Annotated in this window: 54 protein-coding genes, 2 tRNA genes and 7 pseudogenes (2 of these 63 running past the window's edge); 36 read left to right on the top strand and 27 right to left on the bottom strand. The window is 36.1% G+C overall.

Translation table 11 applies throughout. The features are described from left to right. The 3 genes from FJG96_RS06780 to FJG96_RS06770 form a co-directional block, all read left to right on the top strand. Positions 1-864, top strand: partial view of a beta-ketoacyl-ACP synthase III gene (locus tag FJG96_RS06780; protein ID WP_139413302.1) — the 3' portion only. It extends 111 nt beyond the left edge of the window; 864 of the gene's 975 nt are visible here — the last part of the coding sequence; the start codon falls outside the window, past its left edge; the stop codon is at positions 862-864. A 77-nt stretch (positions 865-941) separates the two neighbouring features. Continuing rightward, the gene (locus FJG96_RS06775) at positions 942-1,265 is read left to right on the top strand and encodes an integration host factor subunit alpha (RefSeq protein WP_139413301.1); all 324 of its coding nucleotides are present in this window, start codon (positions 942-944) and stop codon (positions 1,263-1,265) included. Positions 1,266-1,448: 183 nt separating this feature from the next. Further along, positions 1,449-1,952 carry a MerR family transcriptional regulator gene (locus FJG96_RS06770; RefSeq protein ID WP_139413300.1) on the top strand — a complete coding sequence of 168 codons (504 nt, stop codon included), beginning with the start codon at positions 1,449-1,451 and terminating at the stop codon, positions 1,950-1,952. Between the two features lie 1,046 nt (positions 1,953-2,998). On the opposite strand, the gene thrS is transcribed toward FJG96_RS06770, so the two are convergent. The 3 genes from thrS to FJG96_RS06755 form a co-directional block, all read right to left on the bottom strand. Beyond that, positions 2,999-4,975 carry a threonine--tRNA ligase gene (gene thrS / locus FJG96_RS06765; RefSeq protein WP_139413299.1) on the bottom strand — a complete coding sequence of 659 codons (1,977 nt, stop codon included), beginning with the start codon at positions 4,973-4,975 and terminating at the stop codon, positions 2,999-3,001. 112 nt (positions 4,976-5,087) lie between these two features. Beyond that, positions 5,088-5,438 (bottom strand): membrane protein insertion efficiency factor YidD, encoded by a 351-nt coding sequence (gene yidD, locus FJG96_RS06760; protein ID WP_139413298.1) that lies wholly within the window; start codon positions 5,436-5,438, stop codon positions 5,088-5,090. Beyond that, positions 5,405-5,866 carry an iron-sulfur cluster assembly scaffold protein gene (locus FJG96_RS06755; RefSeq protein WP_139413297.1) on the bottom strand — a complete coding sequence of 154 codons (462 nt, stop codon included), beginning with the start codon at positions 5,864-5,866 and terminating at the stop codon, positions 5,405-5,407. Before FJG96_RS06755 ends, yidD begins: the two co-directional genes overlap by 34 nt. Positions 5,867-5,991: 125 nt before the next feature. Here FJG96_RS06755 and folE point away from each other — a divergent pair, with 125 nt between their 5' ends. The 8 genes and pseudogenes from folE to FJG96_RS09095 form a co-directional block, all read left to right on the top strand. After that, complete coding sequence (gene folE, locus FJG96_RS06750; RefSeq protein ID WP_139413296.1) at positions 5,992-6,615, top strand: GTP cyclohydrolase I FolE; 624 nt, start codon at positions 5,992-5,994, stop codon at positions 6,613-6,615. Positions 6,616-6,751: 136 nt separating this feature from the next. Further along, positions 6,752-6,836: transfer RNA gene (locus FJG96_RS06745), tRNA-Leu, on the top strand. Positions 6,837-7,038: 202 nt separating this feature from the next. Further along, entirely contained in the window at positions 7,039-8,226 is a 1,188-nt protein-coding gene (locus FJG96_RS06740; protein ID WP_139413295.1) for an alpha/beta hydrolase, read from the top strand. Between the two features lie 134 nt (positions 8,227-8,360). Further along, positions 8,361-8,855: a hypothetical protein gene (locus FJG96_RS06735; protein WP_139413294.1), complete on the top strand. Its 495-nt coding sequence runs from the start codon at positions 8,361-8,363 to the stop codon at positions 8,853-8,855. 1,514 nt (positions 8,856-10,369) lie between these two features. Next, positions 10,370-10,744: an HNH/ENDO VII family nuclease gene (locus tag FJG96_RS06730; protein WP_139413293.1), complete on the top strand. Its 375-nt coding sequence runs from the start codon at positions 10,370-10,372 to the stop codon at positions 10,742-10,744. Positions 10,745-10,952: 208 nt separating this feature from the next. After that, on the top strand, positions 10,953-11,417 hold the full coding sequence (locus tag FJG96_RS06725) for an SMI1/KNR4 family protein (protein ID WP_139413292.1): 465 nt from the start codon (positions 10,953-10,955) through the stop codon (positions 11,415-11,417). Between the two features lie 1,062 nt (positions 11,418-12,479). Continuing rightward, positions 12,480-13,045: pseudogene (locus FJG96_RS09100) on the top strand (YqaJ viral recombinase family protein). 218 nt (positions 13,046-13,263) lie between these two features. After that, positions 13,264-13,450 (top strand): annotated as a pseudogene (locus tag FJG96_RS09095) (helix-turn-helix transcriptional regulator); the annotation flags it as partial. Between the two features lie 191 nt (positions 13,451-13,641). On the opposite strand, the gene FJG96_RS06710 reads toward FJG96_RS09095, so the two are convergent. From FJG96_RS06710 to FJG96_RS06670, 9 genes and pseudogenes are all read right to left on the bottom strand, one after another. After that, the gene (locus FJG96_RS06710) at positions 13,642-14,679 is read right to left on the bottom strand and encodes a tyrosine-type recombinase/integrase (RefSeq protein ID WP_139413291.1); all 1,038 of its coding nucleotides are present in this window, start codon (positions 14,677-14,679) and stop codon (positions 13,642-13,644) included. Positions 14,680-14,685: 6 nt separating this feature from the next. Further along, positions 14,686-14,904 (bottom strand): hypothetical protein, encoded by a 219-nt coding sequence (locus FJG96_RS06705; RefSeq protein ID WP_139413290.1) that lies wholly within the window; start codon positions 14,902-14,904, stop codon positions 14,686-14,688. A gap of 129 nt (positions 14,905-15,033) precedes the next feature. Then, positions 15,034-15,498 carry a DUF488 domain-containing protein gene (locus FJG96_RS06700; RefSeq protein ID WP_139413289.1) on the bottom strand — a complete coding sequence of 155 codons (465 nt, stop codon included), beginning with the start codon at positions 15,496-15,498 and terminating at the stop codon, positions 15,034-15,036. A gap of 69 nt (positions 15,499-15,567) precedes the next feature. Further along, a pseudogene (locus tag FJG96_RS06695) lies at positions 15,568-15,783 on the bottom strand (lambda exonuclease family protein); the annotation flags it as partial. 65 nt (positions 15,784-15,848) lie between these two features. Next, a complete protein-coding gene (locus FJG96_RS06690; RefSeq protein WP_139413288.1) occupies positions 15,849-16,304 on the bottom strand; it encodes an LbetaH domain-containing protein in 456 nt (151 codons plus the stop codon). Positions 16,305-16,306: 2 nt separating this feature from the next. Then, complete coding sequence (locus tag FJG96_RS06685) at positions 16,307-16,612, bottom strand: hypothetical protein (protein WP_139413287.1); 306 nt, start codon at positions 16,610-16,612, stop codon at positions 16,307-16,309. Between the two features lie 14 nt (positions 16,613-16,626). After that, positions 16,627-17,061, bottom strand: coding sequence for an LbetaH domain-containing protein (locus tag FJG96_RS06680; protein WP_139413286.1), 435 nt, complete (start codon positions 17,059-17,061; stop codon positions 16,627-16,629). 126 nt (positions 17,062-17,187) lie between these two features. Next, a complete protein-coding gene (locus FJG96_RS06675; protein ID WP_139413095.1) occupies positions 17,188-17,553 on the bottom strand; it encodes a hypothetical protein in 366 nt (121 codons plus the stop codon). Positions 17,554-17,759: 206 nt separating this feature from the next. Then, the gene (locus FJG96_RS06670) at positions 17,760-18,062 is read right to left on the bottom strand and encodes a helix-turn-helix domain-containing protein (RefSeq protein ID WP_139413285.1); all 303 of its coding nucleotides are present in this window, start codon (positions 18,060-18,062) and stop codon (positions 17,760-17,762) included. 93 nt (positions 18,063-18,155) lie between these two features. Here FJG96_RS06670 and FJG96_RS06665 point away from each other — a divergent pair, with 93 nt between their 5' ends. The 3 genes from FJG96_RS06665 to FJG96_RS06655 are packed head-to-tail and all read left to right on the top strand — an operon-like array spanning position 18,156 to position 19,230. Then, positions 18,156-18,407 carry a helix-turn-helix domain-containing protein gene (locus FJG96_RS06665; RefSeq protein ID WP_139413284.1) on the top strand — a complete coding sequence of 84 codons (252 nt, stop codon included), beginning with the start codon at positions 18,156-18,158 and terminating at the stop codon, positions 18,405-18,407. 9 nt (positions 18,408-18,416) lie between these two features. Further along, a complete protein-coding gene (locus tag FJG96_RS06660; protein WP_139413283.1) occupies positions 18,417-19,019 on the top strand; it encodes a coiled-coil domain-containing protein in 603 nt (200 codons plus the stop codon). A gap of 10 nt (positions 19,020-19,029) precedes the next feature. After that, the gene (locus FJG96_RS06655; protein ID WP_139413282.1) at positions 19,030-19,230 is read left to right on the top strand and encodes a hypothetical protein; all 201 of its coding nucleotides are present in this window, start codon (positions 19,030-19,032) and stop codon (positions 19,228-19,230) included. Positions 19,231-19,247: 17 nt separating this feature from the next. Here FJG96_RS06655 and FJG96_RS06650 read toward each other — a convergent pair whose 3' ends face one another. Next, complete coding sequence (locus FJG96_RS06650) at positions 19,248-19,808, bottom strand: hypothetical protein (RefSeq protein WP_139413281.1); 561 nt, start codon at positions 19,806-19,808, stop codon at positions 19,248-19,250. Positions 19,809-19,879: 71 nt separating this feature from the next. Here FJG96_RS06650 and FJG96_RS06645 point away from each other — a divergent pair. From FJG96_RS06645 to FJG96_RS06585, 12 genes and pseudogenes are all read left to right on the top strand, one after another. Further along, a pseudogene (locus tag FJG96_RS06645) lies at positions 19,880-20,077 on the top strand (hypothetical protein); the annotation flags it as partial. Between the two features lie 23 nt (positions 20,078-20,100). Next, complete coding sequence (locus FJG96_RS06640) at positions 20,101-21,231, top strand: YdaU family protein (RefSeq protein WP_139413280.1); 1,131 nt, start codon at positions 20,101-20,103, stop codon at positions 21,229-21,231. Continuing rightward, positions 21,191-21,637: a hypothetical protein gene (locus FJG96_RS06635; protein ID WP_180338246.1), complete on the top strand. Its 447-nt coding sequence runs from the start codon at positions 21,191-21,193 to the stop codon at positions 21,635-21,637. Before FJG96_RS06640 ends, FJG96_RS06635 begins: the two co-directional genes overlap by 41 nt. 202 nt (positions 21,638-21,839) lie before the next feature. Continuing rightward, positions 21,840-22,271 (top strand): hypothetical protein, encoded by a 432-nt coding sequence (locus tag FJG96_RS06630; protein WP_139413279.1) that lies wholly within the window; start codon positions 21,840-21,842, stop codon positions 22,269-22,271. A gap of 292 nt (positions 22,272-22,563) precedes the next feature. After that, positions 22,564-22,866, top strand: coding sequence for a hypothetical protein (locus FJG96_RS06625; RefSeq protein WP_139413278.1), 303 nt, complete (start codon positions 22,564-22,566; stop codon positions 22,864-22,866). A gap of 50 nt (positions 22,867-22,916) precedes the next feature. Further along, the gene (locus FJG96_RS06620) at positions 22,917-23,651 is read left to right on the top strand and encodes a phage antirepressor KilAC domain-containing protein (RefSeq protein ID WP_139413277.1); all 735 of its coding nucleotides are present in this window, start codon (positions 22,917-22,919) and stop codon (positions 23,649-23,651) included. Between the two features lie 130 nt (positions 23,652-23,781). Then, on the top strand, positions 23,782-25,170 hold the full coding sequence (locus FJG96_RS06615) for an AAA family ATPase (RefSeq protein WP_139413276.1): 1,389 nt from the start codon (positions 23,782-23,784) through the stop codon (positions 25,168-25,170). Positions 25,171-25,747: 577 nt separating this feature from the next. Beyond that, the gene (gene ssb, locus FJG96_RS06610; protein WP_139413275.1) at positions 25,748-26,185 is read left to right on the top strand and encodes a single-stranded DNA-binding protein; all 438 of its coding nucleotides are present in this window, start codon (positions 25,748-25,750) and stop codon (positions 26,183-26,185) included. 15 nt (positions 26,186-26,200) lie between these two features. Further along, complete coding sequence (locus tag FJG96_RS06605) at positions 26,201-26,731, top strand: hypothetical protein (RefSeq protein WP_139413274.1); 531 nt, start codon at positions 26,201-26,203, stop codon at positions 26,729-26,731. A 674-nt stretch (positions 26,732-27,405) separates the two neighbouring features. Then, on the top strand, positions 27,406-27,738 hold the full coding sequence (locus tag FJG96_RS06595; protein WP_139413272.1) for a hypothetical protein: 333 nt from the start codon (positions 27,406-27,408) through the stop codon (positions 27,736-27,738). Beyond that, complete coding sequence (locus FJG96_RS06590; protein WP_139413271.1) at positions 27,719-29,047, top strand: PBSX family phage terminase large subunit; 1,329 nt, start codon at positions 27,719-27,721, stop codon at positions 29,045-29,047. Before FJG96_RS06595 ends, FJG96_RS06590 begins: the two co-directional genes overlap by 20 nt. Continuing rightward, positions 29,032-29,436 (top strand): annotated as a pseudogene (locus FJG96_RS06585) (portal protein); the annotation flags it as partial. The gene FJG96_RS06590 and the pseudogene FJG96_RS06585, both read left to right, overlap by 16 nt. 1,511 nt (positions 29,437-30,947) lie before the next feature. Here FJG96_RS06585 and FJG96_RS06580 read toward each other — a convergent pair. The 7 genes and pseudogenes from FJG96_RS06580 to FJG96_RS06550 form a co-directional block, all read right to left on the bottom strand. Continuing rightward, positions 30,948-31,344 (bottom strand): annotated as a pseudogene (locus tag FJG96_RS06580) (hypothetical protein); the annotation flags it as partial. 81 nt (positions 31,345-31,425) lie between these two features. Beyond that, complete coding sequence (locus FJG96_RS06575; protein ID WP_139413269.1) at positions 31,426-32,193, bottom strand: nucleotidyltransferase family protein; 768 nt, start codon at positions 32,191-32,193, stop codon at positions 31,426-31,428. A 1,449-nt stretch (positions 32,194-33,642) separates the two neighbouring features. Then, complete coding sequence (locus tag FJG96_RS06570) at positions 33,643-38,607, bottom strand: DEAD/DEAH box helicase (protein WP_139413268.1); 4,965 nt, start codon at positions 38,605-38,607, stop codon at positions 33,643-33,645. Between the two features lie 617 nt (positions 38,608-39,224). Continuing rightward, positions 39,225-40,801: pseudogene (locus FJG96_RS06565) on the bottom strand (YfjI family protein). Continuing rightward, positions 40,798-41,691: a DUF7146 domain-containing protein gene (locus FJG96_RS06560; protein WP_139413267.1), complete on the bottom strand. Its 894-nt coding sequence runs from the start codon at positions 41,689-41,691 to the stop codon at positions 40,798-40,800. The pseudogene FJG96_RS06565 and the gene FJG96_RS06560 overlap by 4 nt, the downstream one beginning before the upstream one ends. 99 nt (positions 41,692-41,790) lie before the next feature. Then, positions 41,791-41,991, bottom strand: coding sequence for a helix-turn-helix transcriptional regulator (locus FJG96_RS06555; RefSeq protein ID WP_139413266.1), 201 nt, complete (start codon positions 41,989-41,991; stop codon positions 41,791-41,793). Positions 41,992-42,200: 209 nt separating this feature from the next. Then, a complete protein-coding gene (locus tag FJG96_RS06550) occupies positions 42,201-43,367 on the bottom strand; it encodes a tyrosine-type recombinase/integrase (RefSeq protein WP_139413265.1) in 1,167 nt (388 codons plus the stop codon). A gap of 171 nt (positions 43,368-43,538) precedes the next feature. Here FJG96_RS06550 and FJG96_RS06545 point away from each other — a divergent pair, with 171 nt between their 5' ends. From FJG96_RS06545 to FJG96_RS06510, 7 genes are all read left to right on the top strand, one after another. Beyond that, positions 43,539-45,323, top strand: a complete 1,785-nt coding sequence (locus tag FJG96_RS06545; protein ID WP_246046909.1) for a phage major tropism determinant — start codon at positions 43,539-43,541, stop codon at positions 45,321-45,323. A 68-nt stretch (positions 45,324-45,391) separates the two neighbouring features. Beyond that, a complete protein-coding gene (locus FJG96_RS06540; RefSeq protein ID WP_139412227.1) occupies positions 45,392-46,054 on the top strand; it encodes a lysozyme in 663 nt (220 codons plus the stop codon). After that, on the top strand, positions 46,051-46,278 hold the full coding sequence (locus FJG96_RS06535) for a hypothetical protein (RefSeq protein WP_139412226.1): 228 nt from the start codon (positions 46,051-46,053) through the stop codon (positions 46,276-46,278). Before FJG96_RS06540 ends, FJG96_RS06535 begins: the two co-directional genes overlap by 4 nt. A 116-nt stretch (positions 46,279-46,394) precedes the next feature. Continuing rightward, entirely contained in the window at positions 46,395-46,625 is a 231-nt protein-coding gene (locus tag FJG96_RS09085) for a hypothetical protein (protein WP_139413264.1), read from the top strand. 102 nt (positions 46,626-46,727) lie between these two features. Further along, positions 46,728-46,973: a ribbon-helix-helix domain-containing protein gene (locus tag FJG96_RS06520; RefSeq protein WP_139413263.1), complete on the top strand. Its 246-nt coding sequence runs from the start codon at positions 46,728-46,730 to the stop codon at positions 46,971-46,973. Positions 46,974-46,975: 2 nt separating this feature from the next. Beyond that, positions 46,976-47,245, top strand: coding sequence for a type II toxin-antitoxin system RelE/ParE family toxin (locus FJG96_RS06515; RefSeq protein ID WP_005773399.1), 270 nt, complete (start codon positions 46,976-46,978; stop codon positions 47,243-47,245). Between the two features lie 117 nt (positions 47,246-47,362). After that, on the top strand, positions 47,363-47,731 hold the full coding sequence (locus tag FJG96_RS06510; protein ID WP_139413262.1) for an XRE family transcriptional regulator: 369 nt from the start codon (positions 47,363-47,365) through the stop codon (positions 47,729-47,731). 100 nt (positions 47,732-47,831) lie between these two features. On the opposite strand, the gene FJG96_RS06505 is transcribed toward FJG96_RS06510, so the two are convergent. The 4 genes from FJG96_RS06505 to FJG96_RS06490 form a co-directional block, all read right to left on the bottom strand. Further along, positions 47,832-47,907: transfer RNA gene (locus tag FJG96_RS06505), tRNA-Thr, on the bottom strand. 193 nt (positions 47,908-48,100) lie between these two features. Further along, positions 48,101-49,459, bottom strand: coding sequence for an acetyl-CoA carboxylase biotin carboxylase subunit (gene accC, locus FJG96_RS06500; protein ID WP_139413261.1), 1,359 nt, complete (start codon positions 49,457-49,459; stop codon positions 48,101-48,103). A 14-nt stretch (positions 49,460-49,473) separates the two neighbouring features. Next, complete coding sequence (accB, locus tag FJG96_RS06495) at positions 49,474-49,974, bottom strand: acetyl-CoA carboxylase biotin carboxyl carrier protein (RefSeq protein WP_139413260.1); 501 nt, start codon at positions 49,972-49,974, stop codon at positions 49,474-49,476. 248 nt (positions 49,975-50,222) lie between these two features. After that, positions 50,223-51,095, bottom strand: coding sequence for a DsbA family protein (locus FJG96_RS06490; RefSeq protein WP_139413259.1), 873 nt, complete (start codon positions 51,093-51,095; stop codon positions 50,223-50,225). 346 nt (positions 51,096-51,441) lie between these two features. Here FJG96_RS06490 and glpD point away from each other — a divergent pair, with 346 nt between their 5' ends. From glpD to cobT, 3 genes are all read left to right on the top strand, one after another. After that, entirely contained in the window at positions 51,442-52,974 is a 1,533-nt protein-coding gene (glpD, locus tag FJG96_RS06485) for a glycerol-3-phosphate dehydrogenase (RefSeq protein WP_139413258.1), read from the top strand. A 685-nt stretch (positions 52,975-53,659) separates the two neighbouring features. Next, positions 53,660-54,643, top strand: coding sequence for a tRNA dihydrouridine(20/20a) synthase DusA (dusA, locus tag FJG96_RS06475; RefSeq protein ID WP_139413257.1), 984 nt, complete (start codon positions 53,660-53,662; stop codon positions 54,641-54,643). A 388-nt stretch (positions 54,644-55,031) separates the two neighbouring features. Then, complete coding sequence (cobT, locus tag FJG96_RS06470; protein ID WP_139413256.1) at positions 55,032-56,039, top strand: nicotinate-nucleotide--dimethylbenzimidazole phosphoribosyltransferase; 1,008 nt, start codon at positions 55,032-55,034, stop codon at positions 56,037-56,039. 31 nt (positions 56,040-56,070) lie between these two features. On the opposite strand, the gene FJG96_RS06465 is transcribed toward cobT, so the two are convergent. The 3 genes in view from FJG96_RS06465 to FJG96_RS06455 are tightly spaced (at most 28 nt apart) and all read right to left on the bottom strand, a layout consistent with a single transcriptional unit that may run on beyond the window. Further along, entirely contained in the window at positions 56,071-56,559 is a 489-nt protein-coding gene (locus tag FJG96_RS06465; RefSeq protein WP_005773501.1) for an Lrp/AsnC family transcriptional regulator, read from the bottom strand. A 21-nt stretch (positions 56,560-56,580) separates the two neighbouring features. After that, positions 56,581-57,210 carry a uracil-DNA glycosylase family protein gene (locus tag FJG96_RS06460; RefSeq protein ID WP_139413255.1) on the bottom strand — a complete coding sequence of 210 codons (630 nt, stop codon included), beginning with the start codon at positions 57,208-57,210 and terminating at the stop codon, positions 56,581-56,583. A 28-nt stretch (positions 57,211-57,238) separates the two neighbouring features. Then, a protein-coding gene (locus FJG96_RS06455; protein WP_139413254.1) for a thermonuclease family protein crosses the window boundary here: on the bottom strand, positions 57,239-57,671 show its 3' portion. Its footprint extends 128 nt past the window's final position; the window shows 433 of its 561 coding nt (coding positions 129-561); its start codon lies beyond the right edge, outside the window; its stop codon occupies positions 57,239-57,241.

The following is a 57,671-nucleotide window of genomic DNA, read 5'->3' as shown; positions in this document are numbered from 1 at the left end:
ACAGGAATACATCAACGTTATATTGCCAATGAAAATGAAACAACGGTTTCCTTAGGCGTTGAAGCTGCGCAAGCAGCTCTTATAAATGCTGGTCTTACAATAAAGGATATTGATTGTATTATTTTAGCAACCTCAACGCCAAATCGTACGTTTCCTGCTTCTGCTGTTGAAATTCAGTATGCTTTGGGAATGAGCCATGGATTTGCTTTTGATATTCAAGCTGTTTGCTCTGGTTTTATTTTTGCTTTAACAACAGGAGATTCTTATTTACGCTGTGGAGCCGCTAAAAGAATTTTAGTGATTGGGTCTGATACATTTTCTCGAATTTTAGATTGGGAAGATCGTACAACATGTGTTTTGTTTGGTGATGGTGCGGGGGCTGCTGTTTTGGAAGCGCAAGAAGTTGAAGGGCAAGGTGCTTTTGAGCGTGGTATATTGTCTGCAAAATTGCGTTCTGATGGTGCTTATATCGATAAATTGTATGTTGATGGTGGACCTTCAACAACACAAACGACAGGTTATTTGCGTATGGAAGGACGAGAAGTTTTTAAATATGCTGTTGGTATGATAACGGATGTGGTTGATGATTGTTTTGCAGCTGCAGGTATGGATTCTTCACAACTCGATTGGTTTGTCCCTCATCAGGCTAATAAGCGCATTATTGAAGCATCTGCTAAAAAGCTGAAAATTTCACCAGATAAAGTTGTGATTACCATTAATCAACATGGTAACACGTCTGCAGCATCAGTTCCATTGGCTTTAACAACAGCTCTTTGCGATGGAAGAATAAAAAAAGGAGATCTTATCATGTTAGAAGCCATGGGAGGTGGATTTACATGGGGAGCAATTCTTATTCGTTGGTAAATGATGGTTACTTGACCATATTTGAATAAAACGTATAAGTCATTTTGTAATTTTTAATATTTTAATAGGTGGTTATAATGACAAGTAAGACAGTAACGCGTGCAGATTTAGCGAGCGTAGTTTGTAAAAAAGTGGGCTTGTCACATACTGAATCAGCAGCTTTGGTCGAATTGGTTTTGGATGAGATTTGCAACTCACTTGTAAGAGGTGAAGCGGTTAAATTATCTTCTTTTGCAACTTTTCAGGTTCGCAGTAAGAATGAACGTGTTGGACGCAATCCCAAAACAGGTGTTGAAGCACCTATTCCGCCGCGACGTGTTGTGACGTTTAAAGCTGCAAATATCCTTAAACAGAGAATTTTAGATTCGCATCGTGCTAGACAGAAAAATGATATCTCATAAATAAACGCTGTAATAATGTTTGGTATTTGTTAAGAAATGTATAAAATAAAGACCTATGCTTTTTTTAAAAAAAGCTGTTTAGTAAGTCGTTAAGGTCCTATTTTTGACTAATCTTGTTGAGAAATTGAAACGTAATGAATCATTATCAAACCATTTGTCGTGTTTTAGATAAGGTGTTGCAAAATGGATAAAAGCTCTGATGCTTTTCGCACAATTAGCGAAGTAGCCGAATTATTGGAGCTTCCGCAGCATGTCTTAAGATTCTGGGAAACACGTTTTAGGCAGATTAAACCAATGAAACGTGGGGGAGGAAGGCGTTACTATCGTCCAGTCGATGTTGATTTGCTCAATGGTATTAAGCAGTTATTGTACGATCAGGGTTATACGATAAAAGGTGTGCAGCGCCTTTTGAAAGAAAATGGTGTTGCTTTTGTGACTGCATTTGGTAATGGCGATCTTGATGCTATGAATGTTGTCATAGAGAAAAAACACACAGGACAAACTTTTGAAAATATGAGCAATAAACCTAAGAAGTCTTCTTTTGGGCTTTTGAGTTTTATGAGAAATGAGGGAGAAACCTCTGTTGGTTCTGTGAACCTTTACAAGGATAAAACCGATAAAGCATTGTTGCAAGAAATCCTGTTTGAACTTATTGAATGTAAGCGTGTTCTTGATAGAGCACGATAACAATAATGTTTTTTATCTTTATATTGTGCTTCTTTTTTAGAAAAACACGTGTTTTAAAGGTTTTTTATAAATCAATATCTAGGCGTTTAGCGTCGCAAGGTATTGTGTGTAGATATTTAGACGCTTTATAAATGTAGCTCGAGATTTACTATGTTAACGAGCAACTCATATACCCGTGTGCATAGTTTACTATTTTTTTAGGAAGAGTTTTTAATTTGCTCAAATGTGAAGAGAGGAAAGAATGAACAGCGAATTTTATCATTCTCCTTTGATTTAGCTTTATAACTCTTAAGGGAAATTAAAGCGATATCTTATCAGTGTAGATTGCGGGAAGTTTTTGTAGAATGCTATTGGGTTGTCATTTACGTCCTTGTTAAAAGAGATCATTTCTTAAGATTCTCAAGCCCATTTCGCGACAGCCTCCCATGAATAAATACTATAATGCCAAATTCAACTATTTTTATGTTTGTGAAGGAGGAACACACATTTTATCAGCACCCAATATTGCAATAAGCTCTTGGATACTTGAAACGGTTTAAGCATTTTTAGTCTTTTCTAAATTTTTCATTCACACGTACCTTCTCACTTGTAACGTGCAAACGAATGATTTTGATTGCTGCAGTGTAAATATGATATTTGAGATATTTTTTAATATAAATGACGATATATTATCATTATAAATCAAATTATTATGTCTTTTTTATGAAATCATATCTTAAGAAGAGAATACATCATTATTCGACTAATTTACGTATTTATGATAATCTTATCTTTAGTTTTTTTCTTGATATTGATGCAATTATTGTAATGATCTATCCATGATCATGACGTTATCTTTTTATATCTATAATTTTTGTATTTAATAACTTACAGCTTTTACATTCAATTTTTTACCAACTTGCCTCGTAAAGTGTGGTCACGAGATTTTTACGGCTGATTGGTCATCATGTATGAAACTGAACAAACAGAACACTGTCAAATCGTTTGATTTTGTACAAAAATTCACGATTTACGGTGAAAAATTAAGTCTTACCATCTGTATGATGTTATGCATTTATTACACGCTGTAAATCTGGAGGCGTGGCTTCATTTGAGAGCTGCTTAATTGCATCTTCTACAGATAAAAGGGTTTGATTTGGGCTTCCTAAGCGACGCATATTGACGCTGTTTGTTTCAGCTTCACGTTTGCCACAGACCAAAATGACGGGAATTTTTTGTAAAGAATGTTCTCTTATTTTATAGTTAATTTTTTCATTGCGGAGATCTGTCGTTGCTGAAAGCCCAGCAGCTTTAAGTCTTGCCGTTATTTTTTGGGCATATTCATTTGCTTCAGATGTAATTGTTGCGACAACAATTTGTTCAGGAGAAAGCCAAAGTGGCATATGTCCAGCAAAATTTTCGATTAATATACCAAGAAAACGCTCCATTGATCCAAAAATGGCGCGATGGATCATAACAGGCTGGCGTTTTTCTGAATCTTTATCAATATAGAATGCACCAAAACGTTCAGGAAGGTTAAAATCTATTTGCGTTGTTCCACATTGCCATTCACGACCGATAGCATCCTTTAATGTATATTCAAATTTTGGACCATAAAAGGCTCCTTCACCTGGGAGGATACTTGTTTTGATTTGTCCCGCAAATTTTGTTTCAATTGTTTTAAGGACAGATTCCATAATATTTTCTGCATGATCCCATAAAGCATCAGATCCAACTCGTTTTTCTGGACGTGTTGAAAGCTTAAGACTAATTTCTTTAAAACCAAAATCTGCATAAGTTGATAAAATAAGATCATTAATACTGAGACATTCATCGGCTAATTGTTCATCAGTACAAAAAATATGTGCATCGTCTTGTGTAAAACCACGTACACGCATAAGACCATGCAAAGAGCCTGAAGGCTCATAACGATGAACAAGACCAAATTCAGCAAGTCTAATAGGCAAATCACGATAAGATTTTAAACCATGTTTAAAAATTTGCACATGACCAGGACAATTCATTGGTTTAAGGGCATAAACATTCCCATGGTCTGAATCTTCTGCGGCTGGAATTGCTTTGAACATGTTTTCCTTATACCAGCCCCAATGCCCCGATATTTCCCAAAGTGATCTATCGAGAACTTGTGGTGCATTTACTTCGGCATATTGATGATCATCAAGGCGTCTGCGCATATAATTGATCAAATTTTGGAACATTTTCCAGCCTTTTTGATGCCAAAAAATCATTCCTGGCCCTTCTTCTTGGAAATGAAATAAGTCCATTTCACGTCCCAAGCGGCGATGATCACGTTTTTCAGCTTCTTCTAGCATATGGAGATAGGCTTTTAAGTCATTTTCATTTGCAAATGCTGTTCCATAAATTCTCGTGAGCATTGGATTATTGGCATCGCCACGCCAGTAAGCTCCAGCGACTTTCATTAATTTGAAAGCATTTCCAATTTGCCCTGTAGATTGCATATGCGGTCCGCGACAAAGATCAAACCATTCCCCTTGATAATAGATTTTTAAATCTTGATTTTCTGGAATGCTCTCAATAAGTTCAACTTTATAAAATTCCTTTTTCTCAGAAAAAACTCTTTTTGCTTTTTCACGAGACCAAATTTCTTTTCTAAAAGGCTTATTGCGTTGGATAATTTCACGCATTTTCTTTTCAATGACAGTGAGATCATCTAACGTGAAAGGTTGTTGGCGTGCAAAATCATAATAGAATCCATTCTCAATCACAGGACCTATTGTTACTTGCGTTTCAGGAAAAAGTTCTTGCACTGCTTCAGCAAGAACATGGGCGCAATCATGTCTTATGAGTTCAAGAGCCTGTGCATCTTCTCGGGTAATAATCTCTATTTGACCAGACTCTGCTAATGGATCTGATAGATCTCGCATGATGCCATCAAGACTATAAGCGACGGCTTTTTTTGCGAGTGATTTAGAAATGGATTCTGCTAATTCCAAGCCTGTCATTTCGGCGGGGTAATTACGTTTTGAACCATCGGGAAAAGAAAGAGAAATAGAGCAAGACATAAAAACACCCTTTTAATCCAATTCCGCCAACGATTGCGGATGGTTTCGTGAAAACTGAGTAAAAAGCTTATAGATCAACTCTTCTATCAATACATATAAAAAAAGAAAAGGATTATTTGTTGTGTTTTTCAGAAATTTTCCAGTAACGCCAAGGTTTATAAAAACAGCAAGAATTTCCGAGTGAAGGAGGTACTGGATCAAAGCCATCTGTTCCAAAGGGACCACAACGTATGATACGAAAGAGACCCATCCATGCACCAGCCCAAAGCCCATGGCGTGCGATTGCTTCATATATATATTCTGAACAAGTTGGGGCATGGCGACACTGGTTGCCTATAAGACTCGAAAGTGTTATTTGATAGAAACGTATTAAGAAAATGCCCAGTAATCGTCCAGGTGTTTTTTGCCAAGTCCCTGTGTAATTTCGAGTTACTTTTTTTTGTCGAAACTGTGATTTGAGCATTTATTTTCTTCAATTTGTTGAATGCAATCTATCGTCGCATCAAAGGGTAGTAGTGTTGCAGCATGGCGTACTTTATAATTTTTAAGGGGCTGTAAGCAAGAAAAATCCTCAAAGGGAGCTTGAGGAGAAGGGCCATCTTGGGTTAGCATTTGATAGATAACTTTACGTAATATTTTAAGATCTTGTGTTGTTTGTCCGATGATATGAGATGCTAAAAGTGATGCTGAGGCTTGCCCTAATACACATGCGTGTATTTCATGAGCAAAATCTATCACGATATGATCTTCCACTTTTAAATCCACAGTGATTATTGAGCCGCAAGGATGTGCCTGTTTTTTTGATGTTGCATCAGGATTATTAAGACGCCCAATTCTGTCTATATGCGCAGCATATTCAAGTATTTTATCACTATAGATATTGTCACTCATGCGCTATTGCCCGAAATTTTGAGAGACGTGATTGTTTAAACTTTTAATTCGCTTATATAGAGATTATACAAAATGAAATAGGTCTATAGCAAATGTTTTGTATAGAGTAAGGTTGGAGTTTTTGAATGCGTAATGTTGTTAAAGAAGGCGCAGAGGATTCTTTTTTATCTGAAGAAAAGCGTCCGAGTCTTGAAGAGGTGGAAGAAGCGATTCGTACATTACTCTTATGGGTAGGGGAAAATCCAAGGAGAGAAGGGCTTTTAGAGACTCCAAAACGTATAGCCAAGGCATATCGCGAGCTTTTTAATGGTTATCGTCAATCAGTTGAAGAAACCTTAGGAACAGTTTTTGAAGAGGTTTCAGGATACAATGAGTCGGTAACCGTAAAAAATATTCCTTTTTATTCGCACTGTGAACATCATATGATCCCGATTATTGGAAAAGCGCACATAGCCTATCTTCCTGATGCAAAAATTGTTGGCCTTTCAAAAATTGCGCGTATTGTAGATATTTTTTCTCGTCGTTTACAAACACAAGAAGCGATGACAGCACAAGTGGCTCATGCTTTAGAAATGCACTTAAAACCTCGTGGTGTAGCCGTATTGATCGAGGCTGAGCACATGTGTATGGCTATGAGAGGAATCCAAAAACAGGGATCTACAACAATTACGAAGAAATTTCATGGTTATTATGAAAAAGATCACGCTGCACAAGCTCATTTTATGATGATGGTTCAAAGATCATCGTAAAGCCCATATTTTTAGTAATCTTTATTAAGTTATAAATCATCTGGATAAAATAAATTATGGGAAAGAGAAAATTGGCTTGTACCTTTCTTTATGATTTGTTAAAGGCTGAAAACCAAAGTGTTTTGCTTAACCACGTGCGGTCGTGGCGGAATTGGTAGACGCGCAGCGTTGAGGTCGCTGTGGGGCAACCCGTGGAAGTTCGAGTCTTCTCGACCGCACCATTGGCAATTAATTTCTCTGTAAAGAGAAGAATCTTTGCAGAGAGAGGGGATTTATGCGAACTATAGAAAAATCTTTCCCATTATAGAAAAATCTTTCTTTGTGTGTTATTTTTGGGCGTGTTCCTCATAATGTTTCATTTTTTATTCCTTTATCTGTGTATTTGAAATGTTATATTTTTTTATCGGATGGGGTGAAGTTGCAGTGAGAAGTAGAGTGGTTCTAAAGTATTTAACGCTTCTTATTTGTATTTCTTTATTATCAGCATGTAGTGATTCGCGTGCTGTCCTTTGGCATGGGGTGCATGCAACGCCTTCTATGACTGCAGTAGAAAGAGAAGTTGAGGGAAAACCAATTTCTCCAAAAGCCATCGTTCCTGTGTATGTTGCAACAAGTCGTATGATGCAAAATAATTACGCTCAACCTTATGGCTCAGAGCGATCAAATAAAGTACATTATAATCGCGTTGATGTAGGAATTCCTCAGCAACATGTAAAAGGAGTTGTTGAAATAAATCCCTATAAACCTACGCATGATAAATATTTTGCAGCAGTCTCATTGCAAAAATACGATAATAAGGAACAGTTCAAACAACAATTAAATGCTGCTTTAGCAAAAAAGCCAAAAGGAAAAAGAGAGATTTTTCTTTTTATCCATGGATATAATAATAATTTTGCAGATGGTACATTTCGTACGGCGCAGTTCACACATGATTATTCTTTAAATGTTGTTGCTGTGCATTATTCTTGGCCTTCTGCTGGATCAGTTCCTCTTTACATTTATGACCGTGACAGTGCTAATTTTGCCCGTGATGGATTAATAGAGCTCTTGACACTTATTAGTGAAACCAATGCTGATCAGATTTCGGTTATTGCACATTCTATGGGCAATTTTGTTATAATGGAGGCATTTAGAACCTTAGCTCTACAGGGAAAATATAAGCCTATTCGTCGTATTACAAGTTTATTAATGGCTGCACCAGATATTGATATTGATGTATTTGAGCGCCAACTTAATGATATAAAAAAACTTCCACAGCCAACAGCAATTTTAGTATCTAGAGCAGATAAAGCTCTCGCTGTTTCAGGACGTCTTACGGGGGGACATCATCGTGTGGGTGATGGTTCAGACATTGAGATGTTGCGTAAAAATGGAATAGCTGTTCTTGATTTCTCTCATGTGGATGGGGGAGCACACAATGTCTTTGCCTCTTCACCAACATTAATGGCTCTTTCTCGAGAAGGTTCTTTGGCTTCAACAATTATGCAAGGTACGGAATTGTCACCTAGCCAAGCTCTTCTTGCAGATGGTAGTAGTGTGTTAGAAAAAACAACACATCTTATCCTTTATACACCTTTACGTTTTCTCTCTCCACGGATTTCAGGTCGATAGTCAAAAAAGAGGAGCAGAGACTATCGAATAATGTATTGGAGAAATATTTTTTAGCACTTTCTTTAGAATGGCTTTGTAAAATAAAAATAAATAGCGCGATGAGGTGTAAAAAACTGTTATTAGGTGGGTTTGTGATGATTACGTGGAAAAGCTATGCCAATACACCTACGGTTGTTGATTATTTATCTCATTCCGCAATTAAGTTGTTAGAAATTCATGCTATGCTTGTGAAGGTGAGAAAAGGTGATATGGGGGAAAAACCAAATTTATTGCGTCAAATTGATTCTACAAAAAAACAATTAGATGAAATAAGCCATGCTCTTATTTTGGAATATCGTAAACGCCAAGAAAATGAGCGTTTTTTAAAACAAATTTTGCTCTCTATTTCCGACCAACTTTTTTCACTTAATAATGGCTTTAAGGAAACTGGACGTCTTTTCTTTCAAGAAGTTAGAATACTTCAGTCTCAAATGCAATCTTTATATGAGGGGAAGGAAAAGCTGCATTTGTTGAATAGTGAAGAATCTCTTTGTTCTCCATCAAAAATTGATGAAGTCATTAAACAACTACAAAAAGCGCGAGAAAAGCTTATTGTTGAAAGCCCACATCTTTTTAAAAAAGAATGTTAAAGTGAAAAAAACATTTTTCCTTTAATCGTAAACAGTGCATTTAAATTGCTGTTGTTTTTCTCTTTCTTTCGTTTTTACAATATCAGCTCATAGAGTATTCCAAGTGCTATACTAAAGAGAAAAAATATATGAACTATCGGATGTAGAAGAATATCTGATGATTTTAAAGGAGTGAGAGGCAGACGAGATACGTGTTAGTTTACAAGATTTGGCTCTCCTTAATTCAGTTTCTGAAAAATTCAAAATTGATTAGCTAGGCGATTTATCATGACAGAAACTGCAATCGCGCTGTTTTATTTCATAAGTAAATAGTGTTTCATCATTATGGTGTTAACGCTTTGATACAAAAGAAAAAATCAAATAATTACCTTCAAATCTTTGCTCTCGATACTTGTTTTCTTCATTGCTCATTGTGGTATTTTCCCTCGATTATTTCAACTATATAACGCTCAAAGCGGTAGAAGAGATTTACACAGATTCTCTTGCTGAAATGGATGGATGCAAACAGATTTGTTCAGATATTTTTGAGTGAACTCATAGCCAAAATATAAATCAAATCATATGATTATGCTTATTTGTTTACACAGACAGTGAACTTGATCTTGTAATGCATCATCTTGTTTCTCTTATTCTAATTTGGATGTTGAAAAGCTTAAATTTTACAAAGAGTGCTTTAACAAGAACTGCCTAGGTTTTATGGAAGGTATCGTGGAATACATAATAAAGATGCTTTTACTTTCGCTTGGCATTATCGAACTGTTTTTTTCAAAACGCTTCAATTTTTTTCATTGTTTCTCCAACAATATTTATCACTCCTAAAACAGTATCTGTTGATGTGACAGGCGGGATGAAACGGATTATAATATTGACTATGGAGAATATAACAGCACTTTTAAGCTGGTCGGTTAATAAAATTGATTGGGGGTGAGTATATGGCACGCTATTAATTGGTTGAATAACAGTGAAGTTGCCAAAAATTGCTTACAATGTAATAACTACTTTTTAATTAGTATCTATTTTTACTGCTGCTTGTAAAGTGATTGATCTTGCGCATTTTGAATATTTATCCGATTAGGAACTTAATTTTTAGGCAAATAGTTTAGAAATGTTTGAATCAGAAGTGGGGAAAAAGTGCTTTAAATAGGTTCTTGATGATGTTTCAGAATAAGCAGTCAAAAAGATTGATTTTGCATAAGTAGAGTTATGCTTTATTTCGTGTTCCTACACTAGTTTTATTAGGCTATTTTGAAACCTTAAAATTTTATCATAACTTCTTTGAAGCGGGGAGTTATCTAGATTTTAATAACAGTATCCAACAGATTTATCTTGAAAGCGCACTTACTTTAGCTAAAGAAGTGATAAAACTAAATAAATCAACACCACTTTGATTGAGAAGGGGGAGGGGGACACTCAATTAAAATATTTTAGTGGAAAGTTGTGGTGTTCTTTCAAAAAACTTAAGTCTATTAAAAAAATCCATAATTATTTGGGTTGAACTGAGGGGATTATAGATTATGAAATGGATGAAGAAAAGAAAGCGTGAGTTGACTGAGCTTTTTGAATTTAAAGGTAAAAAGGTTTATCAGGAAGATAAGCTTTTTGAGCCTGAAGCGATTTCTTCTTGGAAAGAAAAAGGACAAATAGTAAATGGTACAAATGTTGAGAGAATGGCGTCAGGAAGAGCCCCTATTGGCGTCGATTGCAGGCCTATAATGTTGTATCCTGTAACACAAGAACAAAATGACTCTATAGTGGAGGTTCTTTACTCCTTCTATCAAGAGAAGAACTCTGTTACTTATATTCATCCAAATACAAATTTTATCCGAAAAGTGTTCTGTTGGGTTTCTCAAAAAATTCTTTCTAAAAAGCAAGAAGAAAAAAGTGATTAATGCCAATATTGAAAGCATGGCATCAAGATAACTTTCTATTGTAGCTGATAATCAAGCTGTTGTTTTTTATCATATGCTGCAGGTGTGAAAATTAGAGCTCTTTTATTTTATTAATCTAAATCCAATACTATTCGATATCAGTAATTAGTATTTGATTAATAGAAACATTAATAAGCAAGGACTTTCTACAATTTAGGGAGCATAATTTATGGACAATTTCACATTATTTGACGTTGCACAATTCGTTGAGGTGCATAGTCATGTTATCAATTTTGGTACTGCGGATAATGCGGTTGATGATATGATGATTAAAAAAGCTGAAGAAATTCTTGGTCTGCAATTCACATCCTCCTATAAGAGTTTTTTGAAAAATTATGGAGGAGGAGAAATTGGGGGTGAAGAAATATTCAGTATTTATGAGAACTGTGCGGGTATTCCTTCTGGTGATATTGTTTACCGAAATTTACTCGATAGAAGAGATGGATTTATAAAGCCAAATCAGCTTATTGTTTGCACAACTGATTTTGGTGAAATGTTTTATTTTGATTATACTCAATTTCAAGATGGCGAATGCCCACTCTATCTCAGGTTTTCTTCTGAAGATTACCAGTATTACGCAAGTAATTTTTATGAATTCCTCTACAAAAGAATTAAGGAATATACGGGAGAATAGTCTTTTATAGCGGTTTTGCTTTTGAAATATAATGCTAAACCGTCCATCTTTCCTGAATAGTGTGTAAAAAATGAGCCTTTTAACCGAGATGCAGACCAAGTCTATTAAAAATTCTAAACTTATAAAAACAAGAATGCCAAATCTGTGAAAATGTGAAATAGCAACAAAATTTCTGAAATTATGTGTATCAAAAAAACTCTGTCTTCGGTTGACTGAGATAAAATAACAAAAGCTGTTTTTTTAAAGATAAATACGCTATGAAAGAAGGAATAAAGAAAACCGCAGTAATTAAATTAACATTGATAAATAGAAAACTAGTATGCCTTCGTATTAGCAAAAGATTTAATCATATAATAAAAAAGTCGAAAGATTAAAAAACTATCAAAATATTTTAGATGTTATAAATTAATTAAGAACTTATTATAGGAGGGAAGAGAAATGACAGGTTCAGAAATATTAGATGCCGTGTATGTGATATCAATGATAGTTATATCTCTCTTAACTGTAGCGTTTTGTTTACCAGCTGCTTTTTGATTTTTATTAATAGTTTATGGATCATATGCAATTACACATTTTTGAAAAAAATCTAATGTGAGCAGTGTTCCAACTAAGTATTAAGCTCATGACAGATTGCTGTTGCCCAAAAAAAGATCTTTTCAAATTTCTTTCTTATACACAATTATCAATTGTACGTAAGAGTCTTCGTACAATTGATATATTTGTATGTATACCTTCTGCATTTTCCTTTATTTTAAATAAAAGGAACTTGTATTAAAAAAACTCTTACTGACAAATCTTTTTTAACAACTTCCTGTTGTATTATTTCCTCAAAGTTTTAAAAGAATAGGTACTATATCCACCTCTTCCCACTAAAATTGTAAGGCTTTGGTTGCATTTATGATAAGATTTTCATTTTTATGGATAAGAGCAAATAAACGCACTTATACAAGATACCGAATATGTTCATATCCAATATCAATCAAATAACAAGCGGCGGTGTGAGATGGAACAAAGAATACAGAATGTTTTCAAGACCGTTTAGACAAATTCACTGCATCAAGCATTTAACGTAATTAGTAAAACAGAAAAGGGAATGCTTACAAATATGAGGAATATACTCAATTAAGCTTATGACAGAGCGTTTAACAGGAAAAACGACCCCATATATATAACGCCCACTATGCAATGGAGTATTGAACATGAAGAGAATGTCTTGAGAGAGTATACATTCATTTATGATATAGAGGTCAAGAAGTGCGATTTCATCTAATATCCCACAATGGAAATAATTAGTGCAACCCTTGATGCATTTGTTGGTGAAGGCGGTTTAGTTGGAGTCAAATGTCCGCAAATTAATCCCACACCATCTACGCTTCTTTATAGATAGCAATATTAAGTCTGGATATAGCGTCGGGCAAAATGCAATTCCAAATGGCTTGTACAGGGCATAAATGGTGTAATTTTATCAGTTATGATCTGTGTTTGCGAGAAAAGCGTATTATTTATGTATAAAAATCAAAAACATCCACCGTAATGGAAAACAAATTGAACAAATTAATCAAGTTGTTGAAGTCTTTTTAGAGGAAATAGAGCAAGCTATGAAGAAGGTTTCGACAAAAACAACATGAAGTTATGGGGTGCTTTCTCCTCCCAGAACCTGCGCTCTTTCTTATAAGAAAATTAAACGCATCTAACATCAGACATACTATGATATATCCTGCTAAAGATAAAAAATTTTGCTTTTTTATTTTTGAATATAAAGAAAAACCCCTCGAGAATTATCTTGATTGTCTCATGGGAAATAATATCAAAACTTTATGTGTCGTTCGTAAAAATCTAATAAGCAGATAGATATGTAACACCCCGTGAATCTGCACAGTTCTTTGGTGTATTCATAATAAAGACTCGCAATTGGGCGGCTTCAAGGAGTATTTCCAGAGCCATATAAACTAGGGAGAGCCGTAAGGTGAAGAAGAAAAGAGATTCTAGCCTTTATTCCAAAGAAAAATACGGAGCAAATAACAACAAATTAGGGTAAATTGTATAAACCGTAGAAGGTGGTCTTAAAATGATTGTTTAAAGAAAAAATCTATATATTTCAAAGTGCTAAAAACATAAAATGGTGCCCCAGAGATTAGACAGAACACAAATAAAATCAATATGTTACTGTAATAGTAAGGGAATAATTGAGTCTTGATTCTATTATGTTTTTTTGCTTCTATCCCTAACTTTTTTGGAGCTTTTTTATGGCTTCAAGAGCTAGTCTTTTACGGTCTGCGCTCTTGGTATAAAGAGATGCCATTTGGTCTTCTGTCCAGCCAAAAATTGCCTTGAGTTGTGAGACAGTTGCACCAGAGTTAGCTGCGCGTGTTGCTGCTAATTTTCTCAAACCGTGTGCTGATTTTTTAATTCCAGCCGCATTACAAGCGTCTCGAAATGTATTGCCAAAGCTTTCTTTTGTGAACTTTTGATTAATTTTACTACAGATGAATGTTTCATCACCAATAGGACCAGCTTCAAGGGTTTTGGCTAGTTCTGGTAAAATAGGAAGAAAAACATCTGTTTGAAATTTGCTTTTCTCTGTTTTGAGATGAATAATATTATCTCTTACATCTTTCCAGCCAATACGAACCGCATCACCACGACGTAATCCCGTATATAAGAGAATATCAATCCAGACGCGTTCATGGGTACCATGATGCCATTTTTGATAATATTTCTCAACATCTTCTTCTGTCCAAGCAGGAAAGCCTTCTTTGTTTTTGAGAGGAGGTCTCTTAACACCTACTGTTGGATTACTTTCCAAAAGACCTTGTTCAATCGCCCAATTAAAAAGTCCATTAAGGGCTTTCAAAAAATTCCTAGCTGTTGCTGGTGTATCTTTACGCCGTTCCACACCGGCTATAATATGTTTCTTATCAATTGCTTGGTATGGAATGTTTCCTATTGTATCGCATACCTTCATAAGAATGAGTTCTCTTTGTTTTTTCGTGGCTTTAGCAAGGCTACACCAATTGATGCTGTTAAAATACTGTTTAAGCAGCCATGCGAATGAACCTTCAATTAGTTTGCCGGTTTTAGGTTTTGGAGGGATTATGCCTTGTAATTCAGCAAGTGCGCTTTTGTAGTTATCAACAAATTCTTGTGTTCCATAGGTTCCATGCACTCTACGACGTGGTCCATGACCAATGCGTACATACCATATAACTCTACCATGACGTGTGACTTCTTTGACAAGATGAGGAGGGCGTGGTTTAGGCATGGTATTTTACATCTTCGAGAGCTTCTCTTCGTAATATTCATTCTTTGACAAATCTAAAAGTTTGTCTGGGTGTGTTGTTGATTTTGGTATTGGGATATTGGATTTAAGATAGATAAGCAGTTCACCGGTGGGCTTTATTTCTATGAGTTCACACCCTTGTTTTTTTGCTTCTCTTAAAGCGCGCGCAATAGCTGGTTGTGTTATGGTAGCAGGACGAGGCGCCATTTTTTCTCCTTACATTTAAGATGCAATTCACTCGTGTCGTGAATCACGAATTGATTAAAAATTGTTAGGAAAGGGTGGAGATAGAGGTGTTATAGAACACCTTCATTTTTTAAAGTTGTAAGTTATTTATTAGATGTGTTTAATTTCATATTTCCAATTTGTTAGTTGTGTAAGAGCCTTCGTAATTTCTCCCCGATGACACATGCACACATCAGATTCAAAGCAAGTAATTGCAACATATTTTTTATCTAAAAAAAGCTGGTATAATTTTTCTATTGCATGAAGATTATCCCTAAGAGTTGTATTTTGGTAATTTTTAAAAAGATGTTCATAATCTTCTCGTGTTTTCAGATTGCGTCTTTTTTCAGAGGCGATTCCAAGTTCAGGCAAGTGTATATATTCAATGCCAATGTTGCTTACAGCTTTATCTAATTGTCTTTTTGAAAAACCATGTTTTCTACTTATTGGATTTTTACGAACATCACACAAAACTTTGATATTATTTTCTATAAGACAATTCAGATAATGGTCTAATGATTTTCCTTCATAACCAATGGTAAAAAAACAAGGCTTCTCATCTTTGGTATTACACATGTTTAATTTCCTTATATGGGTGGGGGGCTATAAAATATGCTAGAACCTAAAACAAAGCCCCCCAAAAGTTCAGGCGGCTTTAGTTGAGATTCTTTGTATCTCTCGTTCTATTTCTGCTAAAAAGCTTTCAACCGCTTGATTAATCTCTTCAATTTTCTTTTCATCACGGTGGATGCGTTTGATTTTCATACGAAAGAGAGATGAATCGCCCGTAAAACGTGGGTCATAACTGATAAAATCACACCATTTGCGCCCCGTACAAGCCATTTGGAATTGCATTTGTGCGNCTTACATTTACGTGCAACTCACCCGTGGCGTGAATCACGCATGTGTTAAAGTTGTTTGGTTTGCTAGAAAGGAATGATATCCTTTTTTGAAGAACCGCCGTTTTGGGCTGTCATAGTTTTTTTACAAGCTTTTGAATTATCATAAATTTTTGTATTGCCATAAATTCTTGAATCGGCATAAATAATGACATCTCCATAAATTTGTGTGTGTCCAAAAATATCACCACCATCTATTTTGGCGTTATTATAAATTTTGGCATTGCCAAAAACCTCGGCAGAATAACGAACTTGTGCGTTATCATAAACCTTAGCACTATCGTAAATCTTGGCACAGCAATACGCTTTGGCATCATTATAAATCCAACAATCGTTTTCATGGCTTAAATTATCTTCATCTTCTATGAAACCGCCAAGATCACCTTTTTTGACATATCCAAAGTCTCTTAAGGCGCGTATACGGTGTAAAGTGTGACCATAAACCTCGATTATCTCATCAGTAAGTTCGTATTTCTTTTCCATGATTATTCCTCCTCCATTAAAAGAGGGTCCATTATGGATATTTTTGTATTTCCAGTTATTTCGGCGTCACCAAAAATCCTTGCGTCACCAAAAACCTTAGCATTTCCAAAAACATATCCACTGTCAAAGGGTCTATGCGAACCCGCTACCCAACAATTGCCCTCATGGCTTAGGTTGTCTTCATTTTCAATAAATCCACCTAGATCACCTTTTTTAACATCTCCAAAGTCTCTCAATGCTCTAATTCGGTGAAGTGTTTTTCTACCAACTTTGATTGTCTCATCAATAAGTTCGTACTTCTTTTCCATGATTACCCCCTACCTTAAACAGTGTCGTTTTCGGATTCTTCTGTATTTCCAGTTACTTGTGCATCACCATAAATACAGTTGTTGCCATAAACTTCGGCATTCCCCAAAATACTAGCTTTGTCGTAAATCTTCGTATTACCGGAAACATTTGCTTTACCGAAAACTCGCGCATTGCCATAAATATTGGCATTGCCAAAAACTTTGGCATTGCTATAAACCCATGCATTTTCATAAACCAAGGCATCACCAAAAATCTGTGCATGACCATAAACACGAGCATTATCACCAATCCAGCAATTGCCTTCATGGGATAGGTTATCTTCTTTTTCTATAAAACCGCCGATATCACCAGCTTTAACATCTCCAAAATCTCTCAATGCTCTAATTCTATGAAGTTTCTTAAAGCTAGGTTGAATTTTCTCATCAGTAAGTTCGTATTTTTTTTCCATGATTTATTTCCTTTAAGTTAGAGTATTCCTTTGTCGCTCTTGAAAAGAACGGCATTGGTTTGTGTTGTAATTTTTTTGAAAAAGGGGGGCTCTTAGAAACGCCCTTCATAGTTTTTAAAGCACATCTCAAGGATAACGGTGCTGTTCTTCATAAGTACCGTACCTTTTATCTTCACATTCACGCCGTTTGATATCATCTAAGAAAAAACCGTATGCGGAGCTATGTAGAACAAAATCATGGGTGATATCTTCTTCAAAAAGCTCTTCTTCATACTTTTTAAGGTATAATTCAGCGGTATCTTCAGAGATATCTTCGCACCGGTTATTTGTTGGTTCTATACGGAAGATTTGCACCGCATTATCGGCTTGGTCGATAAAGTTGATGATTTCCTTTTCTTCAAAGAAAGGTCCATATTTCGCGAGATTTTGCTCTTCATCTTCACAGACAACTAATAAAATTTCATGAGAATTTATAAGCACTGGTTTGTTCACAACTACCTCCATAGAGCCTATTGGCAACGGTTGGTTTTTAAGATATGGGATATTTTGATACCAAAATGGTAATATAAAGTCAATACCAAAATGGTTATTTTTTTATTTTATATTTTTATGAGTAGAAAAAATGGATGAAAAACGGTCAATTAATACGCAAATATTAGAACTATGGAATAAATTGACAGAAGATGAAAAAAGAGAGTTTATTCTTTTTTATCTTGATAAAATGAAGAAAGGAGATCAAGAAGTTTAACCTTATTATCGTAGCTTAGATGCTCTAACATATCTTCAATTTGTTCATCTAAGCTATTAAGCTTGCTTCCCGAAAATAACAGTTGTTTAGGGGTAATTTTTAAGTGTGGTGCTAAACGTATAGCCCATTCTTTTGTTAATTTTCGTTGCCCATTTTCTAAACGAAAAATTTGCGGCTGACTAGTTCCTACTAGCTCGGCTAATTCTTTTGAAGTTAAGCCTACTTTTTGTCTGAAAAATTTCAAATTATTCATGATTCTTATCCTAATTAAAAAAAAATATCCTTTCAAATTCCAATATGGTAAAAATTGCTTGTGTTAAAAATACCGATATGGTACAAAAAGAGAATGTCTAAGCTAAAACTATATTTATCAAAGAATAATATTACTTATGCCGAGTTTGCGATTTTGGTAGGTGTTACGCAAGCATCTGTAGCACGCTATGTAAATAAGAAGCGATTTCCGCATCCTAAGATAATACAAAAGATAGCAGAAGTTACCGATAATTACATAAGTCTTAGCGATTGGTATCAAGAGAATTTTCCTTCAATTTCTAAAAGCAGCGGTGTTGAGAACACCGGCGAGACTTTGCAGCCTTAGGAGATCAAAATGAGTTTAAATGAAATTTTATCAATAGCAATTTTTGCAATGTTACTTATCGATGTCGTGATGTTGGGTTTTGCTTTGTATTATCGCAACCAAGTTAAGGCGCTTAAAGAGGAGATTCAATCTCTTAGGGAAAGAATTAAAAAAATAAATACTGATTTTATATTAGGGGATAGGAATATAATTTATGAGTGTGATGGGGATATACGAAAGTATGATGCATACATTGCGAGATTGGAACAAAAAATAGAAGAGTATGACGAAACGTTTCAACAGAAAAACGAAATTATAGATGACTTAAAAGCAAAAATTCAATCGCGTGATGAGGAAATTGAGAAGCTTAAAGAAGAGCATAAAGAAGCGCTTAAACGGAAACATATAGCTCTATACCGGAAATTCGAAGAAGTTAAATCCCTTAAGAAAGAAATAGAGACGCTTAAAGATGAGCATAAAGAAGCGCTTGAACAGAAAGACATAGCTCTACGCTATCAATTTGAAGAAAATATATCTCTTAATAAAATGATTGAAAAGCTTACACAAGAGCTTAAGCAGCGTGATGCATCTGTAAAAGAAAAGTCTCAGAAGAATAAGAAGAAAAGTAAGTGAGGTGAGAGAGATGAGTACAGCAGCAACAGTCCTTTCTATAACGACCAATCTGTTTTTACTCTTTGAGGTTTACCGCTATTTTAAACAGTCAGGAGAGCTTACAGATGAGGTAATTAAACAAAAAAGGATAATATGGGATCTAGAGGATAAACTTAGGAAGAAAGAAGATGGACTTAGGGAGATAAGAAATAGGTCCAAAAAGAAGCTCTAATTGTTTTATTTTTGGTTCTATACATTATTACAATAGGAACCAAGATAAAAATTAGCTTTGAGTGTTTTGGTCGGGTAATTTGGAGAAGTATGTTCTACAATGATATTTATAGGCTGTATTTTAGATGGATTGCACATTGCAAAAATGAGTAAAAATGTTAGTTCACTTTCACCCTTGATACTAAATAGATCATACCACTCATTTTGGATTGGGTTTAGTTCAGGAGTTATCAAGTTGATGTGTTTTTCTTGGGTTTTAATGAAGATGTCTTCTGTTTGTTTGTGCAATTCTAGGTTGGATTTAAGATATGAAACATGAACAAATTCAAAGGAGGTCTTTTTATCTATCCATATATGGTTCAGTTTAATCATCTGTTTTGTAGGATTATAGAAGGTAACTTGTAAATGAACCAGCCGTCGTGAGGTTACTCTTAGAACGCTTTTTTTTGACGGAATAACGCTATGATATTCTGGTTGAGGAATAGGTCTCAGTTCCAATTTGGCTCCTAATATTCGTTCTTCTCGCTCTTTATACTTAATATAAACCGAAAAAATTGTGCGAACAAGATTAAGAGGCATTTATTCTCCTATTTCTGAAATAATTACTGCTGAGTTCTTTTTATAAAACACGTTATGTACGGAGTGGTGCGGTGAATAACACGATTCTTTGTTTTGATCTAGGGACGAAGACGGGGTGGGCGATGTGTGGAGGGAGAGGTGACATATTTAGTGGCACCGTTGATTTTAAATCACGCCGTTTTGAAGGCGGTGGGATGCGTTATTTACGCTTTAAGAGATGGCTTACAGAGATAAAGCATACAGCAGGTAACATTAGCGATTTTACATTTAGTTAAAGAAAGGGAGAGTAGGCATGTCTAATGGGATGCCATGGATAAGATTCCACTTGTATGACTGGATAAGTGGTACAAATGGAATGACATCTGAACAACGGGGGATTTATATAACCCTTCTTGTTCTTATGTATGAAAAAAAAGCACCACTTAAAACAGACTTTCAAACGCTTGCACGCGTTTGTCATTGTTCACAAAAAAAATTCTCAACGACTGTCGAGTATCTCATAAGGAATGATAAACTTATTGAGACAGATGATGGATTATGGAATACGCGTGTTGAAGAAGAGCTAAAAGATTTTTCGGATAAAAAGGATCACATATCACAAGTTCGTAGTGAAGCTGGTAAAAAAGGTGCACAAGCGAAAAGTAATATAAAACAACACGTTGATAATTTTGCTGAAGCAAACGTTAAGCAAAATAATGATTTTGCTGAAGCAAAAATTAAGCAAAACGTTTTTTTTGCTGAAGCAAACGACAAGCAAAATCAAGCTATAAAGAATAAGAATAATATATATAAAAAAAATAAAACTATCGTTTTATCAAAAAAAGAAACTGAGTTTGAAGATTTAGAAACAAACGATTTGGTTGACGAGCCAATCGAGTGTGATGATGTTGATAGCCAATCAGAGCTAATCGAAACGATAGAAACAAACCAACCACCCATTCACGAGCAAGAAAGCGTTCCGAAAAAAGCAAAAAAAGCGAAAACTAATCGAGAGTGTCGATTGCCTGCTGATTTCGAACCTAATTTGCAATACGCAATCGATCAAGGGTTAACGCATGAGGAAGCGTTATTAGAGTTCAAAAGATTTAAACTTCATTGGCAAGATAATCCAAATCGAAATGCTAAAAAAAGTGATTGGCAAAAGGCTTGGTACAAGTGGATTACACACCCAGAATATGGATTTTTAGCCAAGAAAAAGGAAAAATTAGAAAGGGAAAAACAATATGGAAAACAAACCAATTTTCAAACAGAACAACAGCGCGGCCGGAGTTATCGAGTTGCACAGCTCATGTCCAATATCAAAAATTCAGATAGTGCTTACAGATTTTTATTCGAGGATGACAACACAACCACCATTCCATTGGAAAACGGAGCAAAAGCCATTGAGTGCAGAAGCGGAGAGAGTTACAGCATTGGTTACTGATGCGTTGCAAAAGCTTGAAAAAAAAGCGACGGAAGAAGAAATCCAAACAGCGTATCTTGTCCTTTCAAATGGTCTCAAAAGCCCCATGGGATCAGATGAGAAAGCAACAGCACTTGCGTATTTTTACGCTCTTAACGGCATAAGCAGTTGGATATTGCAAACAGCGACAAAGAACGCTTTGAAAGGCAAAGCAGAGGGTTTAAATGCGACCTTTATGCCCTCAACAGCAGATTTTTATCGTTACTGCGAAAAGCTTGAAAATGGTATTCGTTTGCAAGCTAATCGCATTCTTAAGAACCTTCAAAAGCCAGAAATCAAGAGCAAAAATCAAGAGGTGACGATATCATCAGAACGCATTGAAAAGCGTTCAAAAGAACTTGAAGAAGTTTTAAAGGGCATTGAGTGAAAAACAGCAAAATAGTGAAAAGTGCTGATTGTTTTGAGAATAGATATGGGTTTAAACAGCTAAAAAAGTACCGTACAGAGCGATTTTAGATTTTTATGATTAAAAACCACATTGAAAATAAAAACGCTACTGTACGGTCCAATATGAGGCAAATAAACCCATAGGTAAAGTTATGGATTTAGACTAGGGGATATTAAATCAAATGTTTTTAAGAAATCGTAAATCAAGACAGCAAAAGAAATTTATTGCAACGGCGGTTGGATATGCACCATGGGGATTGGGGGTAGCAGAGTATTTTTATAACCTTTACGAATATGGTGATGGTATGAGGGAATATGAAGAATTTGAAGGTGGTCAGTATCATGAGACGCCTGCGAATGTAGATTACAGCACAAAGGCGCAAGTGAAAGCGTGGATATACGGTGGTAAGTTACCAAAAAGCGTATTGAATTTTGAAGCATTAATAGACGAGGTAAATGTGCAAATCAAAAAACGTACAAAAGATGATCAGTTGATTAGTGAGATAACGAATGATTTGAAGAGAGGTTATCCATTGTCTTGTGATGAGATGGACAGAGAGCTAGAAAAAGCGCTCGATATTCAATTAGGTAAGCATCAAAATGAAAAAAGTTAAAAAAATAAAAATACGTATTGACTTTAAGAGAGGGTTCGTTTAGAAAAGCGTCAAGTGTGTAGAAACACTTAGTGATAAGCGGATAAACCACGATAAGGTTTTTCCCATTTTTTAAAATACTGGCTGTTTTTTATGCTTTAGATAGCGTATAACGATTTTGCCGGGTGTGGTTATGCCATACAAGACCCTTTCGAGGGAAAAGCATACAGCGGACTTATCACCGTGTTTCTAGCGCCCGGCGCCCTTATAGGGTCGTCAATAGAAACCTTTTTTTGATAAGAAAGAATTTATCATGACAAAAAACGAAATTAGCATCACTACCGATTTCTTATGTGATTTGTGGATGGCAGTGTTTAAAGAAGTTAACACTGACTATACTGAGGGTGAATATCATGTTTCTTTAGTAGAGCTTATGGCAGATTTAGAAAAGGTTTTGGTTTTAAAATTACAAAACGAAATGCCTAATATTGCAAAAATCTTAGCAATCATTACAGAGTTTGGTCAATCTGAACCAATTAAATCAATAGCTCCATTATTGGAAGCTTATACTCCTATTTTGAATGAAAAATATCATCAGTCATTAAAAGCAGCATAAATAACGGCGTGGGGGGCGCCTGCTTTTTAACTTTTGTAGGGAAAAGAAAAATGTCGCAATATTTAATAGATATTGATCAAACTGAAATTAACGATGAATTAGTTCAAACAGTGAACGCACGTGATTTGCATGCGTTTTTAGAGATAAAATCTGAATTTAGAAATTGGATAAAAAATCGCATTAAAGAGTGTAAATTTCGTGAAAATATAGATTTTGTAACCGCGGTAAATTTTTACCGGGGTGCACAAATGAAAGAATACCACATTACCCTAGACATGGCAAAACACCTTTCAATGATAGAGCGTAATGATAAAGGGCATGAAGCAAGAGAATACTTTATCGAATGCGAACGGCGTGCAAAGCAAGCAGTAACATCACAACAAATCGATTATTCAAGCCCACAAGCTATGATTGGCTTTTTGAATTACTTGCAAGGTCAAATAGAGCAAAAAGATCATGTCATTGCAGAATTAAAACCAAAAGCAATAGCTCTTGATGGTCTAACGCGATCCGATGGCTTGTTTGGTATTATAGATGCTGCGAAAATATTAGAAGTAAGACCTAAGGATTTATCAGATTACCTAAGAAGATATGGTTGGGTTTACAAAAGAGTATCAACTGGTCCATTATTACCATATCAAGATAAAATCCAAAAAGGTTTAATGGATTGCACGACCATTACTATTCAAAAAAATGATGGTACAGAAAAAACAGTACCGTCAACAAAAATAACAACAAAAGGATTGGCTTTATTAAGAGAGCAAATCCATGGAAATATGCAATAATTAAAAAACAGGGCGGGGGGCTGGTTTATAGCAAAAAAGAAAGCCGCGTCCTTTAAAGAACACGGCTTTTATTATAATATACAAGACACAATTATAAGGCGCTGTTTTTAGGATATCAACGGAGATTATTATGATATTCACTTCATTTGAATTAGAAAATTTTAAAGGGATAGGAGAGCCTCTAAAAATAGACTTGTCAGGAGGAAATAGAAGTTTTCCTTTTATTCTGGTGGGAAATAATGAATCTGGTAAAACAACAACTTTGCAGGGGATTCATCTCTTGTCACAGCTATGTTTAGGAAAGGAATTAACAAACGAAGATTTTGCTTCTATACGTCCTAAAATAGCTTTTTTTGATGAAGATATTGTTTTAGCTACCACAATTTCATTGGAAGAAGCGGAAATTGAAGAATTAGCTAAGATTAAAGCGCTAAAAAAAATCAAAGATGATGTCTTTGAAAACAATCAGATATTACATTTATCTTTTGTATATTCATTTGCTAATAGTATTTGCATGAAAAAATTTGTAAAGATCAACGATAAAGAATATGGAGATGAAATAGTAGTAGCGTTTTTAAATTACTTAAAAGATTATATTCCTGAAATTGTCTATTATGATGATTTTATGTTTGATGTGCCTGATAAAATTAGATTTTTAAAAAGTGCAGCTCAAGAATCAAAGGAAGATAGTTTTTTAAGTGATAAAAAAAATCTTTTATGGCATGATATTTTTAATGATCTACTAATTGGTAGCCGTAAACAGCAATCTGGTAAAGAATTCAAAAACGATATTAATTTTCAACGTGATATCGTTGATTGTAGTGATGAAGATGCGGTCGAACAACGTCTGTCTTCTATAAATGATTATCTTAACACTGTTATTACAAAAGATTGGGAAGACATAACGGGAGGAAAAACCGTATTCGATCGATTTAGCATAGAAAAAGTGATAGGATACAATCCTAACTTTGCAGATTTTTGTTTAAAAGTCAAAGCTAAAGATCGCACTTTTTCTTTACATGAAAGAAGCAAAGGATGCCGTTGGTTTTTTTGCTTTAAAGTGCTTACAGATATTCGTACCAATAGAAGCAAAAATGGAATAATTTTCTTATTAGATGAACCAGCAAGCAACCTACATATCCACCCTCAAGAAAAAATATTACAATCTTTACAGAAATTATCATCTTTTGAGAAGAATAGTGTGATTTATTCTACACATTCTCCTTATTTAATTGAAGGAAATCAAGTAGATAACTTATTTATTGTCCGCAATGAAGCATCTGATTGCGATGACCCTAAAATTCTATGTAGCAAAATTACTCAGTTAGACAAAGGGGGGGAAGAATTACTGAGATCAGTTGAACCCATTTTACATAATGTTATAACAACTCAAATTAAGTATTTTGGTAAAAACTGGAAAGAAAGAATTCAAAAAATTTATAATTTTACTAAAGAAACAGGTGTTGCTGCTGACTCTATTCAAAAAATTGCTAATTTATTACAATTATTTTCTAATTAGCCATTAAAAGAAAGCCGCGTCCTTTGAAGACACGGCTTTTGATTCCAAAACCAATCCAAAACTACTTTTTGATAGATACAAACAAAAAGAGGAAAATACCTTCTTATTACACAAAACGTGCAAAATCGCAAGCCTTAATACATAAAAACCGCATCAAAATGAATTGATACGGCTTTTATAGCTAATGAATCAAATAAAATAAAATTGAAAAGAATAAGGGGAACTGAAAAATCTTTTCACTACTAAAATACATACTTTGTGTATAAACACAAGTTTATTTCAAATATTTGATGATGATTGTTCATATGATAAAGCCGCGCTCTTTATGAACGCGGCTTCTGTTTTGCGATGCGTTTCTGTTATCGTTATTCGTAAGTTTACGAACACCTCTTTTATTACACATTACGTATCAAAACACAAGCAAATAAGTAAAATAAAAACATGATTCATTCTTTAGATTCAGTTTATTAAAACCATTTTTGCTTGTAATAATATAGCATAATGTGTTATATTGTTGTTATGTATCAGTTATTTTCGTTTCTAAGTACCATTTCCCATAAAAAGGACAGCAAAGCAAATGCTTAATAAAGTGATGTTAATTGGTCATTTAGGTGCAAATCCTGAAAGCAAAACAATGCCCTCCGGTGGTGAGGTGGTCAATTTTCGAATGGCAACGTCTGAAAGCTATACAGACAAGGCAACCAATAAGAGAATAGACAAAACAGAGTGGCATTCCATTGTAGTCTTTAATCCACATCTTGCAAAAGTAGCTCTTCAGTATCTTAAGAAGGGTAGCAAAGTTTATATCGAGGGACGCTTACAAACCCGTAAATGGCAAGATAAAAACGGTAGTGAACGGTATGTAACAGAAATCGTATTGCCTCCTTACAAAGGCGAATTACAGCTTTTAGACAGCAAAAATAATGATGATCAAGAGCCGTCATCTGCTTATGCAAGCATTCACAGACCTCTTGATATGCCTACAAACTCTTTAAATGATGATGTTCCTTTTTAAATAGAAGGCGGTGTTGTGAAAAAAAACAAAAAAAGGGGACGCCCTAAAATCACAGGGCAGATAAGAGAAGCTAATGGTCGTATATCACGTGCAAAAGAACCGCGTGAGGCTGTCGATAAATTAGCTATAGAAATGCGTGCAAAGCGCTTCGGTTTAAGCTTATATGACGCAAAAAATCCAATTGTAGGGACTTACATAGGGCGGCTTTGTTTGCAAGGTGTACTCACACAAGAGCAATATGACACCGCGCAACAGTACCTACAGATAAGGAACGATTATCTATGTGCAAAAGGATTGCCAAGCGCGATTTATGACGAAATGCCGTCATCTGCTGATGATAAGGCAAGGGATAAATGGGTAAAATTTGCAACAGAGAAGTTTTTAAACACGCAAGAGGCAATAAAAGAAGCGCAACATCTTTATAGACAGTACAATCTTTATGCTGCGCTACAGTACCTTGTTATAGAAGATCAAGAATTACCACATCTTGTGAGTTCACTACGGGTGGCTCTTAATACGCTTCAGAAGCACTTTTTACAAAAGTAGATACTATCAACCCAATATATAGGGAATGGCAATAACAGATAATGCCGTCATTATTGCGAATAAACATGCAGGAATCTTTAGTCTAAATCGCCAGAGTATGTTAATTGGGAGAGACATTATGGTAACGATTACGAAGCCTATTACGAACCATTCTATTATCTTATTTCTATTAAAATAATGTTTTAAGAATTCATTATATGTTTTTTCCTCTATAGCAGTTATTGTAAATTTATCTCTAGGGAGCTCGTTTAATTCATTAGAATAAATATAATCAAGAATTTCTTCTGAAGCACAAGTAACAAAAGATGATCGATTTTGTATGTCACGGAAAACAGGAATTTTGCCATCTAGACATAGATGTTCCGAAGAAGCATTTTTTGTTGACGGTTGACTACTTACATGACCAGTGAATAAGATACTTATTATCCCGAATAAGACAATTTTCTTTAAATATGGCATTAACATTAGATTTTATCTTTTTTTATTAATTACATTTTCATCTAATATCGATTCCCTTTTAAATTATCAATATGTGTTATTTTTGTGTTGACAAAGTGTAGCAAATCGTATTTAATGACATTGCTGTACTTAGGTGTATTGTATCTAAATGAGGGTTTGGTACAGTTTAAATCCCCGCAAATGCGGGGTTTTTTATTATCTGGAGGGCGTATTTTATGACATGCGAAAATACAGAACAGGTTTTACAAGCGACAAAAAAGCCTATGCCTCCTAATGCTGGAAAAGGGCGTGTGAAAGGGGTTCAAAACAAGAATACACGTCTTCTTAAAGAGGCAATTATTAAAGCAGCTGAATTGGCAGGCAATAAGTATGGCAAGGAAGGGCTGATCTCTTATCTAAAAAAGCAAGCAGTCAAATGCCCTGCGGCTTATTTAGCGTTGCTTGGTAAGGTGTTGCCTTTGCAAGTGACGGGGGAGGATGGCGAAGCAATTAAAATGATAGGGCGTGTGGAAATAGCGCCTTTAATGAATGACGACAAGACAGATTAAGATCGTACCGAAGCTTATTCGACTTTTTGCAGGGGATGCTTTGGTTCGAGCAGCTTGGGGAGGGAGAGGGTCAGGAAAGACAAGATCATTTGCTTTGATGGCGGCTTTAAAAGGCTATCAATTTGGCATGCAAGGGATATCAGGGACTATCCTTTGTGCGCGTCAGTTTCAAAATTCGTTGGCAGAAAGTTCATTGGAGGAAATTAAGCGCGCCATTGAAGCCCATGACTTTTTAAAGGGTTATTACAAGGTAGGAGAGGCTTCAATTAAGTCGAATGATGGGCGTATAGCCTTTCAGTTTTGTGGACTAGACCGTAATATTGCAAGTATCAAGTCCATGGGGCGTATTTTACTCTGTTGGGTTGACGAGGCAGAACCAGTTACAGAGACAGCTTGGCAGACGCTTATTCCAACATTGCGTGAAGAGGGAGAGGGCTGGAGAGCCGAGTTATGGGTAACATGGAACCCATTACGGGATAATGCACCAGTTGAGAAACGATTTCGCTTTTCGGATAATGAAGCCATTAAACGTGTTGAGATCAACTGGTCCGATAATCCGAAGTTTCCCAAGATCTTGAATGAAGCGCGACTTGATGATTTGAGATCCCGCCCCGAGACCTATAAACATATATGGGAGGGGGCTTATCTTACAGCAGTTCAAGGGGCTTACTACCAAAAGGAGATGTTAGCAGCCGAGCAAGAGGGGCGGATAGGGCGTGTTGCGCGTGATCCATTGATGCAGATACGCGCCTTTTGGGATATTGGGGGAACGGGTGCTAAGGCAGATGCCACAGCGATTTGGATAGCACAGTTTGTTGGCAGAGAGATTAGAGTGCTGGATTATTACGAGGCACAAGGGCAGCCATTATCGGAACATATCGGCTGGTTACGGCAAAATGGTTATGAGAAGGCACTGATGGTTTTGCCGCATGATGGTGCGACCAGAGATCGTGTGCACAATGTGAGTTTTGAAAGTGCTCTTAAACAGGCAGGCTTTCAAACAAAAGTTGTTGCTAATCAAGGTTCTGGAGCTGTCAAGATACGTATAGAAACAGTTCGTCGTGTTTTGCCTTCTGTATGGTTTAATGAGAAGACAACCGTAGCAGGACGCAAGGCACTAAACTGGTATCATGAGAAATGGGATGAGAAGCGCGGTATTGGGTTAGGGGCAGAGCATGATTGGTCCAGTCATGGTGCTGATGCCTTTGGTCTTATGTGCATTTCATATAAACCACCCCAAGAAATACAAAAACGGAAAGCTTATAGCGGCAGAGAAGCCTATGGTAGCACGTCATGGATGGCAGAATGATGCATGATGAAGAGCATTTAGACAAAGATAGCAACATTTCAGATTTGTCGACAGAAGGTTTGTTTCGTAAACTTGTCAGTTGGTACAAAGAAGATGTTGAGCATGTGAACAAATGGCGCGAGCATGCAAGGGAGGATTTTCGTTTTTACAATGGCGATCAGTGGAATGAGGATGATTTAAAGGCATTAAAAGAGCAACGCCGCCCCGTGATGACATTTAATCGTATTGCCCCGCTGGTCAATGCGGTTGTGGGGTCAGAGCGTAATAATAAACGTGAAGTGCAGTTTATCCCCCGTCAAATAGGGAAAGCGTTGCCAAGTGAATTGCTTACAGGGGCGGCAGAATGGTTTCGGGATATGGCACAAGCCGAATATGCGGATGATGCGGCATAATATCAAAAAAAAGAATAAAGTCAATATGTTGAGTGTAATTATTTTATATGAATCCACTTAAGAATCCACACTTTTATACGTATTTAAATTGACCATTTTTGATATAGGATTGTCACGTATGAATAGATCATAAAAAGCAAATCATGATGTAAATATTATAACGCATGTGTGCATTCAAATGAAATGAAAAGCTGTTATCATTCATAACAGTTCATAAGTTTTATGATACGTTTTTATCACTCACAAATCGCATTGTTTTAAAATTTAGTCGTTTTAAATTATCGATAACGTAAATCGCATGCGTTTAAAGAATGTATGAGTTTTGCTCTTTTTTGAGCGAAACCTTAAAAGGAATAATTTTATAAGCTTATAGGTTTTTAATGCATAAAAGGATTTAAAGGTAAGATCGGTTTTATAGCCACAGTATTTTTTTACCGAGGTAGAAAATAAAGATAATGGAATTCACAATGTATGTCTTATGATGCGAAAACCTTTTAATGAATATAGTGCATGGTTAAGTTTTAAAGAACAGAACTATATTCGCTTCCATAAAAAAATGGAGGCGCATAATGCCATAAAAGTAGAATACTATATACCTTAGACATGGTATCAAAAACGTTTTAAAGGTTATAATTTAAAAATACGAAGCCAAATAAGGTCACCCCAAAATTGGGGGCAGCTATTGAAACAAAGATAAGCAAGCAAAATTCAAAACCGTTTTAACCTATAAGGCATGGGATTTTACTCATTTTTAGAAAAAACAATGCTGTTTAAAAAATGCTTAATTCTAAAGATAACGAACTCAAATTTATCTGGTTAATTTGCAAAGAATTAGGTTTTAATGAAAAGTAAAAATACGCTTATAAGAACCTCTTTAAGGGAACGTTTAAACGTTTGAAACATAAAATGAGATGATTATAAGAAACGCTTAAAACCTCTTTTTATAACAATTATAACTTAGTTATTATTTTCTCTTAAGAACGTTTCATTTATCAAAAAACAAAGATCTAGATTTCACAGCAGAGCCAATCTTAAAAGCCTTAGGTTTGATAAAAGCGTTTTGATTTATTTGATAGGTTTTGATTTTAGAAAATGGTTATTTGGAATTCACTCAACTCAATTTCGAAGTCAGTATTTTAAACATTTGAAAGAGGTATTTTGATAATGTGCTTCGTTTCAAATGAATCTCTTAAAAAAAGGGCATCACGATTAATACGTTTGAAGCCATATGAGAGTTTATAGGTTCTAAATTCACTCTCTCATTTAAATGCATGCTATCAAGATCATACCCATCATTTACGGTTCTTTTGATAAATTTTTATAAAAACAATAGAGCGCTTGCAATATGATAGGTTTTAAACAATGTATATTATGATGCTTTTATAGCTATAAAGAAGGCACCCCCCATGCCCTTCCTTATTCTGTTTTATCAATAATCTTGATAACATGATCGCTTTCATAAACTTCACAATTTTTTGGTACTAACTTTTCTTTGCTTTTTTTGGTTATTTTTGCATTGCCATAAATATTCCCATAAACATGAGCACTACCATAAACAAAAGCATGGTCATAAATTTTTGCATATTGAGAGATAAAAGCCTTACCATAAACCTCACAATTCCCATAAACTTGACCACAGACTTGAGAATAATGCCGTATTTTTGCGTTTTCATAAACACGGGCATGACCATAAACACAAGCCTCATCATACACCCAGCAATTGCCATCATGGGATAGGTTAACTTCCTTTTCAATAAAGCCACCAAGGTTGCCTTTTTTGACATCATCAAAATCTTTTAAAGCCCGAATGCGATAAAGATTTATAATATTTCGAGTAAGAGCATGTTTTATTTGTTTAATTTCATTGGTTAATTCATATTTTTTAGATACAATTGTACTGGTCATAGGTAGCTCCCTAAGTTCATATTTGTTAAATTTTTGAATGAAATGTTTAAAAGGGGCGCCCCCGCCGCGCCCGTGCTTTATTTAAGCAGCATCATTTTCATATTCGCTATCATTATCATCATAATAGCCTTCAAAATCAGCATAATATTCATCACGATAATAATCATCTTCGCTACCAAATTCAGGATATTCATTATCACAGATATCTTCATTCGCTTCTAAAAAAGCATTGCTATGTATATAAGAATTTCCAGAGATAAGAGCATCACAAATAACGGCATCATCAAAAACACGGGATTCATCACAGATATAAGCAGAGCCACTTATTTTCGCATTGCCACCGACATGAGCATCATCACAAATGACAGCATTATCGGAAATATGAGCATGATCAGTGACGCGGGCGTTATCATAAATTTGTGCATTGCCTTCAATCACAACGGCGTTGCTAGCATGTGCATTTCCAGAAAGTTTTGCATTGTCCTTTAATGTCATCCCTTCAAAAATAGCATTGCCATAAATTTGTGCATTGCCATAAACGTCTACAAAAAAGCTTTTTACTTTTGCATTTCCAAAGACGCGTGCATTTTGAAAGACACGGGCTTTATTATACACCCAGCAATTGCCATCATGTGATAGGTTATCTTCCTTTTCAATATACCCCCCGAGGTCACCTTTTTTGACATCATCAAAATCTCTTAATGCTCTAATTCGCGTTAAGAAATGACCATCTATATATTCACAGTCATCAATAAATTCGTATTTTTTTGCAGGCTCTTGTTTGTTAGCAGGTACAGTTTTATTAGCAATTTTAGAGATAACGGGGGTGTTTTTTGATATAGTTTTCATAACTAAAATCCTACATGTTTAAAAGTTTCTATTGACGACCCTATAAGGGCGCCGGGCGCTAGAAACACGGCATGTAGACCGTTGTACACTTTCCCCATAAAAGGGTATTTTATGGTGTAACAACACCCGACAAAATCACTATATATGCTTTTTATAGCATAAAAGAAAGTCAGTTTTTATAATAGGATTAGGTTTATCGCAACCTCTTCGCTACATGTTTGAGTGTTTCTATCACTTGATTATTTATATAACAAAATACGTATTTATTGTCAATTAATTTATGCACTTTTTTGATATTTTTTATGATTTTTTTAAATGCATTGTGTGTATATATTTATCATATGCTTATTAATTGCTTCTTTTGTATTATATGCTTTTAAAGCTATATTATGGTCATTCTTAAACGATTGCGTTCTTTTTTTAATCTATTATACATTTATAATATTTATAAACGCTCTCATTATGCGTATTTTTATCTTTATAACGTATCTTGTTTTTTACTAAATGGTTTTTAAGATTTCTGTTAATTTCTTTTAATAATACATTTGCAACTTAACAGCCTTTTATAAGAACTGTCTTTATAACCAATGCATTCATTTGCATTATGATTATGAAAGCTTGCTTTTTTCACGCGTGCTTTATAGCTATTATCTGCTTTATAGCCAGCGCATCATTTTTCATTTTCATAAGAAAAGTGATAAATAGGATAATTGCGATTTATAGCCTGTTATGAAAACATCTAAAGAGAGATTGATCATTATAGAGATTAGCAAAATACCTTTAGTGTATTTTTATCAATTCACTTAATAGACAATTTTTATGATTGTAGTGAGTGATTAAAACGTGCTTTATGAAAAGCATGTGATCTTTTAAAGCCTTCAAAAGACAGTTTATAATGATAAAAATGCTATCAAAATCATTATGGTTATGAGTTTTGGAGGAGTTTTGAGTTTTGACGGTTGCTGCTTTTATATAAAAAAATAGCAAAAAATAAAAACATTATATTTCAATATGTTAATATTTTACAGATCTTTAAAAAACAACCAATATTGATAATACAACCTATGAATTCAACTAATAATATACGTTTTGTAGGGGTTTTGACAATTTTTGCACCGTCAAAACCTATAAGCAAAATGAATATACATAACTCTCTTTAAACAAAGCTTTTGAAAACAATAAAGCTATCATTTGAGATTGCGATATAATCTTTTAAAGGCAATCCAAATAAATCTTATCTTGTTTAAGAGGGGATTTCTTATAAGTCTTAGAGCAATCCAAATAAGGGTGTTTAAAAGTGCAAATGTTCTTTTTTTAGAATAACGCATGATAAATTATTCTTTTTAAGATTGTAGATAATTAACTTACAAGAGAGGTATAGGTTATGATTATAAGGCTCTATACCCCTTATGATTAGCATACCCATGATGTGAGTATGCTTTATTAAGCTTATTCAGTTTCTCTAATTTCTAATTTTGGTAGGTTTTTAACGATTTTCATTGTCTCTAAACTTACAGTAATAACTCTTTGAAACAATTCTAGAGGATAGGCAGGGTTTCCAACGGTTTCAACAGCATAGCGATTGGCATCATTCACAATACCACTCTTTTTATCAGTCTTTACACATTGACGCCCCATAACCCATTCAAGAGCCGGCTTGCCATTAACAATATACTCATAAGCTTCAAGAGGTATATCCGTCATCGTTATATTGCTGTTGTAAATAACCGTCGATTTATCCTTTTTCTTACTATTTCCAAAGAATTTCATTTCAGTAACGTAATAAAATTCCTCAGGATTAGAGATATCCGTTTGTTTTGGATTGCCTTTTTTAAAGGTCACTGGATAAGGTTTCACATCTTCATAGTTGACGTGTAAATGACCCAATTCACGCCCTGCTGTAACAAATTCCCAAAAATCTTCAGCAGTTTTTACACAAGGGATACGAGGGAGTTCTTTAGAGAGGTTATCAGCATAACGGGTACGATAATCTTCCGAATGTAAAAGACCGTAAACATAATAGAATAGATCATCTTTAGTTATGGTTTCATTAGGATAAGCAGCTTTAAAATGGGCTAGTCCTTCATCTGTAATGGCATCACGCCGTTGTAAATCAGCTGTTTTGCTATTTTCTGTAGCATTTGCAAATAAATGGGATTGTTTCTCATTTTTACTTTTTGAGACTATGGTGTCTTCGTAAATATACCGTGGAAAGCATTGACCTTTATCCATTGCGTCATGATTAGGCAAAACTTTAGACATCAAAACAGAAAAATCTTTCATTGCCCCTATACCTGTAACTTGTATTACTTTGTTTTCAACAATGTTCCTCATAGGAAACATACATGGTATTTGATAGAGAGATTCATTGAAAATACGATTATAATAGAGCCATTGCCGTGTAAAAGGACGGTACAAACTTTCAGCAAGGCATGTCTCTTCAAACTCAAACATCTTTTTTTTTGTTAAATATTGTTTAAGATTAAGGCTCCAGCTTATTTTTTTAGCATCAGAATTTACGAAATCATCTACAATATTGGTATGTGTTTTACGGTCAGCATGTGCATAAACATCATTAAAGCGTTTCACTTCACTATTGTAGAAAACAATCATATTATTCATATTCTTGGATAAAGCTTCACGATCTGAGTTATATGCCCAAGCATCACGATTGGTTTTTAGACCACAAGAAAATGTTTCAAAGAGCTTTTTATCACGACCTTTTTTTACACCCATAGCTAAAAATTCTTTAAAACTATCATCACGTTGATCAAGCCAATCGCTATGTTTATCTGGTGTAATTATTTTCCAACCTTGTTTACTCCGTGTAATGCCATCAATGCTACCAAGAGACTCTATTATCGTAAGTTTCTCTTTTATCTTGAGATAATCCCCAATATCATGAAAATATATTTTACCACGCTGTTGAGATTCTGAATTTTTGACGAGAATAGAAATAGCAATAGGCGCCCGAGAACCTTCACCAAAAATTCCATCACTTTCTTTTTTGCGTTGTTCTCCAGACGTTCGTGCATTCCCCCGCAAATGGAAAATATAAAGGCTGCTAAATTCCTCAACGAGGCATTTTCTTAAACCATCCATAGAATGTCCAGTAATAAAACTCGCATTAGTAACAAAACCAATAATACCACGGTCTTTTATACGGTCACTTGCCCAACGAATGGCACGAATATAACTATCATAAAGTGCTTGTACACAAGTTGCTTTTGATTGAGCAGCATAAGTTTCTCCAATACGGTCATTCAATAGGGGATAGGGAATATTCTTTGCATTATCATTTTCACTTTTTTGTCCCACTGAATAAGGAGGATTACCCAAGATAACTTCGATATTGAGATTTTTCTGGTGTTCTAAATATTCACTGTTTTCTTTAAATAATTCTTGCAACAAGTCTTTCCTTTCAAGCATCTGAAACGTATCGGTTAAACCAATATGCTTGAAGGGAATATACTCACCTTTCATGAGACTATGATAGGTCGATTCAATGTTAATGGCTGCTATGTAATAGGCGAGTAAAACAATCTCATTAGCATGAATATCATGACGGAATTTATATTCCATATCCTCTGGTTTTATGAGATTTGATTGTAACAATCGTGTGATAAAGGTACCTGTCCCTGTAAAGGGGTCGAGAATAGAAACACCTCGTGATCCTAAGCTTTTGCCAAATTCATTGCGTAAAACATCATCAACAGAGTGAATGATAAAATCAACAACCTCAACGGGGGTATAAACAATCCCAAGCCTATCCGTGGTTTTCTTAAATGCTTTGGTAAAAAAATCTTCATAAAGCTTGATAATAAGATTTTGTCTTGCTTGGGGGGAGGTAATTCCAGAGGCACGGAATTTTACGCTGTCATAAAACTCTTGTAATTCTTTCGAGACTTGCTTGATATTGGTTTTATCCAATTCAGCTAAGATCTTTTCCATCGCTTGCGAAATGGCATTGTTTTGCACAAATTCATTGCCGTCAAACAAAGCTTCAAACACGGGACGCGTTACAAGATGTTGTCCTAACATCTCAAGCGCTTCCTCTTGCTTGATTTCGCTGTTTAAGTTGTTTTTTAGTTCTTTACAAAACCCATCAAAAGCATGATAAGCTTCACTGGTTTTATCAGAAAGTATATCTTTAAGACGATTGATATGGTTTTGTGCAATTTCAGCGACATTCCCAGCCCAGATGCCCCAATAATCCGCAAGGGTAAATTTCTTAGCCAAAAGGGTTTTAAGGGCATTGGGAAACTCTTTATAAAAGGGTAATCTTCCTGTTACGCTATGAATGTATTTTTTTGGTTCATAGGCTGCTTTTCCAATATCAAGCCCCGCGCTTTCTGGTTTCTCATAAACATGGATTTTATCTTCAACCGTCGTCATACTCTTTAAGGCTACAATCTCTAAAGTATGACTAACGTCTTGACCTAAAATCATCTGGTTAAGGGTTACCTCAAAGTTCTCATCATGGGAAAGCAAAGCATTGATCACTTGCCACACAACACTGTATCTCTTGTTGTATTTTAAAGCCTCTTCAGCAGAAATCCCAGCCGGTACCCCAACGGGTAAAATGATATAGCCTCTTTTCTTGCCCTTGGCACGGCGCATAATACGCCCCACCGCTTGTATCACATCCACTTGGCTTTTACGCGGGTGTAAAAACATAATGGCATCAAGAGCAGGGACATCAACACCTTCAGAAAGACATCTTACATTGGTGAGCACACGGCAAGTATTTTCCCCCGCATCTTCCTTTAACCAATCAAGGGCTTCATTGCGCTTCTTGGCACTTTGTGTTCCATCAATATGCGCAAAGGTACATTGAAGAGGCGGCGTCTCTTTATAGAGCTTATGAAGATCTAATAATTCTTCCTGCATGCCTTTAGAATTGAATGTGTCACAGATACGTTCAGAGGTCTTTATATCTCTACAAAAAGCCAAAGCCCGCCGCATAGGGTTGGGGTCATCACTTAAGTCAATCTTCAGATCTATTTTGCTAAGGGCTTGATAACAGCCTATGATCTTGGTTTTATCATCAAGGGTAAGTTCATAATTCTCATCGGTCATCAGATGTTGAATGGATTCACTCACTTCCTCTTCATTAACGCCTAAGACAATAATCTTATAAGGAACTAAGAGTTCATTATTAACGGCTTTAGAGAATGTATAGGTATAAAGCTCTTTTCCATAGAGTGTTTCATCATCCATAGAGGCTAGAATGCCATTCATCTCATGGGCTTGTTTTTTAGCACTATCAGCAAAGATCTTCGGGGTTGCCGTCATATATAAACGTTTTTTACCCAAAATGATGCTGTTATCGTGAACCTTCACAAACTCAGATTCATGCTTGTCTGTTCCCAATACAACCCCAGTTGTACGGTGTGCTTCATCACAAATAATCAGATCAAATTCGGGTAAATCATATTCCTTTTGCGCATCGGAAATCACTTGAATAGAATGATAGGTCGAAAAGATCACGGTCATCACATCAAGAGAGGTCTTATTGGCTTTACGGGCAAGTTCTTTTGCATCCGTTGTTGCCGGTAAGACAAGATCTGATGCATCAAGACCAGATTCATCATCATGTTTGCCTTTACGACGCTTGCCCACTTGTGTATCTGAACACACGGCAAAGGAACGCAAGGGGATTTCTGTATCCAGTGTCCATTCACGGATTGTTTGTGACATCAAAGCAAGAGAGGGCACCAAGAACAATACATGCTTGCCTTGACCTGCTATAGTTTCTGCTATCTTAAGACTTGTGAATGTTTTACCCGTCCCACATGCCATAATAAGCTTGCCACGGTCTGCTTCTTGTAAACCTTCACAAACTTTCTCAAGTGCTTCTTTTTGATGATCTAAAAGCTTTTTTTTCGGTTGTTCTTTAAGGACGGCTTGTCCTCTTTCTTTATAAGCGCCCCAATCAATTTGACTGTTTTCTAAATCAAACAGATTAATCTGTTGAATACGAACTTCTTGACCATCACAAGTGTTGTTCGCATTATCACTCCAATTGCTTTCGGTGCTATCAACTAGAATGCGACGCGTGAATATTTTCTTCCCAGAGGCAGCGATAAAACTATCAATATCTTCTTTTTTAATGATGTGAGCAGCATCATAGCATTTACATTGAATAGCCGCATAGCCTCCTTGATCACGGATTGTAGCGACCAGATCAATACCGATATCACGCCTATCTTCATCATGTTCCTCAGCCCATTCCGAATAAGTTTGAACCTTTTCGTATTCCTGCTTTTGTAAAGGGTCTTCAGACAGATAATCCTTCACAAGATTTTCAAACAGCGTTCCTAATTCACGGGGTGATTTTGCTTGTTGACGGTAGAATTCTAAGAGAGAGCGTAAAGTGACTTGTTTGTTATCAGACTTAACAGATTGAAGCATATTAAGATAAACTCCATTGGCGTATGGTATGATCAAAGATCACAAAGAAACGGAATGAAGTCTATTAAATTGATTCAAAAGAAATATCGATAACAAAATGAGAGAAAAACACACGAAAATTCATAAATTGCTTAAAATTAAATTTTATAAATGCTGCTTATAAGCAGCAAAATAGTGGAATTTGCTGTTCGTTTCACACATCATTCAAGACAAATGCACTACGTGTTTAAAAACATCAGAATGATTATTTTGATAGGTTTTATCACAAATTTTACAGAGAGGTTTTGAAGGTATAAAAATTGTCAAAACCCCCTCGAAACCTATATCATTAGTTGAATTCATAGGTTGTATTGTTAATATGGGTTGTTTTTTAGAGATCTGTAAAATACTAACACATTGAAATATATCGTTTTTATTTTTTGCTATTTTTTTATACAAAAGCAGCAACCGTCAAAACTCAAAACCCCTTCAAAACTTATAGAGATTAATTTTGGTTATTATTGACACAAGGTTTAAACGTTACTTTATAAAACAAAAACCTCAAAGATCATTCGTGATATGTTGCTACGATAAGATCTTTGAAGGTTTTAAGGATAACAAATAAAATTATCAGCGTTTCATTGTTTTATGCTGTTGCTTTTGACAAAAGGATTCCATTCATAATGTATGGTAGGTCGACCGCCTTTAGAGCTATTTTCACTTGCTATTTGACGAATATGATTGGAACGGCATAAAATTTCTAAAGATTGTTTTAGAATGGCATGATCTTTTAAATGCGTCCAACTTTTTTGATGAATATCACGTAAAGTAAAAATATCGGGTAAATGATCACAACGCTCGATAATCAACTTTGCACAATCTTCTATAGAGGCATTCCCCGCCGCATAAAGCCTTTTAACATAACTTAACAGATATTTTTTCCAACGCAAGGCTGTTTGAAGAGCATCTTTATTGATTTCAAAACGCCCCCCTTCGGTCAATTCAAAAATCAAGGCAAGGCTTGCTATGGTCTTAGGCATTTTTAAAAGATGCGATTGTAAGCTTTCAGAAAGGTTATTCCCTTTAGCTTCTTTAAAAATCTTTTGCATCCATTCACGAAAAATCTCTTGAGCATCAGCAGAAAAACGCATGACAAGCGGGTGTTCTGGAGAACCAAGGGGTTTATCATAAAGAGCATGAAACACCCCTTCATAAGCTTTCCATGCTTCTTGATTAGGGTGTCTATCAACCCATTGCCAATCTTTTGTATCATCGGGCCACACCAGCATTTGAAACCGTTGTAAAAAACCATCATTGCCTTTGCCATATAAAGCATTGCGTAAAAGGGTAGAATGCGAGAGGGTTGAATGCCCCCTATAATGGAAAGAGTTGCATTGGGAATAAAAATGGTTCCACGCCCGATACGGTCATAAGTAAATTGACCATCTCCATTAAAAGCTTCGAGATAAAAAGCACGGTCTGTTTGATATTCCTTTCTCTCTAGATTGGTTAAGAAACCAGATAATTCATCACGAACCATTAAGAGACCACGGGGGTTTTCTTTTAACAATTCCCCAAGCTTTTCTACACTCGTATCATTGACAATAAAACGAGAGCTATCATCATGGATATTGTCTTTAGAGGGGGCTTCAGACAAAAGAGCACGGGCTGTTTCAAGATCGCCTTTTTTGATCGCTTTATGGGCTTGTTTTTTCTTTTCCGATTTGTCTAAAGTTTCAAGTATCTCTTCAATTTCTTGGTTTTCTTTTTGTTTTAACCACTCTTTATACCATTGCTTTTGAAGGCGCGTGATAGGGGCTAAAGCGGCTTGCATGGTAGGTGTTTTCATGGTTGAAGGCTGTCCAATAAGAGCACCCCAAAGATTAGGAACAATTTTCCAATCATCATACTGTTTTGGCGCAATATGTACGCCATTTCCAATGAGAGCCGCGAAACCACACAAAGCAGAGACAGCAATAAAATCGAGAGGGGCTTGTTGACGGTCAGCAATATCATAAATATAGCGACTTAAGGTTAAAGGCACTTGTGCAACATGAAAAGGTTCGACGGGTAAAAGAGCCGTAGCAATGGGTTTTAATTCCCCCCAACCATTTTGTTGCAAGGCGACTTCATAAGGAATAGCTTTTAAACAAGTGTTATCGTTATCATTGACGGGGGTATTTTCATTGTTGTTTTGTAAATTACACTCTTTCATAGTTCCCTCTTTTGAGAAAGCAATACGTTATTAAAGTCCATTCCTTTTGGAGCTTGCATGATAAAGACCTCAAAGCTTTGCCTATAAGCACGTGCAGCGAGGTTGAAACCTGCTTTACGACCCGCATCATCGCCATCCATTGCGATTGTCAAATGTCCTTTTATCGGGGGTAAATTCACACGCATCATGCCATTGGTTGAAAGAGACGCCCATACATTCACGGGCTCTGATAACAACCCAGACAGAAGAGATAGACCCGTTTCAATGCCTTCACAAATAACCAGATGTTTTGGATTGCCTTGACTTAAATGCACAGCACCACCCATGACAGACCCCAACATGGCTTTGGCTGGTTTCTGATCTGTTTTGCAGCCATTGGTTTGTAAAAAGGTTCTATGAATGGCAAAGGAACCAGCCCCCTTAACAAGAGCTACCAACGCGGGCAGTGTCATTCCTAAGGGGTGTGGACATTTATCGTGAAATCGTAAATCAGCAGGCAATTCACATGTGATCCCCCGCATGCGTAAATAGGTTTCTGCTAAAGTATTTTTAATCGGTTGGCTTTGTTGCCAAATCGCTTTTGCTCTTTCTGCTTTCTGTTTTGCTCGTTTAAGATCAGCACACACCTGTTTTGAGAAAGAAAGCGTGTGATCATAAGCTTTATCAAAAAAGGCTTGTTTCCCCAGCAAGCCAATTCTTCTAAGCGCTTGTATGATCTCTTTAAAAGAGCAGCCAGCATAACAAGTGAGTAAGAGACGCCCATCATGTCCATTAGCAAGGGATAAGCTAGGCAATTGATCATCATGGGCTGGACAGCGGGCACTTCCATAACGCCCATGCCAAATCCCCCGCAAGGCATTTGTGATGCCCTGAGAATTTTCATAAAACATATTATTGTCCTGTTACTTGCGTCACAGAACGGATTTTGCTATTCATTATTTGAGTGAAAATGGAAAGCCTTGTCCGTCCTTACGTGACAAGGTTTTCTTTTATGCGACGTCGTTATAACGTTGCTGTTTTGCTTGCTCTATGACATTTAAAAGATCCGATTGTAACCAACGCGATAAGAAACCAAATTTTAAAGGTTTTGGAAGAGAGCCATTGGTGACATGACGGCGGAATGTTGAAACACTCATATGAAGCAATTTTGCACTTTCACGGTCTGTTAAAAGAATATCATTTTCTATCATAGTAAAATCCTTTCAAAAGTAAAAAATGACAACAAATCATAGGCATTTATTAAGCACATTTTTGTTCATTTTTGAAGGTATTTTATTCATAGAAAACAGTATTTTATCATACATTTTCTCATGTGATAATTTATGAGTCTTATTGAGAAAGAATGAGAGAAGAGAGAGAGCAAGTTATCCACAGATAATGGGGTTATGCACCCCATATCTTAAGATTGACCGGTGACATAAGCCGCCCATTTATCCATATAAATACGGCGCTGTTCCAAATAATCAGTACGACGATAGGCACGCTCTACTTTGCCACCTACAGTGTGACTTAGAATGGTTTCAGCGACCTCATAGGGGGCATCGGTTGTTTCAGCAAGCCAATTGCGTAAACTAGAACGAAATCCATGCGGGCAGGCTTCAAGTTTATTTTTTCTCATATACGTAGCCATACACTTCTCATCAAGGGCACCACGACCTCTAGCAGAAAAAAAGAAATCGTTGCGAGAAAGCAGGCGCGCTTGTTTCAAAATGTCTAATGCTTCAGAAGATAAAGGGACACGAAATTCTGTTGTAGCATCACGCCTTCCTTTCATATTCTCAGCAGGGATTGTCCATATATCTCCATCAACTTGATCCTTATGAATATAACGTAAAGGGCGTGTACGAACGCCTGTAAGAATAAGTAAACGCAAGGCTAGTTGTGTCATAGTTGTTTTTTGACAAAGTGTTTTATAAAAAGCCGGTACATCTTTCCAATCCATTGCTGGTCTATTTTGCGTTTTATGACGTTGTTTCCCTAAGAGCGCGCGGGCTTTTTCTGTTGCTTGTAAATCAACATCCAAACCTAAGGCAGCAGCATGTTTAAGACACAGATTAAGACGTATTAATGCTGCTTGGGCTGCTCCAGCTTTTGTATGCCAGATAGGGGCAAGGGTATTGCGTATTTCTGTTTGGGTAATCTCTGAAACGGGCAGACAGCCTAATTTAGGGAGAATGTAAAGCCGCAAAGGTGCAAACCAATTTCCATCTTTTCCATCATTTTTTAATTCAGCTTTACGGCTTTCAAAAGTATCTAAAGCAATATCTTTTAAATAATGGAGATTGCTTATTGCCTCACGCTTTTGTTTATCGCGTTCTTTAATGGGGTCACGCCCTTCACGAAGAACAGAGCGCCACCCCGTTGCCAACTCACGCGCTTGTTTTAAAGAGACATCTCTTAAAGCACCCAATCCCATTTCGCGACGGCGCCCGTGAATGGTATAACGATAAATCCATTGAGCACCCCCATCTTTACGCTTATGGAGTAACAAGCCGGCACCATCATTATATTTGCCAGCCCCCAATGTTGCGACAGACCTTGCATTAAGACGGTTCATAAGGACCATTTTTACTCCTTTCTTATACAAATTTGATCCACACACTCATCCCGCTTGTTATGTGCAAATGAGTGGTTTTGATTGATGCAAGATAAACAGATTTGAAATGAGAGAATCTTACGTTATTCGGTGTTCTCATTCAATATGAATAACGCTAGATTATCATTATAAATCAATACCTTGTTGTATTCGTATGAAACTTTTGCACCGTTAGAACAGGTTGTCAATGCAAGGCAAGAGGCAGAAAAAGCGATGGCGCGTGCGAACGGTGCGCAACAGGTTTCAGAAGAAGCTAAGAAGTTAGCCGATGAATCGAAAACGATTGCTGAACGTGCAGAACAAACAGCAAGAGATGCTTCTCAAACAGCAACAGAGACGACCCAAGTAGCCGCAACAGCGGTAGCGACGAGTCATGAAGTAAAGACAATAGCGACTCAAGCCAGTCTTAAGGCGGATGGCGCCAAACAGACAGCTGATGATGCTAAGGATATGGCGGAAGGGGCAAAAGGATTATCGGAACAGGCAACTTCTTCAGTTACAGAACTAACGAAAACAGTATCCCAAGTAGAAAAGTCAGTAGAGACAGCTTTAACAGAAGCAAGAGAAGCCAAGGAGAAATTAGAAGAAGCAAAAGGCACAGGCGAACAAGCATTGCAAACAGCTTCAGAAGCTAAGGGTTTGGCGGAATCTGCGAAAAGTGCAGCAGATAGTGTAACAGAGAAAGTAGAGCAAGCGCTAAAAGAAGCTAATGATGCGAAATCTAAAGCGGAAGGCTTAGAAACAATAGTTGATGAAGCAAAATCTACGAGTGATCAGGCAAACCAAACCGCCTCTAGCTCTAAAAATTTATCAGAAGAAGCCAAACAAGAGGCAAATCTTGCGAAGACAGCTGCGGAAGAAGCGAAAAATGCATTGACACAAGTGCAAGAGAAGGCAGAGAGTAACAGTGATAGTATTTCTAAACTTCAGGTCAATGTGAATTCTCTTTCCACTTATTTTTTAGAGAATGTACGTTTTGTACAGCCCCACAAAATTCTGGAAGCGGATCCGGCAAATAGAAAAGGTCTTGTGATCAACAACGGCGCATTTTTTCGCTTTTATCATGGTGGCGAGCATGGGGGTAGGTACCTTGTGCACCGTGTTCCAGGGCGTGGGACTATGACTTTTTCAGAAACTCTTGAAGCTGGAAAAGATTATTATATATATCTTATCCTAAAATCTGGGGATAATGATCTATCCTATGAATTTTCGACTAACCCGACAGCTCCTGATGGCTATACAGAGCATAATTCTGAAAAAATCGGTGGATTTCATACGCTTTGTGCAGATGTTGGTGAGATTGAAGATCATCCGTTATCGGGTTATCAAGCGGGGGATATTCTCCCTGAGTCTGTTTGGAGTTTAAATCACCGTCCGAGGAGTGATCCAGAGGGAATGGTTTACGATTCGTGGAAGAATATTTGGGTTGATATTTATCTTCAATCAGGGATAGGTAAAAATACGAAATCGGCATATGGTGTTCCGATTACGACTAATTATAGCTATGCGGAGCATTTAGCTGATTTTTTGTCTGTTAATAAGAGATTTTTGACGAGTGATGAGTTCTCGTCATGCATGGCTGGAAGCAATGCACAAACCAGTATCACAGGCAATCAACCGCCTTCTCCTAAGACGTCTGGAGGACACGTTGATACAGACAATAGACGCATGATATCTGATATTGGTTGTGAGGATGGATGCGGTTATGTGTGGCAATTTTTGTCTGGTTGTTATCCGGTGACTAAATGGCATACAGCGGAACAAGGAAGCAGTTTACGTGTAGACATAAATGTTATGTTGGGGGGAGGCGATTGGTCTGGTGGCTCTAACAATCATCATCTTGCGCGGAATTTTGCGTATTCTCGTTATGACAAAGATGAAAAAATAGGCGCTCGCGGATGTAGTGAGCCCTTTTATTATAATTAGTGCTAAATTGATTATAACATTATTTAATCCAGCCCCGCGTTTGTGGGGCTTTTTTTATGGAGGATCAGATGAGAAAGATATCAAAGGAAGGATTAGAGCTTATCAAACAATGGGAAGGGTTGCGTTTAGAGGCATATAGAGATGTGGCATGCATTTGGACCATTGGTTATGGTCACACCAACAATGCTGGTCAACCGTTTGTCAAAAAAGGCCTGCGTATCACACAAGAGCAAGCAGAAGAAATCCTTTGTGAAGACTTAAAGCAATTTGAGAAGACGGTTGAGGAATCGGTGAGGGTTTCGTTAACGGATAATCAATTCGCGGCATTGGTGTCGTTTTGCTATAACGTAGGAACGAAAGCTTTTTGCAAGTCAACATTGTTGAAGAAGCTTAATCAAGGGGATTATGAAGCTGTTCCTAGTGAATTACAGAAATGGAATAAAGTGGGTGGCAAGCCTTTTGTGGGATTATCCAACCGTCGAGCAGCCGAATCCGGTTTGTGGGCGAAAGGATCTTACATTGCTTCGAACTATCACAGGGTAGAAACACGTGAGGCAAGAGGACTTTTAAAGGTAGAAGCGCTAGCCCCGATTATAGGGTCTTGTTCAGGGTTTGGAGGCTTTTTGGTTGGTAATGGACCAATTCAGTGGGCGTTAGCAGGGATTATGGTTCTAGCGGCTTGTACAGGACTGGTGATTGTTGCCAAGCGGTTTAAGGAACAGCGCTTATGATTTTTTGGTTCAAAAGAAATCTGTCTTTTTTGTTAGCGGCTTTAGCCGTTTTTTTTATGGCATTAGCCAAGGCTTTTCATCTTGGAAAGAAGAGCGAACGGCAGAAGCAAAAAGAGCATACTTTTAAAATAGCAACAACCCGTTTTGAGGTGGAAAATGAAGTTAATCAAAAAACTGATGCTGGTGTGCGTTCTGCTTTGTCTCGTTGGATGCGGGGCAAATAGGACAGTTTCTTGTGTTGGTTGGTTGCCAATTTATTTGGATAAACAAGATCTCAACGCGATTAGTCCCAATTTAGCAAGAGATATATTGAAGCATAATCAACAGGGAGCACGCTTATGTGGTTGGCAAAATGAGAAGCAAGCGAAATGAGAAGGAACAAGATCTCTCAGAGACAGAACAACAGCTTCTTCATGAGATGATAGAGACGTACCAAGGCTTAAAGATGATGTCACGCATCATGAAGTGGATTGCCTTCATTGTTTTTATGTTTGTAATCGATTTCTTTCGTTTTATAGACGCGCTAGAGAATCACTTCTCACACTTTAAAAAATGGATAACCAAGAGTTAGATATTTCTTCTGTAAAAAAGAGATTGATATTAATTATAAGTTAAACTATGTTTAACTATGTTATACAATGTATAATCACTAAAATTTTAAAGAGGAGGTATTATGAGTATAAAAAGTGAACTTATAGCAGCTAAAGTAGATGTAAATTTAAAAAATGCATTTATGGCTATAGCTGAAAGAAAACACCGTCCAGCATCTCAAATTTTACGTGATCTTATTCGTATTTACGTTGAAAATAATAAAATACCTAATAAGGAAACGCTTGAAACTTTTTATAAAACCGACAGAAATGAAGATGTTTTTTATGCTAAAAATATTGCTGATTTGATGAAGCAACTGGACATCTAATTATGCGTTCAGTGAGTTATTCAGGAAAGTTTAAAAGAGATGTAAAACGGGCAAAAAAACGTGGGAAAGATATGCGAAAGCTTACAGAAGTTATGCAACTTCTAATTCATAAGCAGCAATTGCCTGCTATTTTAAATGATCACGCATTACAAGGCAATTGGAAGCCTCGTCGAGATCTTCATATAGAGGCAGATTGGTTATTAATTTATATAGTTGATGAAGAGCGAGTCCATTTTGATAGGACAGGTACGCATTCAGATTTATTTAAGTAAGAAATCGATAGTGAATTCTCAAAAAAATTCTGATTCGCATTAGCAATAATTGAGGAAAGTTTGAAAAAGATTTGTTAGAATCAGAGGAAATATTTCTTCTCTAACAGGACTTTTTATATGCTTACATCTTTTGGTAAAATTTTACGCAAAATTCGCGTTGATCATTTTGAACGACTCTTAGATATGGCTGATAAATTAGGTATATCTGTAGCATTTTTATCTTCAGTTGAGATTGGCAAAAAATCCGTACCCGTTGGTATGGAAGGCAAGATTATAGAGTTGTATGCCTTAGATCAAGAGACAGCTTCTTTGTTAAGAAAGGAAGCTGATGTTTGTCGCAAGAATTTCACAATGAAATCTTCGAATTCATTGCAACATGAAACTATTGGTACGTTCGTTAAAAACTTAGAGAATCTTTCACAACAAGACTTAACAAGATTTAAAAAATTGTTAGAGAAATTTGATAAAAAAACAGGGGTCTTATAGAGGCACGTCACAAAATCCTATTCCCTTACTTTTATTCGGGTATCCCTTACCTCTTAAAACATATATGAAATCAGTAAATTATAGGATAAGAAAAAGAGCATGGTGCCCCCAGAGAGACTCGAACTCCCGACCCCCTGATTACAAATCAGGTGCTCTACCAACTGAGCTATAAGGGCGTAACCACGTAGGAGTTAGCACAAACTTACAAAAAGGAAAACAGAAAATTATCAATTTTCGTACATATTAAAAGAAAATTATACAACAAACAAAAAATAATTAGCCTATTTTTTTTTAAAGAATGTTTACAGCAGCGTTGAAATTATCCTCACTTATAGAATCTGATGATAATCTAATATTTTCGTTCTTGAATTAAAAGTCTGAAGAAGTTTGTTGCTGAGAAAGGTATTTTTCTAGCCAGTGAATATTATAGTTACCGTTTGCAACATCTTGATTATTAATGAGATCACGAAAGAGGGGGAGTGTCGTTTTTATCCCATCGACGACAAACTCATCTAAAGCACGCCGTAAACGCATCATACACTCTAAACGGGTACGTCCATGAACAATCAGCTTTCCAATCATGCTATCATAATAAGGAGGAATCCGATAACCTGAATAAGCACCTGAATCAACACGAATTCCTAGACCGCCAGGGGTATGAAAGTGTGTAATGGTTCCAGGCGATGGGGTAAAGGTAAGAGGATCCTCTGCATTAATACGGCATTCAATGGCGTGACCAAAGAAACAAACATCATCCTGTGTCACTGAAAGTTTACAGCCTGATGCAATATGAATTTGTTCATGAACTAAATCTATACCTGTAATTGCTTCAGTTACAGGATGTTCAACTTGTAAACGCGTATTCATTTCAATAAAATAAAATTCACCATTTTCATAAAGAAATTCGACAGTACCAGCTCCACGGTATCCAAGTTGAGCACAGGCATTTGCAACAATACTACCAATCTTTTTTCTTTCAGTTTCATTAAGTGCAGGTGACGTTGCTTCTTCCCATACTTTTTGATGCCGTCGTTGAAGTGAACAATCACGTTCTCCTAAATGAATAGCATTTCCTGCACCATCACCTATGATTTGAATTTCAATATGACGGGGTTTTTCTAAATATTTTTCTATATAAACAGCGTCATCACCAAAAGCTGCTTTCGCTTCTGAACGCGTTGTTTTAAGCGCTATCGAAAATTCTTGTTCAGAATGAACAACTTTCATACCACGCCCACCACCACCGGCAGAGGCTTTGATAATAACGGGATAACCAATTTCACGAGCAGTGCGTAAAGCATCTGATTCTTCTGTGACAGCTCCATCTGAACCAGGAACAACAGGAATACCAAGTTTTTTGGCAGTTTTTTTGGCCTCAATTTTATCGCCCATAATTCGAATATGAGCAGCTGTTGGACCAATGAATGTAATATCATGAGCTTCTAAAACATCTGCAAATTTTGCATTTTCAGAAAGAAAGCCATAACCTGGATGAACTGCGTCAGCTCCTGTAATTTCACAAGCAGCTATAATTTGCTGAATACTCAAATAGGAATCGCGAGCGGGAGGAGGGCCAATACAGACACTTTCGTCAGCAAGACGAACATGCATTGCATCTGCATCAGCAGTAGAGTGAACAGCTACGGTTTTTATGCCAAGTTCTTTACATGCACGTAAAACGCGAAGAGCAATTTCTCCCCGATTAGCAATGAGGATTTTTCGAATCATAGTTGCCTCTCGCTTTATTCAACAATAATAAGTGGTTCACCAAACTCAACAGGTTGTCCATCTTTGACAAGAACAGTGGTTACTTTGCCTGAGCGTGGTGACGAAATTTGATTCATTGTTTTCATGGCTTCAATGATCAGTAACGTTTCTCCTTCAGAAACATTTTGCCCTACTTCTACAAATGGTTGAGCACCTGGTGAAGGGGCAAGATAAGCTGTGCCAACCATTGGAGAGGTTATGGCATTTTTTGATTTATCTTCTTGGGGGGATTGTATAGGAGATTCGATTGTTGGGACTGGAGAAGATGCTATAGAAAAGCTCGGAGTAGCAACAGGTGAATAAATTGCTTGTTCGGAAGAAGTAGAGGTATTTTGGCGTGAAACACAAATACGAAGTTCCCCTTGCTCAACTTCAATATTCGTTAAATTTGTGTCATTCAAAATTTCAGCAAGATCGCGAATAATTTTCGTATCAATTGCGGTATATTTTGCCGAATCTATTTTTTTTGTTGACATTTTATTTCTAACTCCTTGATCAATGAAGATCGTCATTATCTCATTTTATGACCGAACATCTCTAGATTAGGGATGATATCTTTTAAGGCTTTAAAGATATTTATTTAAGTCACTATACTTTGCAATTTTAAACTCGTATCTGTTTTACGCAAAATTGCATTTATAAGCCTGTTGTCAAAAAAGAGAAAGCATAAAATCACTTCATTTACAGTATTCTTCCTAAAACTGATCAGGTATAGAATAGCTATTCACTGTGTATTGTCTATCGCTTGTTTTAGAACATCTTGACTAGCTGCACCGATAAGTACTTTATTACCGATAATGTAAGAAGGTGTTCCCGTAATATGAAGCTGAGTGGCAATATGAATATTTTCTCTAAAGGCTTTTTCTAGATTAGGATCTTTTATTGCATTACGGAGTTTTTTTTCATCTGCTCCTAATGAAACAGCCATTTTTATAGCTTTAGCTTCATTTACACGCCCCTGATGCATTAAAAGCGCTTTGTGAAACTGTGGATATTTTTCTGGAAAATTTCTTCGAAATGCATAGGCAATAGTATGGACCGCCATAGAATCGGGTCCTAAAATTGGCAAATCCTTGATAATGACTCGTAGATCTGGGTACTTTCTTATCAAGTCTTCTATATCTGAATAGGAACTTTTACAATGTTGACAGTTGTAATCAAAAAAATCAACAAGCACTTTTTTGCCATTTGGATTGCCCAAAACAGCGTCATGAGGAGAGTGAAAAATCTCCTTTTCTAATAAATGGATGATAGAGGCTTGTCTTTCACTTTCATATTCATTCTGTTTTTCTAGCTTGTCTTGAAGGATAAGCTGCATTTCAATCATAATTTCTGGATGAGTAAGAAGATATTCTCTCACGATTTGTTGAATATGATGAGGATCAATATGGGGTGTAACTTTTTCTTTAAGCTTAGATAAAAAATTAGAATCTTCCAGAAGTTGTATTTTAATATTTTCTAAGTTTAAATGATTTTCTGTTTTGGGAGGGGATGTTGCATTTGATAAAGAAGGGGAAAAAATTAAAATACTCAACATAACAGAAGCCAAAACTTTTGAAACAAGTGTTACTTTTGAGTTGTGAATTTGATGAGTCATCTGTATCCCTTCATATTTTCTATCGTGTTATTTAAGTGAACTATATGAAAAGCGTTATCTCTGTGCAATAAAGCATTAGCTATAGTGTTATTCACGAATGAGCAAAAACATCAATTTTTTTCTAAAAAACTTTATATGATGCACATTTGCAAAGATTATGTCCTTCAAAAGATAAAAAAACTCTCTTTAATTTGTCAAATGTTGTTTTGATAAAAGGGTGTCAAAAAGCTTTTTATGCGTATTTTAGGCATATTTATTGTGGAAAAAAACAGGTTGATAATACAATGAAGTGCACTTGTATTGATTTTTTACTGTTACTTTATTGAGTAGTGTGAAACAAAATTAAATCATGAAAAGTAAAATTATGAAAACCACAACGCATTATGAGCTGTTTATCATTGGGGGAGGGATAAACGGGTGTGGATTGGCAAGAGATGCAGCTGGCCGCGGTTTTAAAGTAGGATTAGCTGAAATGAATGATCTTGCATCGGGAACATCGAGTGCATCAACAAAGCTTATTCATGGGGGGCTTCGCTATCTTGAACACTATGAGTTTAAACTTGTTCGTGAAGCGTTAAAAGAACGAGAGATCATTTTACGTATGGCTCCACATATTGTGCGTCCTTTGCGTTTTCTTCTTCCTTATCATAAAAAATTGCGCCCTGCTTGGATGTTACGTTTTGGACTTTTTATTTATGATTATTTAGGGAAATGGAATCAAACATTGTGGCGCAGTAAAACGATTAATTTTTCAAAAAAGTTTTGCTCTACACTTAAGAAAGAATATCAGAGAGGTTTTGAATATTCTGATGCCAGAGTCGATGATGCCCGTTTAGTCATTGCCAATGCGCGTGATGCAGAAAAGTGCGGAGCAGATATAAAAGTACGGACAGAAGTTCTTTCTTTAAAAAAAGAAGGCAAAAAATGGCGTATTGTTCTACAAGATAAGTTAAGTGGTAAAGAATACAGTGTCACAGCTTCTTATGTCGCAAATATGACAGGACCGTGGATTGATCATGTTTTGACAAGCGTATTAGATTGTAAAGAACATCCACCCGTACGGCTTGTTAGAGGTTCTCATATTTTGGTTCCCAAGCTTTATACGCATGATCGTGCTTATATTTTTCAAAATGGTGACGGGCGTATTATATTTGCTATTCCGTATCAAGAAGATTTTACCTTGCTTGGAACTACGGACTGTAATTATCAGGGAAATCCAGCCAATGTTCATATTACTGATACAGAGATCGATTATATTTGTGCAGCAGCCAGTGAATATTTCATACAACCAGTGTCGCCTAAAGCGATTGTTTGGTCTTACTCTGGAGTTCGTCCACTCTATGATGATGGATCTTCAAAGGCACAAGAAATTACCCGCGATTATGTTTTAAAAGAAATGGGAACAGGAAATACACCAAAGATTCTTAATCTTTATGGTGGAAAAATTACAACTTATCGTAAATTAGCTGAAGATGCGATGAAATTCGTTGAAAAAGCACTTGGTAAAAAGGGAACACCATGGACGGCTAATGCAGTCCTTCCTGGTGGTGATTTTCTTTATAACCAATTAGATATAATCGAAAATAGGATTGCTCTTCTGACACCAGATTTAGATGCTTTTACACACCGCAGGCTTGCACGTTCCTATGGTACAGAAGCATTGGTGATATTTGCAGACGGTAAGGCGGATAGAGGAAAAAGTTTTGGACATGGTCTTTATGAAGTAGAAGTAAAATGGTTGATGAAAAAGGAATGGGCTAAAACATGTGAAGATGTGTTATGGCGCCGTTCAAAACTCGGCCTTTTCTTTAATGAGCAAGAGATTGAGACTCTTTCTTCCTATATGCAAAGCCAAAAAGAAATTGAAAAACGTTTATAGTCATTTAGTTTTACAGATTTTATCTGCAATGTTGTAAAATATTTTTCTTCAGGAAATCTTGATACGAGCCATACACATTGAAAGAATACTATTTGTCTATGTTCTTAATTTAGTTCTTTTTGCAATAGCCATAAAATGGCGAAATTGGATGGAATATTTAGAATGAAGTTTGTCTATTCTATAAGGGAAATTTAATAAATATCACCAAGAAAAACGCATTATGAAAAAATAATTTATAATCGGATTCGTATGGAAAAAAATTTTTTGTTTTTTATTGGAGAAAAAAATAAAAGTACTTTCTATCGCGTTTGTTTTACAATGAATTGAAAAAGGCTAAAGAAAATTAAGCCTATCATGGGAAGTTATGGAATGTTTTAGTTTATTATTTTAAACTCTGTGGTAAAATCTGTAAGGGTGAAAAGTTAATGGCATAAAGAAAGCTTGCAAATGAGTTTTTTACATTACAGATAAAAATCTTCTTTTTTCATGTTTATATACTTTAGCGTTACTCTATGAAACTTGTGGTGTGGCATGCTTGATTATCGTCAACCTTTATATCAATTGAATAAAGGGACTGTTCGTATGCTCATAATGGTCTTAGAGAATAAAGCTTTCTGTAAACTAAAAGGTAAGTATTTTTCTCTGTATAAAGAGAGAGTTACGGGGATATAAGAGCAGTGCCCTCATGATATTTTACAATCTTCCATCGCCCATAAAATTTGCAGTAGCACCAATGTTGGACTGGACAGATCGACATTGCAGATTTTTTTATCGTCTTTTAACAAAAAAAGCACTCCTTTATACGGAAATGATAGTAGCAGATGCTGTCATTCATGGTGTTCGCGAACAATTGTTAGCTTTTAATCATAAAGAGTGTCCAGTTGCATTACAATTGGGGGGAGTAGATCCGAAAAAGTTAGCAGAGGCTGCGCGGATTGCTGAAGATTTTGGTTATAATGAGATAAATCTCAATGTTGGTTGCCCATCAAATCGTGTTCAAGCAGGTGTATTTGGAGCTTGTTTGATGTTAGATCCTGATACTGTGGCAAATGCTGTGGAAGCGATGAAAAAAGCAGTTACGATACCTGTAACGATTAAATGTCGTCTTGGGGTCGACGAGCAGGATGAAGAATTCGCTTTAGATCTTTTAGCGGAGAAAGTTTGGAATGCAGGATGTGATGCCCTTTGGGTTCACGCGCGTAAAGCGTGGCTAAAAGGATTGAGTCCAAAAGAAAATCGCAATATTCCGCCTCTTAATTATGAAAGAGTTTATAAATTAAAACGTAAATATCCTCATAAATTCATCGGGATAAATGGTGGAATTAAATCAATTGATGAGATAAAAGAACACTTGATTTTCTGTGATGCTACCATGGTTGGTCGCCAAGTTTATCATGATCCAACTTTGTTAAAACATATTGATTTTGAACTCTATGGTGAGTTGGAGAATAATTTGAGTGAAAGTGATCTTATTGAAATCATGTGTGATTATGCGGCTCGACATATTGCATCGGGAGGGCGGCTTTCTCATGTGACGCGTCATATGATTGGTTTATTTCATGGGCGGGGAGGGGCACGTCGATGGCGGCAAATATTATCCAATGAGGCGACAAAACCAAATGCAGATATATATATTTTGAAAGAAGCTTTTTCCGCTCTCATGGGATAAAAGCGAGACTATTAATATATGTTAAAAGTTAGATCATTGACGCAATTTGCATTTTTTCACGATGATTTTTCTTACTTCAATTTTATAATTTTTGAAAGCTTATAACTTTTATTATGAAAGGAATGTTAGAATTTATATATTAAACGGTATGTCGATGACGTCTATTAGATAGAAAAATAAGTTAAGGGTATTCTATAAAGTTCATCATAAGATATTGATAATATTTTGAATCTTGCATGTTTGTTATTGGGATAGAAAATAGAATATAAAAATCTTCACGATAATATTTAATATTTTTAAAACACTGTTAAAAAAAGCAATAAATTATTCATACCCTATCTATATGAGGGATTTTCATTAAACATTGCAGATTTAAAAAGGTATCCTCATGACCGCTCGTCCATTTGATGATTTTCGTGCTTTGCTTACAAATTTACCTGTTGCTGATGAGTTTTCTATGATTTTGGCTAAAAAACGGCAAGAAAACTTAACAAAAGCACGAGGAGCATTAGGAAAACTGGGAGATATTGCTGTTTGGTATGCGGGGTGGAGGGGAACAGAAAAACCCATCGTAACGCGGCCTTTGGTTGCTATTTTTTCTGGAAATCATGGTATCGTAGAAGAGAATGTTACGCCATTTCCACAATCTATGACACAAAAGATGGTAGAAAATTTTGCATCTGGGGGAGCTGCTATTAACCAAATTTGTATAGCTTATGATCTTGGATTAAAAATATTTGATTTAGCACTGGAATATCCAACAATGAATATTACAAAGGATGCTGCAATGGACGAGCGGAGTGCAGCTGCTACAATGGCATTTGGCATGGAATCCATTGCTGGGGGGACAGATCTTTTATGTATCGGTGAAATGGGGATTGGAAATACAACAATAGCTTCAGCTTTATGTTTCGCATTATTTGGGGGAGAAGTTGAAGAGTGGACAGGAAATGGTATGGGATCGGAAGGTGATTTTTATCAGCGTAAAATAGCAGCGGTTAAGACAGCTGTCGCTTTACATAAGGAGCATTTTAATGATCCTTTTGAGATAATGCGTCGCTTGGGAGGACGTGAAATTGCTGCTATGGTTGGTGCTATTTTAGCAGCAAGAATGGAAAAAATACCCGTTATTTTAGATGGTTTTGTGGCAACAGCAGCTGCTGCTATCCTTTATAAAATGCACCCAAGAGCTCTTGAACATACACTTGTTGGACATGTTTCTTCTGAGAAAGCTCATCGTACACTTTTAAAAAAAATTGGCAAAGAGCCACTTCTGGATTTGGGAATGCGCCTTGGTGAAGGAGCGGGGGCCGCTATGGCTGCTGGTATCGTCAAAGCTGCTGTTTTAACACATGCACAAATGGCGGTTTTGGAACAAGAAAGTTTAAATACCTAAAAAAGAATGATGAGAAGGATGTAAAAAACTTTTAAGTTTGTTCATTCGCTTTTTCATGTAATTTAATATAATTGAGTGGAAGTTCTGTTGTATATTTGATCTGTTCCATTGCAAAAGAAGATGAAACATCACGGATATCAATTTTAGAAATTAATTTTTTATAAAAAAGATCATACGCTTCAATATCGGGAACAACAACACGCAATAAATAGTCAATATCCCCACTCATTCGATAAAACTCAATGACTTCACGGAATTCTTGTACAATTTTTGAAAAGCGCTTAAACCATTCATGGCTGTGGGTGTTTGTACGAATAGAAACGAAAACAGTAACGTGCGCATTGACTTTTTCTGGAGAAAGAACGGCAACGCGACGCTGAATAACACCATCTTCTTCAAGTTTTTGAATTCTACGCCAGCAGGGAGTGGTCGAAAGTCCTACTTTTTTAGCAATATCAGCGACAGAAAGTGTCGCATTTTCCTGCAAAAGATGTAAAATTTTTCGGTCAAGACGATCCATATTTTTTCTCAATATTTTAATTTATAAAAATTTACGCACTAAACGACGCAGATATACAATAAGCTCATCGTTAAACCATGGATTTTTCTGTAACCAAGAAGTATTTCGCCATGATGGATGAGGTAAAGGCATAACATTATAGCCTCGAGGTTGAGAGATGGAAAGTATATTTCTCCAATCACGAACGGTTGCTGAAACAGTTTTATGTTTTAATTCTGTAATATGCCATTTTTGCGCATAACTGCCAATAGCGAGAACAAGCTTTATTTGAGGCATCGCTTGAAATATCTTTTCATGCCATATTTCTCTACATTCACGTCTTGGTGGCAAATCAGCTTTATTTTTATCATAACCTGGAAAACAAAATCCCATAGGAACAATCGCAAAAAGTGATCTATTATAAAATTCTTCTTTTCTGACATTAAGCCAATCACGTAATCTTTCGCCAGAGCGATCATTAAAAGGGATAGATGTTTCATGAACACGCAATCCAGGGGCTTGTCCTGCAATTGCAATCGAAGCTGTATGGGATAAATAAACAACGGGATTTGGTTCATGAGGAAGAGGAGGGAAATAACGTGGCTGTTGGATACAAACCCGACAGGAATAAATTTCTTTTTCAAGTTTGATAATTGGGCTACATTGTTTCATTGGTCAATAAAATTTAAAAATATTTTTCTTATTCTGTGCGAGGATTTGCTTTGCGCCATTCTTTGGGACGTTGAAAATTTGATGCCCATATTCCTCTTTTTTTTCTTCTGGCTTCTTTCTCTTCTTTGGGGTAATCATAATAGCTTACAGCCCAACCATTCTGTACAAGTGTGGCGTTAATATTGCTAACTTGTTTTGTTTGACATGTTGCAAGGATACGGTGATATTTATCTGTTTTATGCCAGTGACATGTAACAGATTGATTTTCGACCAATTGTTCTAAATATTTTTTTGCCTCAAGCCCACAAGGGTATCGTGCATCTTTTTTCCCACAAAATTGGTGGAGTTCAGGAGCATCAATTCCAAGCAGTCGAATCTTAATGGAAGAAATCATGATAGAATCGCCATCAATGATGAATGCCTTTCCTTCAATAGAATTTTTAGAAGAAAATTTTTCTTTT

Origin of the sequence: Bartonella mastomydis (assembly GCF_900185775.1) — a bacterium.
GTDB lineage: Bacteria > Pseudomonadota > Alphaproteobacteria > Rhizobiales > Rhizobiaceae > Bartonella > Bartonella elizabethae.
The sequence above is the reverse complement of the archived record's forward strand: the minus strand, read 5'-3'. Positions and strand labels throughout refer to the sequence as shown.

What these genes read in the sequence shown, in the direction of transcription:
- FJG96_RS06730 (WP_139413293.1), top strand. Translation starts at nt 10,370, where the DNA reads ATGAAATGGATGAAGAAAAGAAAGCGTGAGTTGACTGAGCTTTTTGAA.
- FJG96_RS06670 (WP_139413285.1), bottom strand. Translation starts at nt 18,062, where the DNA reads ATGAATAATTTGAAATTTTTCAGACAAAAAGTAGGCTTAACTTCAAAA.
- FJG96_RS06490 (WP_139413259.1), bottom strand. Translation starts at nt 51,095, where the DNA reads ATGACTCATCAAATTCACAACTCAAAAGTAACACTTGTTTCAAAAGTT.
- FJG96_RS06570 (WP_139413268.1), bottom strand. Translation starts at nt 38,607, where the DNA reads ATGCTTCAATCTGTTAAGTCTGATAACAAACAAGTCACTTTACGCTCT.
- FJG96_RS06680 (WP_139413286.1), bottom strand. Translation starts at nt 17,061, where the DNA reads ATGGAAAAAAAATACGAACTTACTGATGAGAAAATTCAACCTAGCTTT.
- folE (WP_139413296.1), top strand. Translation starts at nt 5,992, where the DNA reads ATGCGTAATGTTGTTAAAGAAGGCGCAGAGGATTCTTTTTTATCTGAA.
- FJG96_RS06460 (WP_139413255.1), bottom strand. Translation starts at nt 57,210, where the DNA reads ATGAAACAATGTAGCCCAATTATCAAACTTGAAAAAGAAATTTATTCC.
- ssb (WP_139413275.1), top strand. Translation starts at nt 25,748, where the DNA reads ATGCTTAATAAAGTGATGTTAATTGGTCATTTAGGTGCAAATCCTGAA.
- dusA (WP_139413257.1), top strand. Translation starts at nt 53,660, where the DNA reads ATGATATTTTACAATCTTCCATCGCCCATAAAATTTGCAGTAGCACCA.
- yidD (WP_139413298.1), bottom strand. Translation starts at nt 5,438, where the DNA reads ATGCTCAAATCACAGTTTCGACAAAAAAAAGTAACTCGAAATTACACA.
- FJG96_RS06595 (WP_139413272.1), top strand. Translation starts at nt 27,406, where the DNA reads ATGACATGCGAAAATACAGAACAGGTTTTACAAGCGACAAAAAAGCCT.
- FJG96_RS06615 (WP_139413276.1), top strand. Translation starts at nt 23,782, where the DNA reads ATGATATTCACTTCATTTGAATTAGAAAATTTTAAAGGGATAGGAGAG.
- cobT (WP_139413256.1), top strand. Translation starts at nt 55,032, where the DNA reads ATGACCGCTCGTCCATTTGATGATTTTCGTGCTTTGCTTACAAATTTA.
- FJG96_RS06535 (WP_139412226.1), top strand. Translation starts at nt 46,051, where the DNA reads ATGATTTTTTGGTTCAAAAGAAATCTGTCTTTTTTGTTAGCGGCTTTA.
- accC (WP_139413261.1), bottom strand. Translation starts at nt 49,459, where the DNA reads ATGATTCGAAAAATCCTCATTGCTAATCGGGGAGAAATTGCTCTTCGC.
- FJG96_RS06540 (WP_139412227.1), top strand. Translation starts at nt 45,392, where the DNA reads ATGAGAAAGATATCAAAGGAAGGATTAGAGCTTATCAAACAATGGGAA.
- FJG96_RS06650 (WP_139413281.1), bottom strand. Translation starts at nt 19,808, where the DNA reads ATGCCTCTTAATCTTGTTCGCACAATTTTTTCGGTTTATATTAAGTAT.
- FJG96_RS06590 (WP_139413271.1), top strand. Translation starts at nt 27,719, where the DNA reads ATGACGACAAGACAGATTAAGATCGTACCGAAGCTTATTCGACTTTTT.
- FJG96_RS06510 (WP_139413262.1), top strand. Translation starts at nt 47,363, where the DNA reads ATGCTTACATCTTTTGGTAAAATTTTACGCAAAATTCGCGTTGATCAT.
- FJG96_RS06755 (WP_139413297.1), bottom strand. Translation starts at nt 5,866, where the DNA reads ATGAGTGACAATATCTATAGTGATAAAATACTTGAATATGCTGCGCAT.
- FJG96_RS06620 (WP_139413277.1), top strand. Translation starts at nt 22,917, where the DNA reads ATGTCGCAATATTTAATAGATATTGATCAAACTGAAATTAACGATGAA.
- FJG96_RS06555 (WP_139413266.1), bottom strand. Translation starts at nt 41,991, where the DNA reads ATGATAGAAAATGATATTCTTTTAACAGACCGTGAAAGTGCAAAATTG.
- FJG96_RS06735 (WP_139413294.1), top strand. Translation starts at nt 8,361, where the DNA reads ATGATTACGTGGAAAAGCTATGCCAATACACCTACGGTTGTTGATTAT.
- FJG96_RS06465 (WP_005773501.1), bottom strand. Translation starts at nt 56,559, where the DNA reads ATGGATCGTCTTGACCGAAAAATTTTACATCTTTTGCAGGAAAATGCG.
- FJG96_RS06775 (WP_139413301.1), top strand. Translation starts at nt 942, where the DNA reads ATGACAAGTAAGACAGTAACGCGTGCAGATTTAGCGAGCGTAGTTTGT.
- FJG96_RS06630 (WP_139413279.1), top strand. Translation starts at nt 21,840, where the DNA reads ATGTTTTTAAGAAATCGTAAATCAAGACAGCAAAAGAAATTTATTGCA.
- FJG96_RS06560 (WP_139413267.1), bottom strand. Translation starts at nt 41,691, where the DNA reads ATGTTTTATGAAAATTCTCAGGGCATCACAAATGCCTTGCGGGGGATT.
- thrS (WP_139413299.1), bottom strand. Translation starts at nt 4,975, where the DNA reads ATGTCTTGCTCTATTTCTCTTTCTTTTCCCGATGGTTCAAAACGTAAT.
- FJG96_RS06640 (WP_139413280.1), top strand. Translation starts at nt 20,101, where the DNA reads ATGTCTAATGGGATGCCATGGATAAGATTCCACTTGTATGACTGGATA.
- FJG96_RS06685 (WP_139413287.1), bottom strand. Translation starts at nt 16,612, where the DNA reads ATGGAAAAGAAGTACGAACTTATTGATGAGACAATCAAAGTTGGTAGA.
- FJG96_RS06725 (WP_139413292.1), top strand. Translation starts at nt 10,953, where the DNA reads ATGGACAATTTCACATTATTTGACGTTGCACAATTCGTTGAGGTGCAT.
- FJG96_RS06665 (WP_139413284.1), top strand. Translation starts at nt 18,156, where the DNA reads ATGTCTAAGCTAAAACTATATTTATCAAAGAATAATATTACTTATGCC.
- FJG96_RS06700 (WP_139413289.1), bottom strand. Translation starts at nt 15,498, where the DNA reads ATGTGTAATACCAAAGATGAGAAGCCTTGTTTTTTTACCATTGGTTAT.
- FJG96_RS06515 (WP_005773399.1), top strand. Translation starts at nt 46,976, where the DNA reads ATGCGTTCAGTGAGTTATTCAGGAAAGTTTAAAAGAGATGTAAAACGG.
- FJG96_RS06575 (WP_139413269.1), bottom strand. Translation starts at nt 32,193, where the DNA reads ATGAAAACTATATCAAAAAACACCCCCGTTATCTCTAAAATTGCTAAT.
- FJG96_RS06625 (WP_139413278.1), top strand. Translation starts at nt 22,564, where the DNA reads ATGACAAAAAACGAAATTAGCATCACTACCGATTTCTTATGTGATTTG.
- FJG96_RS06770 (WP_139413300.1), top strand. Translation starts at nt 1,449, where the DNA reads ATGGATAAAAGCTCTGATGCTTTTCGCACAATTAGCGAAGTAGCCGAA.
- FJG96_RS06520 (WP_139413263.1), top strand. Translation starts at nt 46,728, where the DNA reads ATGAGTATAAAAAGTGAACTTATAGCAGCTAAAGTAGATGTAAATTTA.
- accB (WP_139413260.1), bottom strand. Translation starts at nt 49,974, where the DNA reads ATGTCAACAAAAAAAATAGATTCGGCAAAATATACCGCAATTGATACG.
- FJG96_RS06660 (WP_139413283.1), top strand. Translation starts at nt 18,417, where the DNA reads ATGAGTTTAAATGAAATTTTATCAATAGCAATTTTTGCAATGTTACTT.
- FJG96_RS06550 (WP_139413265.1), bottom strand. Translation starts at nt 43,367, where the DNA reads ATGGTCCTTATGAACCGTCTTAATGCAAGGTCTGTCGCAACATTGGGG.
- FJG96_RS06710 (WP_139413291.1), bottom strand. Translation starts at nt 14,679, where the DNA reads ATGCCTAAACCACGCCCTCCTCATCTTGTCAAAGAAGTCACACGTCAT.
- FJG96_RS06655 (WP_139413282.1), top strand. Translation starts at nt 19,030, where the DNA reads ATGAGTACAGCAGCAACAGTCCTTTCTATAACGACCAATCTGTTTTTA.
- FJG96_RS06690 (WP_139413288.1), bottom strand. Translation starts at nt 16,304, where the DNA reads ATGGAAAAGAAATACGAACTTACTGATGAGATAATCGAGGTTTATGGT.
- FJG96_RS06705 (WP_139413290.1), bottom strand. Translation starts at nt 14,904, where the DNA reads ATGGCGCCTCGTCCTGCTACCATAACACAACCAGCTATTGCGCGCGCT.